The 57,671-nt window shown below is 49.1% G+C and carries 52 protein-coding genes and 2 tRNA genes (1 of these 54 running past the window's edge); 29 read left to right on the top strand and 25 right to left on the bottom strand.

The features are described from left to right. On the bottom strand, positions 1–334 hold the 5' end (the start) of the coding sequence (locus KO512_RS12265) for a sigma-54 interaction domain-containing protein (protein WP_215952642.1). The gene continues 983 nt to the left of window position 1, outside the view; 334 of the gene's 1,317 nt are visible here — the first part of the coding sequence; the start codon lies at positions 332–334; the stop codon falls past the left edge of the window. 97 nt (positions 335–431) lie between these two features. Between KO512_RS12265 and cydD the strand changes: the two genes are divergently transcribed. Together cydD and KO512_RS12255 are read left to right on the top strand one after the other, a co-directional pair. Beyond that, positions 432–2,150: a thiol reductant ABC exporter subunit CydD gene (cydD, locus tag KO512_RS12260; RefSeq protein ID WP_215952641.1), complete on the top strand. Its 1,719-nt coding sequence runs from the start codon at positions 432–434 to the stop codon at positions 2,148–2,150. Then, the gene (locus tag KO512_RS12255; RefSeq protein ID WP_215952640.1) at positions 2,143–3,762 is read left to right on the top strand and encodes an amino acid ABC transporter ATP-binding/permease protein; all 1,620 of its coding nucleotides are present in this window, start codon (positions 2,143–2,145) and stop codon (positions 3,760–3,762) included. The genes cydD and KO512_RS12255 overlap by 8 nt, the downstream gene beginning before the upstream one ends. 152 nt (positions 3,763–3,914) lie before the next feature. Here KO512_RS12255 and fusA read toward each other — a convergent pair whose 3' ends face one another. The 3 genes from fusA to cueR form a co-directional block, all read right to left on the bottom strand. Beyond that, positions 3,915–5,999, bottom strand: coding sequence for an elongation factor G (fusA, locus tag KO512_RS12250; RefSeq protein WP_215952639.1), 2,085 nt, complete (start codon positions 5,997–5,999; stop codon positions 3,915–3,917). A 155-nt stretch (positions 6,000–6,154) separates the two neighbouring features. After that, a complete protein-coding gene (locus KO512_RS12245) occupies positions 6,155–6,718 on the bottom strand; it encodes a phosphoribosyltransferase (protein WP_215952638.1) in 564 nt (187 codons plus the stop codon). 204 nt (positions 6,719–6,922) lie between these two features. After that, the gene (gene cueR / locus KO512_RS12240; RefSeq protein ID WP_215952637.1) at positions 6,923–7,336 is read right to left on the bottom strand and encodes a Cu(I)-responsive transcriptional regulator; all 414 of its coding nucleotides are present in this window, start codon (positions 7,334–7,336) and stop codon (positions 6,923–6,925) included. Between the two features lie 326 nt (positions 7,337–7,662). Between cueR and KO512_RS12235 the strand changes: the two genes are divergently transcribed. Together KO512_RS12235 and KO512_RS12230 are read left to right on the top strand one after the other, a co-directional pair. After that, positions 7,663–9,879 carry a heavy metal translocating P-type ATPase gene (locus tag KO512_RS12235; RefSeq protein ID WP_215952636.1) on the top strand — a complete coding sequence of 739 codons (2,217 nt, stop codon included), beginning with the start codon at positions 7,663–7,665 and terminating at the stop codon, positions 9,877–9,879. A 115-nt stretch (positions 9,880–9,994) separates the two neighbouring features. After that, positions 9,995–10,255, top strand: coding sequence for a hypothetical protein (locus tag KO512_RS12230; protein ID WP_215952635.1), 261 nt, complete (start codon positions 9,995–9,997; stop codon positions 10,253–10,255). Here the strand turns inward: KO512_RS12230 and nhaB are convergent. Then, the gene (nhaB, locus tag KO512_RS12225; protein WP_215952634.1) at positions 10,206–11,714 is read right to left on the bottom strand and encodes a sodium/proton antiporter NhaB; all 1,509 of its coding nucleotides are present in this window, start codon (positions 11,712–11,714) and stop codon (positions 10,206–10,208) included. The two genes, KO512_RS12230 and nhaB, sit on opposite strands and share 50 nt — an antisense overlap. Positions 11,715–11,976: 262 nt before the next feature. Between nhaB and KO512_RS12220 the strand changes: the two genes are divergently transcribed. The 6 genes from KO512_RS12220 to KO512_RS12195 all read left to right on the top strand — a co-directional run bounded on the left by KO512_RS12220 (position 11,977) and on the right by KO512_RS12195 (position 19,037). Next, the gene (locus KO512_RS12220) at positions 11,977–12,708 is read left to right on the top strand and encodes a glutathione peroxidase (protein WP_215952633.1); all 732 of its coding nucleotides are present in this window, start codon (positions 11,977–11,979) and stop codon (positions 12,706–12,708) included. A gap of 146 nt (positions 12,709–12,854) precedes the next feature. Then, positions 12,855–14,132: an imelysin family protein gene (locus KO512_RS12215; RefSeq protein WP_215952632.1), complete on the top strand. Its 1,278-nt coding sequence runs from the start codon at positions 12,855–12,857 to the stop codon at positions 14,130–14,132. A 4-nt stretch (positions 14,133–14,136) separates the two neighbouring features. Next, entirely contained in the window at positions 14,137–15,627 is a 1,491-nt protein-coding gene (locus tag KO512_RS12210) for a di-heme oxidoredictase family protein (RefSeq protein WP_252735001.1), read from the top strand. After that, complete coding sequence (locus tag KO512_RS12205; RefSeq protein ID WP_215952631.1) at positions 15,624–16,715, top strand: imelysin family protein; 1,092 nt, start codon at positions 15,624–15,626, stop codon at positions 16,713–16,715. Before KO512_RS12210 ends, KO512_RS12205 begins: the two co-directional genes overlap by 4 nt. Continuing rightward, positions 16,705–17,832: a DUF1513 domain-containing protein gene (locus tag KO512_RS12200; RefSeq protein WP_215952649.1), complete on the top strand. Its 1,128-nt coding sequence runs from the start codon at positions 16,705–16,707 to the stop codon at positions 17,830–17,832. Before KO512_RS12205 ends, KO512_RS12200 begins: the two co-directional genes overlap by 11 nt. 116 nt (positions 17,833–17,948) lie before the next feature. Further along, a complete protein-coding gene (locus KO512_RS12195; protein ID WP_215952630.1) occupies positions 17,949–19,037 on the top strand; it encodes an LbtU family siderophore porin in 1,089 nt (362 codons plus the stop codon). 67 nt (positions 19,038–19,104) lie between these two features. Here KO512_RS12195 and gcvA read toward each other — a convergent pair whose 3' ends face one another. Further along, complete coding sequence (gene gcvA, locus KO512_RS12190; RefSeq protein ID WP_303491869.1) at positions 19,105–20,112, bottom strand: transcriptional regulator GcvA; 1,008 nt, start codon at positions 20,110–20,112, stop codon at positions 19,105–19,107. 95 nt (positions 20,113–20,207) lie between these two features. Here gcvA and KO512_RS12185 point away from each other — a divergent pair, with 95 nt between their 5' ends. Then, complete coding sequence (locus KO512_RS12185; protein WP_215952629.1) at positions 20,208–20,426, top strand: RSP_7527 family protein; 219 nt, start codon at positions 20,208–20,210, stop codon at positions 20,424–20,426. Between the two features lie 345 nt (positions 20,427–20,771). On the opposite strand, the gene KO512_RS12180 is transcribed toward KO512_RS12185, so the two are convergent. The 3 genes from KO512_RS12180 to znuA all read right to left on the bottom strand — a co-directional run bounded on the left by KO512_RS12180 (position 20,772) and on the right by znuA (position 22,106). Beyond that, positions 20,772–20,858 (bottom strand) — tRNA-Leu (locus KO512_RS12180). 80 nt (positions 20,859–20,938) lie between these two features. Continuing rightward, a tRNA-Leu gene (locus tag KO512_RS12175) sits at positions 20,939–21,025 on the bottom strand. A 70-nt stretch (positions 21,026–21,095) separates the two neighbouring features. Next, complete coding sequence (gene znuA / locus KO512_RS12170; RefSeq protein ID WP_215952628.1) at positions 21,096–22,106, bottom strand: zinc ABC transporter substrate-binding protein ZnuA; 1,011 nt, start codon at positions 22,104–22,106, stop codon at positions 21,096–21,098. 86 nt (positions 22,107–22,192) lie between these two features. On the opposite strand from znuA, the gene KO512_RS12165 reads away from it, so the two are divergent. Genes KO512_RS12165 through KO512_RS12150 form a run of 4 tightly spaced genes read left to right on the top strand, consistent with a single transcriptional unit; the run spans position 22,193 to position 25,597 of the window. Beyond that, positions 22,193–22,687 (top strand): Fur family transcriptional regulator, encoded by a 495-nt coding sequence (locus KO512_RS12165; RefSeq protein ID WP_215952627.1) that lies wholly within the window; start codon positions 22,193–22,195, stop codon positions 22,685–22,687. After that, on the top strand, positions 22,684–23,478 hold the full coding sequence (znuC, locus tag KO512_RS12160; RefSeq protein ID WP_215952626.1) for a zinc ABC transporter ATP-binding protein ZnuC: 795 nt from the start codon (positions 22,684–22,686) through the stop codon (positions 23,476–23,478). Before KO512_RS12165 ends, znuC begins: the two co-directional genes overlap by 4 nt. Beyond that, a complete protein-coding gene (znuB, locus tag KO512_RS12155; protein WP_215952625.1) occupies positions 23,478–24,269 on the top strand; it encodes a zinc ABC transporter permease subunit ZnuB in 792 nt (263 codons plus the stop codon). Before znuC ends, znuB begins: the two co-directional genes overlap by 1 nt. Continuing rightward, complete coding sequence (locus tag KO512_RS12150; protein ID WP_215952624.1) at positions 24,266–25,597, top strand: MATE family efflux transporter; 1,332 nt, start codon at positions 24,266–24,268, stop codon at positions 25,595–25,597. The genes znuB and KO512_RS12150 overlap by 4 nt, the downstream gene beginning before the upstream one ends. A 141-nt stretch (positions 25,598–25,738) precedes the next feature. On the opposite strand, the gene KO512_RS12145 is transcribed toward KO512_RS12150, so the two are convergent. Further along, positions 25,739–26,779, bottom strand: a complete 1,041-nt coding sequence (locus tag KO512_RS12145) for a TAXI family TRAP transporter solute-binding subunit (RefSeq protein ID WP_215952623.1) — start codon at positions 26,777–26,779, stop codon at positions 25,739–25,741. 347 nt (positions 26,780–27,126) lie between these two features. Between KO512_RS12145 and KO512_RS12140 the strand changes: the two genes are divergently transcribed. Then, positions 27,127–28,224 carry a PQQ-dependent sugar dehydrogenase gene (locus KO512_RS12140; RefSeq protein ID WP_215952622.1) on the top strand — a complete coding sequence of 366 codons (1,098 nt, stop codon included), beginning with the start codon at positions 27,127–27,129 and terminating at the stop codon, positions 28,222–28,224. A 9-nt stretch (positions 28,225–28,233) separates the two neighbouring features. Here the strand turns inward: KO512_RS12140 and KO512_RS12135 are convergent, their stop codons facing one another. The 3 genes from KO512_RS12135 to prlC form a co-directional block, all read right to left on the bottom strand. After that, on the bottom strand, positions 28,234–28,821 hold the full coding sequence (locus tag KO512_RS12135) for a DNA-3-methyladenine glycosylase I (RefSeq protein WP_215952621.1): 588 nt from the start codon (positions 28,819–28,821) through the stop codon (positions 28,234–28,236). Between the two features lie 29 nt (positions 28,822–28,850). Further along, positions 28,851–29,108 (bottom strand): YheV family putative zinc ribbon protein, encoded by a 258-nt coding sequence (locus tag KO512_RS12130; protein ID WP_215952620.1) that lies wholly within the window; start codon positions 29,106–29,108, stop codon positions 28,851–28,853. Positions 29,109–29,224: 116 nt separating this feature from the next. Beyond that, the gene (gene prlC / locus KO512_RS12125; RefSeq protein ID WP_215952619.1) at positions 29,225–31,258 is read right to left on the bottom strand and encodes an oligopeptidase A; all 2,034 of its coding nucleotides are present in this window, start codon (positions 31,256–31,258) and stop codon (positions 29,225–29,227) included. Positions 31,259–31,385: 127 nt separating this feature from the next. Here prlC and KO512_RS12120 point away from each other — a divergent pair, with 127 nt between their 5' ends. Both KO512_RS12120 and KO512_RS12115 read left to right on the top strand, forming a co-directional pair. Beyond that, positions 31,386–31,928 (top strand): gamma carbonic anhydrase family protein, encoded by a 543-nt coding sequence (locus KO512_RS12120; RefSeq protein WP_215952618.1) that lies wholly within the window; start codon positions 31,386–31,388, stop codon positions 31,926–31,928. Between the two features lie 86 nt (positions 31,929–32,014). Next, the gene (locus tag KO512_RS12115; protein WP_215952617.1) at positions 32,015–32,563 is read left to right on the top strand and encodes a hypothetical protein; all 549 of its coding nucleotides are present in this window, start codon (positions 32,015–32,017) and stop codon (positions 32,561–32,563) included. A gap of 118 nt (positions 32,564–32,681) precedes the next feature. Here KO512_RS12115 and KO512_RS12110 read toward each other — a convergent pair whose 3' ends face one another. From KO512_RS12110 to KO512_RS12075, 8 genes are all read right to left on the bottom strand, one after another. Then, entirely contained in the window at positions 32,682–34,328 is a 1,647-nt protein-coding gene (locus KO512_RS12110; RefSeq protein WP_215952616.1) for a phosphoethanolamine transferase, read from the bottom strand. 230 nt (positions 34,329–34,558) lie between these two features. Next, positions 34,559–36,934, bottom strand: coding sequence for a Lon protease family protein (locus tag KO512_RS12105; RefSeq protein WP_215952615.1), 2,376 nt, complete (start codon positions 36,932–36,934; stop codon positions 34,559–34,561). Between the two features lie 83 nt (positions 36,935–37,017). Beyond that, a complete protein-coding gene (gene aroE, locus KO512_RS12100; protein WP_215952614.1) occupies positions 37,018–37,854 on the bottom strand; it encodes a shikimate dehydrogenase in 837 nt (278 codons plus the stop codon). 1 nt (position 37,855) lies between these two features. Next, on the bottom strand, positions 37,856–38,770 hold the full coding sequence (gene hemF, locus KO512_RS12095) for an oxygen-dependent coproporphyrinogen oxidase (protein WP_215952613.1): 915 nt from the start codon (positions 38,768–38,770) through the stop codon (positions 37,856–37,858). Positions 38,771–38,823: 53 nt separating this feature from the next. After that, the gene (locus KO512_RS12090) at positions 38,824–39,381 is read right to left on the bottom strand and encodes an L-threonylcarbamoyladenylate synthase (RefSeq protein WP_215952612.1); all 558 of its coding nucleotides are present in this window, start codon (positions 39,379–39,381) and stop codon (positions 38,824–38,826) included. A 5-nt stretch (positions 39,382–39,386) separates the two neighbouring features. Further along, entirely contained in the window at positions 39,387–39,899 is a 513-nt protein-coding gene (gene purE / locus KO512_RS12085; protein WP_215952611.1) for a 5-(carboxyamino)imidazole ribonucleotide mutase, read from the bottom strand. Positions 39,900–40,013: 114 nt separating this feature from the next. Next, positions 40,014–41,186, bottom strand: coding sequence for a DNA-processing protein DprA (gene dprA / locus KO512_RS12080; RefSeq protein WP_215952610.1), 1,173 nt, complete (start codon positions 41,184–41,186; stop codon positions 40,014–40,016). Positions 41,187–41,221: 35 nt separating this feature from the next. Continuing rightward, positions 41,222–42,265, bottom strand: a complete 1,044-nt coding sequence (locus KO512_RS12075) for a LysM peptidoglycan-binding domain-containing protein (RefSeq protein ID WP_215952609.1) — start codon at positions 42,263–42,265, stop codon at positions 41,222–41,224. Positions 42,266–42,407: 142 nt separating this feature from the next. Here KO512_RS12075 and def point away from each other — a divergent pair, with 142 nt between their 5' ends. From def to KO512_RS12050, 5 genes are read left to right on the top strand one after another with little or no spacing between them, the layout of a single operon-like run. After that, entirely contained in the window at positions 42,408–42,914 is a 507-nt protein-coding gene (gene def, locus KO512_RS12070; protein WP_215952608.1) for a peptide deformylase, read from the top strand. Between the two features lie 3 nt (positions 42,915–42,917). After that, the gene (gene fmt / locus KO512_RS12065; RefSeq protein ID WP_215952607.1) at positions 42,918–43,883 is read left to right on the top strand and encodes a methionyl-tRNA formyltransferase; all 966 of its coding nucleotides are present in this window, start codon (positions 42,918–42,920) and stop codon (positions 43,881–43,883) included. Then, positions 43,880–45,178, top strand: a complete 1,299-nt coding sequence (gene rsmB, locus KO512_RS12060; RefSeq protein WP_215952606.1) for a 16S rRNA (cytosine(967)-C(5))-methyltransferase RsmB — start codon at positions 43,880–43,882, stop codon at positions 45,176–45,178. The genes fmt and rsmB overlap by 4 nt, the downstream gene beginning before the upstream one ends. A 41-nt stretch (positions 45,179–45,219) precedes the next feature. Next, positions 45,220–46,596, top strand: a complete 1,377-nt coding sequence (gene trkA / locus KO512_RS12055; protein WP_215952605.1) for a Trk system potassium transporter TrkA — start codon at positions 45,220–45,222, stop codon at positions 46,594–46,596. A 12-nt stretch (positions 46,597–46,608) separates the two neighbouring features. Next, complete coding sequence (locus KO512_RS12050) at positions 46,609–48,057, top strand: TrkH family potassium uptake protein (protein ID WP_215952604.1); 1,449 nt, start codon at positions 46,609–46,611, stop codon at positions 48,055–48,057. A gap of 59 nt (positions 48,058–48,116) precedes the next feature. Here the strand turns inward: KO512_RS12050 and KO512_RS12045 are convergent, their stop codons facing one another. Beyond that, the gene (locus tag KO512_RS12045) at positions 48,117–49,001 is read right to left on the bottom strand and encodes a lysophospholipid acyltransferase family protein (RefSeq protein WP_215952603.1); all 885 of its coding nucleotides are present in this window, start codon (positions 48,999–49,001) and stop codon (positions 48,117–48,119) included. 281 nt (positions 49,002–49,282) lie between these two features. Between KO512_RS12045 and glyQ the strand changes: the two genes are divergently transcribed. The 4 genes from glyQ to KO512_RS12025 all read left to right on the top strand — a co-directional run bounded on the left by glyQ (position 49,283) and on the right by KO512_RS12025 (position 53,335). Continuing rightward, a complete protein-coding gene (gene glyQ, locus KO512_RS12040) occupies positions 49,283–50,257 on the top strand; it encodes a glycine--tRNA ligase subunit alpha (protein ID WP_215952602.1) in 975 nt (324 codons plus the stop codon). Further along, positions 50,257–52,347: a glycine--tRNA ligase subunit beta gene (glyS, locus tag KO512_RS12035; protein WP_215952601.1), complete on the top strand. Its 2,091-nt coding sequence runs from the start codon at positions 50,257–50,259 to the stop codon at positions 52,345–52,347. The genes glyQ and glyS overlap by 1 nt, the downstream gene beginning before the upstream one ends. A gap of 100 nt (positions 52,348–52,447) precedes the next feature. Then, positions 52,448–53,008, top strand: coding sequence for a D-glycero-beta-D-manno-heptose 1,7-bisphosphate 7-phosphatase (gene gmhB, locus KO512_RS12030; protein WP_215952600.1), 561 nt, complete (start codon positions 52,448–52,450; stop codon positions 53,006–53,008). Positions 53,009–53,032: 24 nt separating this feature from the next. After that, positions 53,033–53,335, top strand: a complete 303-nt coding sequence (locus KO512_RS12025; protein WP_215952599.1) for a hypothetical protein — start codon at positions 53,033–53,035, stop codon at positions 53,333–53,335. A 102-nt stretch (positions 53,336–53,437) separates the two neighbouring features. Here KO512_RS12025 and KO512_RS12020 read toward each other — a convergent pair whose 3' ends face one another. Then, positions 53,438–54,172 carry a glycerophosphodiester phosphodiesterase family protein gene (locus tag KO512_RS12020; RefSeq protein ID WP_215952598.1) on the bottom strand — a complete coding sequence of 245 codons (735 nt, stop codon included), beginning with the start codon at positions 54,170–54,172 and terminating at the stop codon, positions 53,438–53,440. A gap of 702 nt (positions 54,173–54,874) precedes the next feature. On the opposite strand from KO512_RS12020, the gene KO512_RS12015 reads away from it, so the two are divergent. Then, a complete protein-coding gene (locus KO512_RS12015; RefSeq protein WP_215952597.1) occupies positions 54,875–55,846 on the top strand; it encodes a zinc transporter ZntB in 972 nt (323 codons plus the stop codon). A gap of 8 nt (positions 55,847–55,854) precedes the next feature. On the opposite strand, the gene KO512_RS12010 is transcribed toward KO512_RS12015, so the two are convergent. Both KO512_RS12010 and KO512_RS12005 read right to left on the bottom strand, forming a co-directional pair. Next, the gene (locus KO512_RS12010) at positions 55,855–56,997 is read right to left on the bottom strand and encodes a DUF3095 family protein (protein WP_215952596.1); all 1,143 of its coding nucleotides are present in this window, start codon (positions 56,995–56,997) and stop codon (positions 55,855–55,857) included. Then, the gene (locus KO512_RS12005; RefSeq protein WP_215952595.1) at positions 56,990–57,232 is read right to left on the bottom strand and encodes a hypothetical protein; all 243 of its coding nucleotides are present in this window, start codon (positions 57,230–57,232) and stop codon (positions 56,990–56,992) included. Before KO512_RS12005 ends, KO512_RS12010 begins: the two co-directional genes overlap by 8 nt. 55 nt (positions 57,233–57,287) lie before the next feature. On the opposite strand from KO512_RS12005, the gene KO512_RS12000 reads away from it, so the two are divergent. Then, positions 57,288–57,671 (top strand): MBL fold metallo-hydrolase (locus KO512_RS12000; protein WP_215952594.1); only part of this gene is annotated, 384 nt, incomplete at its 3' end.

Below are 57,671 nucleotides of genomic sequence, written 5' to 3'. Positions count from 1 at the left end.
AAATTTGCTCTTCGTCATCGGTGATCGGTATGGTTTCAATACCCACATGCTCTTTGCCCTGTGGCGTATTATGTATATGCAGCACGCTAGCCCGATGACCGCTATCACGGGCTTCCTGCATCGGGCAGGTTTCCCCTTCAAGATCACAAGGCCGTTGATAACCATGGGAAAGAAAGTAACATTTAGCCGAGCTACGCTCATCCAGACTACCAAAGCGAAAATCATAGTTCGCATTCGTTGCCACCACATTATAATCAGCATCAATCAAAACGGCGGGAGAGCTATAACTATCCAGCACATTACGCATCGTTCTCAACCAACTTGCTTTAGTCATGGCGATACTCCTTTTCCGTCAATTATGGCTAAAATGTGTCAATAATGACAAGCTCACCTATTTATTACCAGCACCTTACCAACAGAGGCCGTCCTTGATGAGCCAGATCAGTATTTCTACCCTGCAACAGTGCAGTGATGGTCAGCAGCTACTGCGGCTGGCGGGTAAAATCAGCCGCCGGGAAAACCGCTGGCTAACAGGCTTAGGCGTGCTGCAGACCGCCGCCACCATTGCCATTACGGCACTATTTGCCTTGCTCATCAATAACGCCGTTTATAGCCAAGCTAGCCCAGCGCCGTGGCAACAAAGTGCTTGGCTAGCACTCGCCGCACTACTCATACTGCGGGCACTACTGCCACTCTGGCAGACCCGTCTAGCGGACAAAGCCAGTATCAACGTTCGCAATCAGTTACGGGCAGTGGTGCTAGAGCATTGCGCCGATTTACAGCTTAACTTAGAACAACATTTCAGTAGCGCAGAACTCAGCAACCTGCTCAGTAGTGAAATCGACAGCACCCGAGATTACTTTGCCGAATTTCTACCACAACAACGACTGGCCATGCTCACCCCTCTGCTCATCATGCTCGCCTGCCTCTGGAGTGGCTGGCTGGTACCGCTATTATTGGCACTCTCAGCACCATTAGTCCCCTTATTTATGATTATTGTCGGCCACAAGGCCGCCGAAGCCAGCCGTCGCAATCTAACGGAGCTAACACGACTCGGTAACCTGCTGTCAGACCGGATTAAAGGCATCTCAGCGTTACAACTCGCCAACCGCTGCGATGAAGAGCAACAAAGCCTATTTAAACAGTCAGAGAAGTTTCGCCACTCGACCATGCAGGTGCTACGGCTCGCATTTCTATCCGGCACCTTACTTGAGTTTTTCAGTGCAATCAGTATCGCCATGGTGGCGGTTTACCTAGGATTACTCTATCTGGATAAGTATCAGATCGGGATGTGGCAAGACACACTCACCCTAAGCCACGGTATATTCCTGCTTATGCTCGCACCGGAATTCTATCTGCCGCTACGCCGCTTAGGTGCGCTCTACCATGCCCGAGCCGACGCCAGCAGTGTCGCAGATCATCTGCTGAAATTACTACAATTGCAGCCCATTAGCGCCACCGAAGCCAAACAAACACCGGCAGAGAACATCGATCAAATCAGCCTACAGCAACTGCAAACCGGCTATGGTGATACCGCGATTGGCAAGCCTCTCAGCTGCAATCTGAAACGTGGGCAGATCACTCTCCTAACAGGTCCATCAGGGGTGGGTAAAAGCACCTTACTGGACACTCTTGCTGGCCTACATCCAGCGATCAGTGGGCAGGTAGAGGTGAATCAAACAGCGATCAATATTTTCAACAACCGCCACTGGCAGCAACGCATCGGTTATATGACGCAGCAACCTGAGCTACTGTTTGACAGTATCCGCCATAATCTATGCCTTGGCAGAGAGTTCAGTGATGAACAACTATATGATGCCCTCAAACAGGCCCGTGCCGCACAGCTCGTCGACGCATTACCCGAGCAATTGGACTACTGCGTCAGCGACAGTGGCGGGTTTCTCTCCGGTGGCCAAGCACAACGCATTGCCCTCGCACGGGTCTTTTTACACCAGCCAGACCTACTACTATTGGATGAGCCGACCGCTAACTTAGATCAGGAGAACGCCCAAGCCTTTATGGCAGGCCTGCAACAGTTCGCGGCAAACGGCGGCATTGTTCTGATCAGTAGCCACCGGGACGCACAGACTCAGTTTGATCAAGTCATCAACCTCAGTGCAGATCAATCCGCGGAGATATCCCATGCCTGAACTTGTGAAGCGCTATTTTCAACTACTGTGGCAGCAACGCGGCATGGCCTCCCTCGGACTACTGCTAGCCACCATTACCGCCTTATCTGGTATCGCGTTACTCGCCGTCTCTGGTTGGTTTATCAGCGCCACGGCGGTGGCAGGTTTGTCACTCGTGGCAGCCCATGGTTTTAACTATTTCGCCCCTGGCGCCGTTGTCCGAGGCCTATCTATCAGCCGAACGTTTGGCCGCTATGGCGAAAGACTGGCCACCCATGAAGCTACTTTTCGGGTCATTTCACACCTGCGCAGCGAGATGTTCGCCACCCTTGCACGACACAATTGGCAGGAGCAGCCCCTTAATAGCCATGAAGCCAGCAGCCGCCTGCTGGATGATATTCGTCATGCCGAATCACTGTACCTCTCAGCACTGGTGCCTGGACTCGTCATGCTACTCAGCAGTTTGCTCTATCTGGCAACAGTCGCCCTGTTCCTACCGCCATTGGCGCTCTGGCTAATACTGCCGTTACTGTTTTCGGTGATTGCTGTACCGCTGCTCTATCTCCGTCGGGTACTGCAACCCCAAAACACCCTGCACCAGCAGCGAAATCTGCAATGGCGTGATGCCCATTCGCTGTTTAGTAACCTACGCACACTGATCCTGTTTGACCGACTATCACATCAGAGTGACACATTAAGCGATAGCGCCAGTATCGCTGATACCACTGAACAGCAAACTAGCGATGCACGACAGCGGGTTAATATTCTCAATCAACTGGTTCAAGCCGCGATGCTACTGCTGGTGTTATGGCAAGGGCTTCTTGGCTTAGCCGCCGGCCAATTGGAGGGAACACTGGTCTTTATGCTGCTATTGCTGACGCTCGGCTTACAGGAAGTTATCACTACCGGCAGCAGCGCACTGGCCGCTTTTGCCTTAGGCTATAAAGCGTTGCAGCGAATTGGCCAACTCAGCCCAGCAAAGCAGCAAGTAGATCAACGCCTGTTTACTGACGCGAACGAGAAGCAAACCCAAATTATTATCCAAGGACTCGAATATCGCTATCCGTCTCGACAAGAAGCCACCATCTCCGGCCTCAGCGCGACGCTAGACACAGATAACTGGTATTGGTTAACCAGCCCAAGCGGCTACGGAAAAACCACGCTAATGCAGCTCTTAGCCGGCCAGCTGCAGCCCCAGCAAGGTGTGATCCGCTACGCAGGTCTACAACCGGATCAGATCGGCATGATGCCGCAACAGGTGAGCCTGTTACAGGGCTCATTACGCTTTAACCTCTGTTTGCATCACGACTTTAGCGATGCTGAGCTATGGGAGGCACTGCATACCGTTGAATTGGATAGCTGGGCAGAACAACTACCGGAACAGTTGGACACTTGGCTAGGAAAGGGCTCTCACCTACCTTCCGGTGGCGAACTGAAACGCCTAGGGTTAGCGCGGCTTATCTTGCTCGACCGGCCCGTTTTATTACTCGATGAGCCGACGGCCGGTATCGATACCGAACGCAGCCAACGGATTCTTCAACGCCTGCAACAGCGGTGGACGAACCGCATTGTGATTATCAGCAGCCATGACATTCAACTAATGGCAGCTGACGATCAACTCTTAACGCTATAACCGCAGCCATAACACCAAAAAACCCGCCAAGGCGGGTTTTTTATGATCTTGCGTTCACCCTTGATCAACCAATCATCAGCGGGGCGGCATTTCTGCCGGACACAAAAAAGGCCCGCGCGATGCGGGCCTTCTTATATAACGCTCAGCAACAATTACTTGTTAGCTTTGCGCTCTTTCTCTTCAGCGATAACCTTATCAGCAACAGATGCTGGGCAAGCTGAGTAGTGAGCGAACTCCATAGAGAACTGACCACGACCAGAAGTCATTGTACGCAGGTGTCCGATATAACCGAACATCTCAGACAGAGGTACGTCAGCTTTAATACGTACGCCTGAACCGGCTGCTTCTTGACCAGAGATGATGCCACGACGACGGTTAAGGTCACCGATAACGTCACCAACGTGATCTTCAGGAGTGAATACGTCAACCTTCATGACAGGTTCCAACAGCTGTGGACCCGCTTTAGGCATAGACTGACGGAACGCACCTTTAGCCGCGATTTCAAACGCAATCGCAGAGGAGTCAACCGCGTGGTAGCCACCATCATACAGCTCAACTTCAACGTCCAGCACAGGGAAACCAGCCAGTGGGCCTGTATCCATCATGCTCTTGAAACCCTTCTCGATAGCTGGGAAGAATTCTTTTGGTACGTTACCACCCACAACAGTAGATGAGAAAGTGAAGCCAGAGTTCTGCTCGCCCGGCTTGATGCGGTAATCGATCTTACCGTATTGACCTGAACCACCAGACTGTTTCTTATGGGTGTAGCTATCTTCGATCGCTTGAGTGATAGTCTCGCGGTAAGCAACCTGTGGCTGACCTACGATCAGTTCAACGCCGTAAGTACGCTTCAGGATGTCAACTTTGATATCCAAGTGCAGCTCGCCCATACCTTTCAGGATGGTTTCGCCAGAATCTTCGTCAGTTTCAACGATGAAGGTAGGATCTTCTGCAACCATTTTACCGATCGCGATACCCATTTTCTCAGCACCACCTTTATCTTTAGGTGTTACTGCGATAGAGATTACTGGCTCAGGGAAGACCATCGCTTCAAGTGTACATTCATGCTTAGGATCACACAGTGTGTGACCTGTCTGTACGTTTTTCATACCAACGATCGCAATGATGTCACCGGCTTGAGCAGAATCCAGTTCTTTACGCTCATCGGCTTCCATTTCACACATACGACCAACACGTTCCGTTTTACCGGTGAACGAGTTAAGGATGGTGTCACCTTTCTTCAATTTACCAGAGTAAATACGAACAAAGGTCAGGGCACCGAAACGGTCATCCATGATTTTGAATGCCAGGGCGCGGAAAGGCTCATCAGTAGAAACCGTAGCGACTTCACCTGTTGGCTCACCGAACTCATCGGTCAGATCCTGTGGAATAACGTCTGTTGGGCTCGGCAGGTAATCAACAACCGCATCCAGAATCAGCTGAATACCTTTGTTTTTGAATGCAGAACCACAGTAAGTTGGGAAGAACGCCAACTCACGAGTACCAGTACGGATACAACGCTTGATATCTTCCATAGCAGGCTCTTCGCCGTCCATGTAAGCCATCATCAGGTCATCGTCTTGCTCTACAGCGGTTTCGATTAACTGTTCACGGTACATTTCAACATCTTCTACCATATCGGCAGGGACATCGGTCACGACGAAGTTTTCTGGCAAGCCAGTATCGTCCCAAACGTAAGCTTTACGCGTTAGCAGGTCAACAACACCCACGAAGTCTTCTTCACGACCAATAGGCAGAACCATGATCAGTGGCTTAGCCGCCAGTACGTTTTCAACTTGGTCGACAACTTTATGGAAGTCAGCACCCATACGGTCAAGTTTGTTAACGAAGATGATACGGGAAACGCCCGATTCATCAGCATAACGCCAGTTAGTTTCTGATTGAGGCTCAACACCACCAGAACCACAGAATACGCCGATGCCGCCATCCAGAACTTTCAGTGAACGATATACTTCAACAGTGAAGTCAACGTGCCCTGGAGTATCGATGATGTTCATGCGGTGATCTTTCCAGAACGTGGTGATCGCCGCTGACTGGATAGTAATACCCCGCTCAGCTTCTTGTTCCATGAAGTCAGTAGTGGACTCACCATCGTGAACCTCACCTGTCTTATGGATTTTACCTGTCAGCTTCAGGATACGTTCGGTCGTAGTAGTTTTACCCGCGTCTACGTGGGCGAAAATACCGATGTTACGGTAGTGTGATAAGTCAGACATTTCTTCACTCGAATGTTAGGGGCGTAAAATGCGCGGCATTATACCGCATTCATTGGCATTTGTAGATAATTTAAGCAAAGAAAAATCCTCGCTTCAATATCAACGCTCAGGGTTCACTTTTTGGGATGTCGATACTCTGATATAAGATCAAAATGTCAGATGCCGTATTCCTCAAAAATCTCTTTCAGACCTGGCTTATTAGCCAGCATCTCTTCTTGATTTAACCCCTTAAGCTCATGGGGGAAAACCAGCCAATCTTCTGATTTATGCAAGTAATAATCGGGTTCCAGATCGGTCCGATTGTTAGCGGGCTTGAACCAGGGGGTCGCTATACGAATATCATGGGGTGCATTCAGACGCGCTTTATCTCTCAGCGTATCGATGACAGCCTTGATACTCAATCCGGTGTCAAACACATCATCAACAATCAGCAATGAGTCTGCTTGATTGATGTTGCGCACCAGATAATCCAGCCCATGCACCCGCACCTCTTTATTTCGAGTACCAATACCCGAATATGAAGAAGTACGAATAGCGATATGATCGGTATCTACACCCAGATGATCTAACAGTTCCTGTACTGCGATACCGACCGGAGTACCTCCGCGCCAAACACCAACAATAAAATCAGGACGAAAGCCACTATTATAGACTTCCAACGCCAGCCTGAAAGAATCTTCAAGTAGGTCCTGCGCACTCAGATATATTTTTTCAACCATCTGTCTATTCCATTCACCGGCCTATATTCGGCCTATGAGGACCTCAATATACAGGTCTATGAAAGTACCGATTTGTCGGCAAGGCCCGCTACTGTACGTATTCTGATCAAACCGCGCAACATTAGACGCCGTTTTTATACAAAAAGCACCTACCATTTATTCCTCTGACCCACAGATCTTTGAAAACAATTCAAGCAGCACTTTCTACGTCAAACGACTATCTTCATCGGCGACACCATTTAACTGATCCAGAATGGGACATTCCGCCTGCTCATCGCCACGACAAGCACTGACTGCGGTTTCCAACATGGCTCGCATCTGCTGTAACGATTCAATCTGCTGATCGATCCGCTGGATCTGCTGTTCAGCTTTCTGTTTAACGCTGGCGCTGGTGCGGCTAGGGTCCTGAGATAACTGGAACAGGGCGCGGCTCTCTTCTAACGAGAAGCCCATATCCCGTGACCGCTTGATAAAGCGAAGCACCTCTAACTGCTGCTCACTATAGATGCGATATCCATTTGCCGAGCGTGCCGCCGGTGGAATAACACCTTGCTGTTCATAAAAGCGGATGGTTTTACTGGTCAGTCCGGTGGCGGCGGCAGCCTGAGAAATATTCATAATGTGCTCCGACAATGATTTAAGTGATAACGCGTTACTTTTCAGAGTATCAAATAGACAAAATCACTAGGCGCTGATCAACATAGCGGAAAGAGAAGCCGGCGATATCACAACCGACAGGAATAACCAAATTTAAGCACTAGACAGGGCAGAGTAAAAGGAGAATCACCCGATAGTCGCTTAAAACAAACCCATTTTTAGCTAAATATGACTTATTTAGCCAATAGATTCGCGTCTTCTTAGTAAAAATGCAACTCAGGGTTGACCTTACAGTGACTGGAAGCCCTAACCTATTTAGCAGATAAACACTGTGATGAGAGTACATCATGACCACAACACTACTATTAGAGAACGTAACCTGTGCCGGTTGCGTGAAAAAAATTGAAAAAGGCATCAATGCACTACCCAATGTCGAGCAGGCAACGGTGGATTTCCCTCAACGACGTCTCAATGTCGAAGGTTCCATTAGCGGCTCTGAGCTGATCGAAGTCTTATCGGAGATCGGTTACCGAGGTCGTCTAGCCAGCAATGAAGCTGCCGACCGAGCACGTCAAAAAGCGCAGCAAGCCGCGCAATATAAACAGTATATACGCAACACTTTATTCGCTTTAGGCATCGGCATTCCGTTAATGATTGCCGGTATGCTGATGGATGATATGAGCGTGCAAACCCCACAGGATCAGCTCATTTGGGGCGTTATAGGCTTACTGACACTGTCCATTTTATTATTTCCTGGGCGACACTTTTTCACCGGAGCCTGGCATGCGCTGAAAACCGGTTCCGCTACCATGGACAGCCTGATCGCCTTAGGTACGGGGTCCGCTTGGCTGTTCTCAACCGCTATCGTGCTGTTTCCAGACGTATTCCCAGCGGGTTCGCGACACCTGTATTACGAAGCGAGCGCCATGATTATCGGGTTGATCAATTTTGGCCAAGCGATGGAGATCCGTGCACGCGGTAAAACCTCCGAAGCGGTCGAACGACTACTCAGCCTACAACCCAAAACCGCCCGTGTTATTCGTAATGAAAAAGAGATAGACCTACCACTAGAGTTAGTCGAAACCGGCGACCGACTACGTATTCGCCCCGGCGAACAGGTGCCAGTCGATGCCTTCGTGGAGGAGGGTAATAGCCTGATCGATGAAGCCATGCTCAGCGGCGAACCGCTACCGGTCAGCAAATCAGCCGGAGACACTGTTAGCGCAGGCACACTGAATAAATCCGGCGCACTCATTGTCATCGCAGAAAAGGTTGGCAGCGAAACCGCCCTGAGCCGTATTATCGAGATGGTAAAACAGGCTCAAGCCAGTAAGCCAGAAATATCTAAATTAGCCGATACAGTCGCGAGTATCTTCGTCCCCGTGGTTATCCTCTGCAGTATTGCTACCGCGTTGATCTGGTATCTGTTTGGCCCCGAGCCTCCGCTGTCATATATGTTAGTCACTGCGACGACTGTATTGATTATCGCCTGTCCTTGCGCCTTAGGTTTGGCGACACCGATGTCGGTCATGGTCGGGGTAGGGAAGGCCGCTGAATACGGCATCCTCATCCGCAACGGACAAGCGCTGCAGACGGCCTCACAGCTAGACACCTTGGTACTGGATAAAACCGGCACTATCACTGAAGGCGCTCCTAAAGTCACTGATATCCTCACTGACAAGCCTGATATGCTGCAATTAGCTGCCTCACTGGAAAGTGCATCGGAGCACCCATTAGCAGAAGCCATTGTACGCTATGCCAACGAACAGCAAGTCGGCCTGTTAGCGGTGGATAACTTTCAAGCACTCAGCGGGCGCGGTGCCAAAGCCCGTATCAATAACACTGAAGTTAGCCTGGGGAACCAAGCTTGGATGGACGAGCAGGGTATCAACTGTTCCGCGTTTGTCGATCAGGCCAACACCCTAGCAGAACAAGCTAAAACCCCCGTTTACGTTAGCCTCGATGGACAGCTAGCCGGTATTTTGGCGATTGCAGACCCGATCCGAGCAGACTCTATCGCAGCGATCGCCCGACTACAGCAAGCTGGACTCAAAGTTATTATGCTCACCGGTGATAACCCACATACCGCCGCCGCAGTTGCCCGACAGGTGGGTGTGGATAACTTTATTGCCGGTGTTTTACCGGAAGAAAAAGCGAGGGAAGTCGAGAAACTACAGCAGGCGGATAATACCGTTGGGATGTGTGGCGATGGAATTAACGATGCGCCCGCATTGGCTCGGGCCGATGTTGGTTTTGCGATCGGTAATGGCACCGATGTTGCGATAGAAAGTGCCGATATGGTACTGCTTCGCAACAGCCTGCACTCCGTTGTCGATGCGATTGAACTGTCACGCGCCACCCTAAGCAATATTCGCCAGAATCTGTTTGGAGCCTTTATCTATAACAGTTTAGGCATTCCCATCGCCGCAGGGGTTTTATTCCCATTCACAGGCCTGCTACTCAGTCCCGTTATTGCCGGAGCCGCCATGGCCTTTTCATCCGTCACCGTGGTGACTAATGCCAACCGACTACGGTTATTTAAACCCTCTTCGGCCAAAATCTAGAAACGGGAGAAAACCAACCAAAAGCCTGTAACAAAGCTATTTATCCTTTGTCACAGGCTTTCAGGCTGGTTTCAGCCAAGTAAATGATACTAGGGCTATCAACGTCGGAGGTCTTATGTGCAGTTCACCCAAAGCCAGTCATCATAGCCATAGCAGCGGTACCACACTGAGACCAACACAGTTAAGCGGTCATCAGCAGGCAGATTTTGCAGCTAAAGCCAACGCCGCTTTCGAACGCAGAGAGCAACGACGACTACAGCGCAACCAAACCGCTCCAGCCCCGATGGCTAAACCCTCTTTGCTACAACAGTTTTGGCACAAACTGTTTAGAGCAGATACCACACCGCCAACAACCCAGTCACACTCAACACAATAGTGTAGGGCAGGGCCATGATGACCATCCGCATATAGGACAACCTAATCAGTGGCGCAACCGCCGAGGTCAATAGAAACAGAAACGCCGCCTGACCATTCGGCGTGGCAATACTCGGCAAGTTAGTGCCGGTATTAATCGCCACCGCCAACGTATTAAAATGCGCCTGACTGATACGCCCTGCGGCAAAAGCATCCGCCACCTCATTAATATAAACCGTGGCGACAAAAACATTATCACTGATCGCCGATAACAGACCATTAGCAATAAAAAACATCACCGGCTGATAACGTAAATCCTGTGCTAATACCGCTTCAATCACTGGCGTAAATAGATGCTGATCGTGAATCACCGAAACAATAGTAAAAAATACCACCAACAGCGCCGTAAAAGGCAACGCCTCCTCAAATGCCCGGCCCAAACGGTGCTCTTCAGTCACACCATTCAAACTGGTCAACAAGATAATCACCATCAGACCGATTACCCCCACTTCGGCCAAGTGAAAGGCCAACGCTAGGATCAAAAAGATAGCGACCGCAAACTGCATATAAAGCTCAGCCTTCTCTTTCATACCCCAGTGGGCATGCGCCTCCTGATCATACTGTTTGAGAATATCGAACACCGGTTGGGGAATCCGTCCACCGTAACCAAACCAGCCGGTCTTTTCTAATATAACCGTGGTGAGTAAACCGCAAAGCAGTACAGGCATCGAAACGGGGGCGACATTAATAAAGAAGTCATTGAAGTACCAACCCATCTTCTCGCCAATCAACAGATTCTGAGGCTCACCCACTAAGGTACTGACACCACCCAACGCAGTACCGACAGCGCCATGCATTAACAAACTACGCAGAAACGCCCGAAATTCATCCAGCTCTATGCGGTGTTCTTCATGCACAGCATCATCGTTCGACTGGTCATACTCCACTCCGGGATGACAACCAGAGACAACCTGATGATAAATAGCATAAAACCCTACCGCAGAACTGATCAGCACTGCGGTAACGGTCAATGCATCGAGAAAGGCTGACAGCGCCGCCCCCATCATAGTAAACAGCAGCGCTAAAGCCGTCTTATTACGCACATTCAGTAACAGCTTGGTGAAAACAAACAGCAGCATGCCTTTCATAAAGTAGATGCCTGCCACCATAAACATCAATAACAAAAGAACCGGTAGATTAGCGCTGATCTCACGATACACATGGGCAGGTTCCGACAGATGCATCACCACCGCTTCTATCGCCAACAGCCCTCCCGGTTGCAGGGGGTAACACCTAAGCGCCATGGTTAGCGTAAAGATAAATTCAAAAATCAATACCCAGCCACTCACTGCCGGCCCCATCAATTCATTAACTAATGGATTAGCGACAAGAAAAATGAGTATTAACTTTTTATACCATTCTGGTGAATTACCCAGAAAGTTACTGTAAACCGCCTGTAGAAAAGAGCGTAAACTGTCCATATGTTTATAGCAGCATGACGAATATCCGCTGCTCTCCCTATAACCACTTTAATGTAATGGGTTTATCTTAAACCAGCCGCACGACTAATCGCCATAACAGAAACAGGTATCGTCTTATATTGAACGACGCTTTAAAAGAAAACGCCACTTGTGATTAGCTTTTGACTATCGAGATCTTAAAATTAATTAATTTTATTAACTACCAGCATTTTGGCATTATAACCCTATTGAAACTTACTACCCCATTAGAGGAATGAAACACATGCTAACCAACAAAGAAGGCCAGAAAATCCCTCAGGTTACGTTCCACACCCAGCAGAACAATCAGTGGGTAGATGTCACCACTGACGAACTGTTCGCCGGTAAAAAAGTCATTATTTTTGCCCTGCCGGGTGCCTTTACCCCGACTTGCTCAACCACACACTTACCCCGTTATAACGAGCTACTACCGGTATTTAAGCAGCAGGGTATCGATAGCATTATCTGTATCTCAGTCAACGACACCTTTGTTATGAATGCATGGCAGGCGGACCAAGGCGCTGAAAACATCACCTTTATTCCAGATGGCAACGGTGAATTCGCCGCCGGTATGGACATGTTGGTCGATAAAGAAGATATCGGTTTTGGCAAACGCAGCTGGCGCTATTCGATGCTGGTCGTTGACGGCGTCGTTGAAAAACAATTTATCGAACCCGATCTGCCTGGCGACCCGTTCACCGTGTCTGATGCCGACACTATGCTCAACTACATCAACCCGAATGCAGAGCAACCAAAACGGGTTAGCGTACTCAGTAAACCAGGATGCCCACACTGCACCCGCGCCAAAAAACTGCTGCAAGAAAAAGGCTTCCACTATGAAGAAATTGAATTGGGCAGCCACGGCCTAAGCTACAGTTCATTGGCCGCCATTAGTGGTCAGGGAACGACACCGCAAATATTTATTGATGGCCAATGCATCGGCGGTGCCGATGAGTTAGAAGAATACCTTGCTTGATCTAACGTCTCGCGATTAACCCAAAAGCCGGTCTAGACCGGCTTTTTTGCGCCTTTTTTAAATTAGGAGTGCTTTAAATTCATTTCTATATTGCGAATCATTCTTATTTGCATTAGCATCTCTGCATCACGTAACGGAGTAACGTCATGCATCTTAAATCTTTTCTATCAGCCTCGATTATCGCTGCTGCACTGCAAGCCCCAATGGCTTTTTCCGCGGCCCCTGCACCGGCAGATATCATCGACAACTATGCTGATATCGCCTTAGCGACCTATGAAGACTCGTTATTCAGTGCCAAAAACCTGCAACTGAGTATCAACAAATTATTGCAAAACCCAACGCCTGCCACCCTGCAACAAGCCCGCACGGCTTGGATTGCCGCCCGAGTACCCTACCAACAGTCAGAGGCCTTCCGTTTTGGTAACAGCATCGTTGATGACTGGGAAGGACGGGTTAATGCTTGGCCGCTAGATGAAGGCCTGATCGACTATGTCGATACGGGTAAATACGGTACCGAATCCGACGAGAATGAACAATTTCGAGCAAATGTCATCGCTAACACATCATTACGTGTCGGCGGGGTAGAGATTGATGCATCGAAAATCACCCCAGAATTACTCTCCGAAACGCTGCATGAAGTCGATGGTATCGAAGCCAATGTCGCCAGCGGTTATCATGCGATTGAGTTTCTTCTGTGGGGTCAGGATTTAAACGGCACTAACCCTGGCGCAGGCAACCGCCCAGCAACAGATTTTAGCCTAGACAACTGCACCGGTGGACACTGTGATAGACGCCGAGACTATCTACAAGCAGCAACCCAACTGTTGATTACGGACCTACAAGAGATGGTTGGCAACTGGCAAGACGATGGCGCAGCCCGTCAGGAGCTAACCGCGAAAGAAGATAACGACGCGATCGCCACCATCCTCACCGGTATCGGCAGCCTCGCTTACGGTGAATTGGCTGGGGAACGCACCAAGCTAGGATTGATGCTTCACGACCCAGAAGAGGAACATGACTGCTTCTCGGATAACACCCACTGGTCACATTTCTATGACGCCAAGGGTATCCGCAATGTTTATCAGGGTAAATACTCCCGTATCGACGGCAGTGTCGTATCTGGCCCTAGCCTGTCAGACTTCGTCGCGGCAAAAGCGCCGGTGGCCGATCAAAATATGCAAAACAAACTGGTCGCCACTGAAGCCGCGGCCCAAACCATGGTCGATGCTGCTAGTCAGGGTCAAACCTTCGATGTCCTAATCGGTGAAAATAACCCTAAGGGCAATCAAATGGTGCAAACCTTTGTGGACTCATTGACCGATGAGACTCAAGCCATTGAGGACATCATCGCCGTACTGGACCTTGACGGTGTTGAACTGGAAGGATCCGATAGCCTAGATAGCCCTGAAAAGGTCATGGAATAAGTCCATGCGGGCAGACTTCTCCAAACGCCGACGAACCAGCCTCATCCTGACACCGGTACTGATGCTTGCTCTCCTGAGCATCTCAGCACTGGCTAAAACAGAGGAAGCCGATCAGTTGGCGGGGTATATCCCAGGGGAAGAACGCCCTGGCGGGAAGACCAGTCATAACAAACCCCGTGATCGCCATGTTTTCAGTCAGCCTTCAGCCAATATGAGCTTTGCTGACCGATTCAACTTTCGTCTCGGCGAGAGCCTTTTCGATAAGATCTGGGTGCCATCGCCATCATCAACTACCGCCAGTGATGGCCTTGGCCCTCTCTATAATGCCCGCTCTTGTGATCAGTGCCATCAACGTGATGGTAGAGGACGCCCTCCCGCTGCTAACTGGCCACAAGAGCAGGCCACCTCACTGTTTCTCCGTTTGAGTATTCCACCGCAAACCGACGAGCAGCGACAACAACTCAAAAATGGCCAAATCGAGGCTATTCCAGATCCTACTTACGGTATTCAACTGCAAAATCGGGCGATCAACGGTCTCGATGCAGAAGGCCATATGCAGATAACCTACACCGAGAGCCAAGTCAGCTTGGCCGATGGCACTCAGGTTAACCTGCGCAAGCCGACCTACCGTATTAGTGAGTTAAAATACGGCCCACTGCACCCCCAAGTGATGTTTTCCCCCCGAATAGCCCCTGCGATGCTTGGATTAGGTCTACTAGAAGCAATTCCCGATAGCGCCATTATGGCTCTCAGCGATCCTGACGATCTGAATAGCGATGGTATTTCTGGACGCCCCAATTGGGTTTGGGATCAGCAACAAGAACAACTGACCATTGGCCGGTTCGGTTGGAAAGCGGGTAATCCAACCGTTCTAGAACAAACCGTGAGTGCGCTGAGTCATGATATCGGTATCAGCACGCCTTATCGGCCATCACCATACGGTGACTGCACCCTGCGCCAAACAACCTGCCTAGATCAGCCAGAAGGGAATACTCCGCAACAGGACAACAGCGAAGCCTCTGCAGAACTGGTCCAGTTACTGGTATTCTATACCCGAAATTTAGCACCGCCGGTCAGACCGGCAGCTCAACAGCCAGAGGTGCTTCGAGGCAAAGCGATTTTTCAGCGCAGCGGTTGTAGCCATTGCCATCAGCCCCATTTTGAAACTGGCAGCAACCCCGACTTCGCTGAACAATCAGCACAGCGGATCTGGCCTTATACCGATCTGTTACTGCATGATATGGGCGAAGGCTTGGCCGATCATCGGCCGGAATACAGTGCCACGGGACGGGAATGGAAGACTCCGCCGCTATGGGGTATCGGCCTGACCAAAACCGTTAACGGTCATCGTTTTCTACTACATGACGGTCGTGCCCGCACTTTATTAGAAGCGATTCTCTGGCATGGCGGTGAAGCCGCTGCCGCCCAACAACAGGTCATTAATTTAGCAACATCAGAGCGAAATGCCCTGATCACTTTTTTGGAGTCATTATGAAACAAGCCTCTTCTCCTCTGTGGCCAACATTGCTGGGAGCGGCATTTTTACTGACGCTTACCGGCGTGCTACACGCAGCACCCACGGAGCAACAGTGGAAAACAGTCAATCATGCACTGGTAACAGAGCATATTATCCCCCGCTATCAACACTTAGCGGAGAGCAGTAACGTACTAAAAAACAGCACCTCAGCTCTTTGCCAACAACCCGACCAAGCTCACCTCAGCGCGGCTCAACAAGCCTTCCATCGCACCATGGATGACTGGGAAAGCGTACAACATATTCAATTTGGCCCGATTGAAAACCTGATGCGTAATTTCAGTATGCAGTTCTGGCCGGATAAGAAAAACCTGATCGGCAAACAGTTGAACATACTACTCGCCGAACAAGATCCAGCCACACTGAAAACCGACGCGCTATACAAAGCAAGCATCGGTGTTAAAGGTCTTCCTGCACTGGAACGCTTACTCTTTACCGGTCAACTGAGTGAACTTGAAAACAACAGTTATCGCTGTCAGTTAACCAGCACCATTGCTGCCTATATCGCCGAAAACAGTGCGGCGACGGTGACCGAATGGCAACAAGCGTACAGCCCCTCCGTCTTTAACGCCGGCAGTGAAGACAGCTACTATGATGATCATCAAGAAGCTGCCGTTGATATGCTGAAATCACTGGTTGAACCCGTTGAAGCGATTCGTGACCAGAAAATTCTTCGGCCACTGGGTAACGGTGAAAAAGTACGTCCCCGCCGCAGTGAATCTTGGCGTAGTGAGCGTTCGATACGCAATATTCAGCTCAATATGGCCAGCCTCCAAGATCTTTATGAAGGCCACCCAGACAATGTCGCCAGTCTTTTACGCCAACAGGGAGCAGCGGACCAAGCGGATAAGATCAGCGGACTATTCAACGATATTATTGCCCAATTGAAAGCCATCCAAGGTCCATTAACGACCACCCTTTACCAGCCGCAAACCGTGACCCAACTGCAACAGGTCAGCGCCTCACTGAAGCAGCTAGACTTAGCACTCAATGCCGCCATGAAGACGCTTGATATTCAATTAGGATTTAACAGCCGTGATGGAGACTAATCGCCGTCGGTTCTGCCAACTGCTCGGCAGTGCATTTTTATTGCCCTCGTTATTGTCAGAACCGGTGCTGGCCGGTGCTAACAAATCGCAAACGCAGCCACTGTTCGCCTCGGCCGCGCAAGACCGCGATGGCAACTATCACCTTTACCTGATCGGAGAGCAGGGCGACGTTCTGTTAGATCATCCGCTGTTGGGACGAGCTCACCATACTGAAGCTCACCCAACGCGGCCGCTACTGGCTTGCACCGCACGACGCCCGGGCCGTTTTATCGATATTATCGATTACCAAGAACACCAGCTCATTAAACGTATTCACGCCGAAGCGGGGCGACACTTTTTTGGGCATAGCATCTTCACTGAGGATGGCCGCTGGCTGATCACCACGGAAAATGAACTCAGCACAGGGCAGGGTAGAATCGTCATTCGCTCGCTGGCTGACGACTATGCCATTATCGCCGATTATCCCAGCCATGGGATCGGCCCTCACGAGTTGATTCAACAACCCAGCAGCTCAGTATTAGTCGTTGCCAATGGCGGTATTCTCACTCATCCAGATCATGGCCGAGAGAAACTTAATTTGGAGAGTATGCAGCCCTCGTTGGTTCGCTTAGATATCAATTCCGGCGAGCTATTAGAGCAACAGATGCTGCCAGCTGAACTGCATCAACTGAGTATCCGTCATATTGATACCAATTCAGCGGGGATCACCGCCATTGCATTGCAATATCAAGGCGATATCGGTCATAACCCACCCCTCGTTGCCATCCATCATCCGGGGCAGGCACTTGAACTCATTTCGGCGCCCGAACCCATTAACTTAGCGATGAAAGGTTACTGCGGCAGTGTCCGATGTGATCATAGCGGTCGCTTCGCCGCCGTATCCGCTCCAAGAGGCGATCTGATTTCATTTTGGGATCTGCATGAAAAGCAGTTTATCTCATCGATTAAAAGTCGTGATGGCTGTGGTTTAACAGCAACCGCCAATGACAGCGAATTTATTATCAGCGCCGGCACCGGCCGCTGTATTAAACATAACCTTAAAACCGGCCACACCAGTCGACTGCATCAGACGATAAAAACCGCTTGGGATAATCATCTGATCAGCATACAAACCTGATCTTCACTACCGTTCGGCACTAAACCGAACAAATACCAACACCGGAACACAGGCCAGAATTCATCTTCTGTGCCTCTGTTCGGCTGCCTTTTAACGCTCTGAATAAAGGATATACCATGAACAAAACACTACTGGCCTCACTTATTGCCACAGCACTCAGCGTAGCCCCAGCAGCACAGGCTAACGATATGCAAACCGAACTCAGTCTGCTGAAACAGCGTATTGCCCAACTGGAATCCCAGCTGAGTGACACCATGGCCGAGCAAGCAACGATTAAAAAAACCGTACCGCAGACTAGCGACAGCCCGATCACGATCAGTGGTAGCGCCGAATTTCTTGCTACAGGCTCTAAACTGGAAGATGACAGCAGTGAAAGTGATCTAGACGTGGACAGTGTTGAACTAACGATAGACGCCGCGGTGAATCAATATATGGCGCTCTCAACCACGCTGAAATATGAAGATGACGACGAAGATCAAGACTTCTTTGTCGATGAAGCGATCGTCACCATCAGTGCCGACGATAACCCTTGGTCGCTCGTTGCCGGCCGTACTGCGGTACCCTTCGCCGTGATCAACGGGAATGCTTGGACAGACCCGCTGACCGATGATCTGACCGATAACACCGACGACCTGCTTTTCGTTGGCTTTAATCAGGGTATCTTCAGTGCCGGCGGTTACGCCTTTAAGGGCCAGAGTAATGAAAGCAATATCAACAATCTCGGTTTGAATGTCGCGTTAGCGTTCGACAACGGCTTTGCCATCGGTGCCGGCTACCTCAACAATATCCGTAATACCGACCCGCTCGATGCAGATAGTCTGACTGACGATGACAAGGTAGGCGCTTCACGGATAAACCTGAGTTATGAGCTCGATGCGCTGGCACTCTCAGCGGAATACCTACAGACAGAAAGCTTTAAAGAGCTGGCGGGCCGACCTGAGATTGCCGTCTGGCACCTCAGCGCAGATTACGCTACCAACGTATTCGGCGCTCCGGGTAATCTATCTCTGGGCTACAGTGAAAGCGATGACGCTGACCTCTTCACCGATGCCGGCGACAACCTCTTTGCTCAATCTCGCCTAACCCTCGGCGCCTCCCGTGAATTGCATGAAAATGCTGAACTGATTGTGGAATACGTTCGCGAGGAAGATTATGCCGGCGATGACACCGACACGCTGAATTTAGTTTTAACCACCAGCTTCTAAGTTATCATCCTTAACCTAGATAAATCGAAGACGATAAATGCCCAGTGACTCAACACTGGGTATTTATTTAGAACGCATCTTCGGTCAGTTCCATCACTTCCAACAGCCATTCACGAAACATCCGCATACCGTAAGTCAATTGACGATCTTTTGGGTACACCAGATAAAACGCCCTACCGGTCAACAACTCAATATCCACCGGCACCACCAACTGGCCATACTGTAATTCACGGGTGATCAGCGCCTTATCCGACAAAGCCACGCCTAACCCTTCCAGGGCCGCCCCTAGCGCCAACTGAGTACTGGAGAACGATAACCCCTTCTCTTCACCCGTCATCGAGATCCCCGCCTTCTGCAGCAACCTCTGCCACTCATTACGGCGGCTGGTCACATGAATTAAGGTTTGTTTTCTCAAATCAGCAAGGCTTTCAATCTGATGCTCTTCCATCTTACGGGGGCTACAGACAGGCACCACTACCGACCGATGCACCAGATGTACTTCAATATCATTGTCATCCGGTGGATCACCAAAATAAACCGCCATATCCAAGTCGGTATGGTCAAAATCTATCCGGTTAACTGCCCCAGTGCTCAGTCGCAACTCAACATCGGGATACAGTGCCTGAAAGTCTTTAATCCGAGGCATCAACCAGCGACTCAAAAAGGCTGGCGGAGCTTCAAAGGTTAATGAGCTGGTATTGGGGGCAGAGATCAAACGGCGGGTTGCCGCATCGAGTTCATCCAACGCATGGGATACCGCCACGAGATACTTCTCCCCAGCAACAGTAATCTGCACCTGTCGTTTTTCACGTTGAAATAACTTTAATCCCAGAAAAGCTTCTAGCGATTTAATCTGGTGACTCACCGCAGAAGGGGTGACAAATAGCTCATCTGCAGCCTTATTAAAACTGCCTAAGCGCGCGGCAGATTCAAAACTACGCAAAGCATTCAAAGGGGGCAAGCGTCTGATAGGCACCTCAATAGGTGAAATTAATTCACACTTAAGCTGAAAAACGGTCGTTTGTTCTTTAGTCACTGCGACCTTAGTATAACCATCAATGCAACGATGATCCACGCGCAATACAAGGCGTACATTGAATATGGCTTAAGATCACTGCCGATTCAATCTTTTGTATCGCAGAGACACCGAGTCACCACGGTGACAACTAAATGAATTTTATTGGTGATAATATGAATACTAATGACCACGGTTTCAAAGTTGACAGTTTAGGCGATGTCGACACTGCATACTACATCGCGCAGGGCCGTGCAGCTCGCAACGAATATGTTGCAGAGCGTTTCGACACTTTAGCTACTTGGTTCAAAAACCTCAAAGTAAAGCGTCAGCAAAAGAGTTTTAACAGCACTCGTTCATTCGGGACCGTCTAGGTCTAAAACGAGACTCCTTTGGGGCCACTTTATGTGGCCTTTTTTTATGCCTGAAAAAACCTCTCGTAAAGGTGCGTTAAAGAATGAACCGCGCCAAGCGCCATGGTTTTTCGTATCCATCATTAACGGTGCGGTTCGTAAGCTCACTTCACCCTACAAGATATTGCCTATAAACATTCACAACACATCCTCGTGTAGGGTGAGGTGAAGAATGAACCGCACCGTGGGTGCCGAAGATCAAAAACATTGAATTAACGACGCACACACAAAATTTCATTTCGCGATGCTGTAAAGAAAAAACAATTGAAAGGGAATAAAAAAGGAAATTCTGAAAGGATAATAAGTTGGTGCAGATGGGGAGACTCGAACTCCCACGCCCTTTCGAGCACTAGCACCTGAAGCTAGCGTGTCTACCAATTCCACCACATCTGCGTATCAACTTACTACGTTTAAGGGCGTCCCCTTGCTATGTCTATAGCGTACTCTTTCGTTGCTCAACCGCTGAAAGCCGTTGGTGCAGATGGGGAGACTCGAACTCCCACGCCCTTGCGAGCACTAGCACCTGAAGCTAGCGTGTCTACCAATTCCACCACATCTGCTCCGAAAGAGGAGCGCATTATAAAGACGCCGTTTTCATTTGTGAAGTGCCCAACCAACTTTTTTCTGTTTTTATTCCTCTGACAGACAGTTAGTAAAGCTATCGGCTAATGAATGCAGATAATTGAGGTATCCACCGCGCTGTACTTCAATATCGATCGCTAATGGATCGAGGCGTCCAACGTGAATATCCAAGCCGCGAGTCAGGCTATCAACCACCGGCGCTTTGAATTGCGGTTCCACAAAGACACAACGACCTTTATTGGTTTCTAGCGCCTCACGAATCTCAGCCAAACGACGTGCACCCGGCTTACGACCAGGATCAACGGTGAAATAACCCAGTTGATTCAGCTGATAATGCTCAACAAAACCACCAAATGCATCGTGAAACACATAAAAACCTTCACCACCAACCGATTTTAGCTGTTGCTGCAACTGCTGATCAGTTTCGTTTAAGCGAGTGGCAAAATCTTGATATGCCTGCTCGAACAGTTCCGCTTTCTGTGGATATAGCACAGCTAATCGATCTTTAATCTTATCCGCCGCTTCCAAGGCCAACTCCGGTGTCATCCAGAAATGCGGATCACCATCATGATGATGTTCATGCTCATCAGCGTGCTCACCTTCATGCTCCTGAGCATCGTCATGGCTGTCTTCGTGCTCATGCTCAGCCATCAGATCGTGGTCATCATCGTGCTCGTCACCATCCTCATGTTCGTGCTCTTTCGCATGTTCATCATGCTCACTCGGTTCTAGCAATGCGAGGGCAGGGCGTTCAAGCTGACTAACGGTTTTGGTTAAAAACAACTCCAGATCTTCACCACCCCAGATAAAGAGATCGGCCTCATGGATATCGGAGACGGAAGAGGGTTTTAAAGAATAGTGATGTGGTGAACTGCCCGGTGGCAAGAGCACACCAACGTCGGCCAAATCGCCTAACATATCCACGGCAATTAACTGAATCGGTTTAATACTGGCGAGTACCTTGACTGGCTTGGCCTGTAGGGCAGGCATCCAACCAATTAAAAAACTGAATAAAAAGAACGAGCCATAGCGATTCAGTCGACTAAACGAATTGATCATTTGAGTAAATTCCGGTTATAAATAAGCTGTCATTTAATTAGCGCAAAGTTATAATATAACAAATAATAGATCAACTGGTATTTTTTATGGCGTCTCAACGCAGTCCCAATGTTGCCTATCAAACCAACCACGACCATAACCACTGTATTCAAAACGCGCTAGAACATGCCCAACAGGTGTGCAAAAGCAATGGACAGCGGCTGACTAAAATTCGTGAATTAGTGCTAACACTGATCTGGCAGAGTCATAAACCGCTCGGTGCCTACGACCTCTTGCCGGCACTGGCCAAGGCGGGTTTTAATTCAGCTCCCCCCACGGTTTATCGGGCCTTAGATTTTCTACAAGAACAGGGGTTGGTGCACCGATTAGCATCGCTAAATAGTTTTATCGGCTGTATTCATCCCGGCCAGCAGCATCATGGCTACTTTCTGATCTGCTCACTATGCGGCAATACCGCTGAAATAGAATCCCAAGAATTACAGAGTAGTATTCTGCACTGTGCCAACGCGGCTGGCTTTTCAGTAGAGCAGGAACAGGTCGAAATTTTAGGGCGTTGCCCCAATTGTCAGGAGTCCGCATGAGTCTGGTTGATGTCAACAACCTAAGTATTATCTACGGCGAGAATAGCGTTGTTAGCAACGTTTCTATGCAGCTAAAGCGTGGCGAGATCACCACCTTGATCGGCCCTAATGGCGCGGGTAAAACCACCTTAATCAAAGCTATTTTGGGCTTGATCACCCCGAGTGCAGGTCAGGTCATCCGTTCCGACAGCTTGCAGATCGGTTATATGCCTCAGAAGCTACATATCGACCCGACCTTTCCGTTAACGGTGGAACGCTTTCTAAAAACAGCCGCATTTTCCAGTATCCAAGACCGTTTACAAGCCCTAGAAGCCGTCGGTGCAGAGAAACTGCTAAAACAATCGGTACACAGTCTGTCCGGTGGAGAAACTCAGCGTGTCATGCTGGCCCGATCACTGCTGCGCAAGCCAGACCTCCTCGTGCTCGACGAACCCGCACAGGGTGTCGATGTTAACGGACAGATAGAGCTATATAACTTGATTGCTCAGATCCGTGATCGATACGGCTGTGCCGTGCTGATGATCTCCCACGACCTGCATTTAGTGATGGCAGCTACCGACCAAGTGGTCTGCCTCAACCATCATATCTGCTGTTCAGGACATCCCGCACAGGTCAGTAATGATCCCTCCTATATTGAGCTATTTGGCATCCCCGGCGCGGAAAATCTAGCGTTTTATAGCCATCACCATAACCACCAGCATGATCGACGCGGTGAAATCATTAATGCTAAAACCGACATTTCAGAAATACCCGGAGAAAACCATTCGAGCCACTGCGGAGGTGATCACTGATGCCTGATTTTCTGCTCTTTGCTCTCGTTGGCGGCCTTGGTGTCGCGCTGATTGCCGGCCCCCTCGGCGCATTTGTGGTTTGGCGCAGGATGGCCTATTTCGGCGATACCTTGGCGCATTCCGCACTGCTCGGCGTTGCCATGGGCGTTCTATTTGATCTTAATGTGAACCTTGCCGTGGTCAGTTGCTGCCTGCTGCTGGCCTTGATTCTTGTCAGCCTGCAACGACAGCATCTCGTCGCCACCGATACCCTGCTGGGTATTATGGCCCACAGTAGCTTATCCCTCGGTTTAGTGGCGATTGCATTGTTGGATGATGTGCGAGTGGACCTGATGGACTATCTGTTTGGTGACTTGCTCGCCATCTCACCCACCGACCTGTACTGGATCTACGGCGGAGGCTGTATCGTATTATTGTTGATCTGGCGACTCTGGAACTCACTCTTAGCCATCACCATCAATGAAGAGCTCGCTCAGGTCGAGGGGGTTCCCGTAGCCCGCGTACGGCTGACCTTGATGCTCCTAATCGGCGTCGTCATTGCTATCGCCATGAAGGTCGTCGGGATTCTGCTGATCACATCGCTGCTGATTATTCCGGCAGCGAGCGCCAGACGGCTAGCCAATTCACCGGAACAGATGGCCATCATTGCCAGCTTGCTAGGGATGGTTGCCGTGGTTCTGGGGCTATACGCGTCTTATCAATTTGATACCCCGGCTGGCCCCTCAGTGGTAGTCGCAGCACTGATTCAATTTCTGCTGCTGTATTCATTACCTTTTCGCCGTACCGTATGATTCACTACCTACAACGGGCACGCAAACAGGATCATCAACAGGTGTGGGCACTTGCTTGGCCGATGATCCTGTCTAACATTACTGTCCCTCTTTTGGGCTTGGTGGATACTGCCGTAATCGGCCATCTACCCGATCCGAAATATCTCGCTGCCGTTGCCGTTGGGGCGATGATCTTCTCGATTCTTTACTGGTCATTCGGTTTTCTACGCATGGGCACCACGGGACTTACCGCGCAGGCCCTAGGTAATGAAGCACATGATCAAAGCCGGCTCGTATTGGCTCAATCGCTGGTACTCGCAGGCCTAATCGGCCTAACCATTTTTATCCTGCAATACCCGCTGTTGGAGATTGCCCTAAATCTGATCGGTGCAGAACCTGCGGTCACCGTAGAGGCCCGTCTCTATGCTGAAATCAGAATCTTCGGTGCCCCCGCCGTACTGGCTAATTACGCTTTATTAGGCTGGTTTTTAGGCAATCAAAACACCCGCATCCCTTTGATACTGCTGGTGATCACCAACCTGCTCAATATGCTGCTAGATCTGATTGCCGTCTACGGCCTTAATATGCATACCGATGGGGTCGCCTTGGCGACCGTTATCTCGGAATATGCCAGTCTACTGCTAGGCTGCTTTTTTATGCTACGAATGCAGGCCCGTCAGCCCGGCAAAACGCCTTGGCTAAAGCTCAAGTTTGTTAGTAATTACTATCACCTTATCAGCCTTAATCGCTATCTTTTTGTACGAACACTAGCACTGCTACTAACATTAGCGTTCTTTACCTCTCAAGGCGCGAAGCAGGGCAGTACCATACTCTCAGCCAACGCTGTGTTACTCAATTTCTTTATGCTGATCTCTAACGGATTGGATGGCTTCGCCCACGCAGCCGAAGCGTTAAGCGGTAAGTTTTATGGCGCCAAAGATAATAAAGGTTTTCACCGAATCATCTCGGCGACCCTTAGCTGGTCACTGGTCACCGCCGTGCTTTTCACGCTGTTCTTTTGGTTTGGCGGCAACTTTATTATCGCGCTGCTAACGGATATTCCAGAGGTTCGGCAAACTGCCGCTATCTACCTACCTTGGGTTATCGTACTCCCCTTGGTCGCAGTATGGAGCTTTCTGATCGATGGTGTTTTTGTCGGCACGACTCAGGTTAAGGCGATGCAAAACACCATGTTAATCTCTGTATTTCTGGTATTCGCCCCGATCTGGTACTTCTCTCAATCCTGGGGCAATAATGGTTTATGGCTAGCGTTTCTAAGCTTATTTGTGGCCAGAGGTGTGACCGGCGGCTATGTTTTCTTTAAGGAATTCAAACCCGAGGATAAATAGTGAAAGGCGAGATCAGTTCATGCATCAGTCGTTAGGCATGCAGACGTTTAGTATAGCTCTCTCATGCAACCTTGATGACAGAACCAAACTTTTAACATGAAGAATGGGGAACCAGTGGTTCCCCAATAAAGCGCACTATCGTTATTCCGCGATCAAATGGGCTGGAATCTTAAGTCCCTTCTCTTGGTAATAACGCACTGCTCCGGGATGTAACGGCACCGGTAAACCGGCAATCGCTTTCTCAAGCGCCATCGCTTTAGTGGCTTTGTGAATACTGTTTAGAAACGGCAGATTTTCATACATGGTCTTGGTTAGCAGATAGACATCGTCATCTGAAATATCATCCCGAACCGCCAGAAAGTTTGGCTGCGCCATGGTATTAATCGTCTTCGCCTGACCCGGATAGGTATTAGCTGGGATAACAAACCGAGTCCACAGATTATATTTTCCGTTTGCCTGAGCTATTTGCGCATCAGTGAAATCTAACGTTGTCATATCACTGCCCATTGCCGCGTAAGCGCGTGTCATAGCCCCCGTCGGTACACCAGCAGGAATATTGATGCCGCTAACAGTTCCGTTTTGCAAAGCATCCGCGCTCGGCCCATACCCCATATAGGCAAGATTAAAGCTATCAGCCGGCATCCCTAAGTGGCCCATAATATGTCGAGCCGTTCCTTCGGCACCGGAATTTTTGCCGCCAACAGAAAACTTACTCTCCTTTAATTCAGCCAGATCTGAGATTGTGCCCGTTTTAACGTATTCTGATTTAACGGAAAATTGTTCAACATTTTGCCACAGCATCGTCACAGAACGCATGCCTTTCATCGGGCCTGAAGAGGCCAAAGCACCTTCGCCATTCCACCCCCAAGCACCGTATAATCCCATCAAAATAGCAAACTGTGCCTGATTCTCACGCAGTAATTTGACGTTTTCACCGGAACCTGCAGAATTGATCGCCGATAGGGATATTTTGAACTGAGGTTCCAGCTTTACTTTGGTTAGAGTCGCCAGAGCAACGCCCACCGGATAATAAGTACCACCCGTGGTTGCCGTAGCAAGAATATAGGAACGATGCCCTTCCGCTTGGGCGAGGCTCGATAGTGCTGTCACTGAACTCAACGCCACAGCAATACCGACACTCAGAGTAAGACCCTTTAAAAAATTTCGTTTATGCATTCTCATATTCATACCTTGTTGTTTTATTATTTACACAGCGATTGGATCAATAAAACACATCCTTCAAATGTCTAATTAACTGTTATAAAAGAAAAACCATCTTAAATAAGTTGATATAGACGAGGGCTTATTGACTCTCAATCACTGACCACAAAGCTATACAGAACCTAGTTTAATACGATGCCCCAATCAGGGGATGGCGGGGAAATAAGTGTTACTCAGATGCAACTGACGGGCTTTTTTTAGCAGGAAGATCCCCTCAATCGAATCATCCGGCCGTATGATGAAAATGGCTAACAGACCAAACCACAGCTATGTTTTCTTTACCTGTTAAGCCACTGAGGACTCATACCATGCGTCAGTTCGCCCCATTATGCAGCCTAATAATCGGCCTAACGCTCTCAGCACCCAGCACTGCACTTCCTCTCGATCGCCTCAAACTCACCGAAGGCTATCAATTATCGGTCGTTGCAGAAGTAAATAACGCCCGTCAGATGGCACTGGGAGAGCCTGGTAGTCTATTTGTGGGTAGTCTCCGAGCGGGCAAGGTTTACCGGCTGCATGATACCGATGGGGATGGCGTCTATGAGCAGAGAGACATCCTGCTGCGGGGGTTAAATATGCCCAGCGGCATCGCTTATCGTAACGGGGATTTATACATTGCTGCAGTTAACCAGATCTTACGCTTAAATAATGCTGATCGCGTCACTCCTCAAGCGGCCAACACCGAACTCATCACCGACCAATTACCCGACATTAGCCATCACGGCTGGAAATACCTCAAATTTGGCCCTGACGGTGATCTTTACTTTAATTTGGGTACCCCCTGTAATATCTGTCTCAGCGACGATCCCCGCTTTGCCTCCATTATGAAGCTGAACGTCAGTACTAACGCTCAAGCGGTCGTCGCTCACGGTGTACGTAATTCGGTTGGTTTTGCTTGGCACCCAGATACACAAGAACTCTGGTTTAGTGACAATGGCAGGGATAATCTCGGAGATGATCGCCCTGATGACGAGCTTAATCGGCTGACCGCGTTTGGGCAGCATTTCGGCTACCCCTTTATCCACGCGGGTGACATTCCCGACCCCAACCTCTATCAGCAACAATCATTCAGTGCGTTTCAGCCGCCAGTCTTAAAACTCGGGGCACATGTTGCACCGCTTGGTCTGACGTTCTATCAAGGTGATCAATTTCCCGATAGTGATCAAAACACTCTATTTATCGCACAACACGGCTCATGGAACCGCAGCGAAAAAGTCGGCTACCGGGTCATCAAAGTGGACACATCGGTGACGCCGCCCACTCAACAGGTCTTTATTGAAGGCTGGCTAAAAGGAGAACGCGCCTGGGGCAGGCCGGTGGATGTTCTAACCGATCGAGATGGCAGTCTATTGATTTCAGATGATGCAGCGGGGGTGATCTATCGGGTCGAATATCAACCCGAGTGAGTATCAATTTTAGAGTGAGAAACTAGCCGCTTGATCACGGCAAGGCTGATAACGTAAGCAGCCGACTTCATGATCATTAACCATACCCGTCGCCTGCATGTAAGCATAACAGATTGTTGGCCCAACAAAGGTCATGCCCGCCTGCTTCAACGCTTTACTCATCGCGCGAGACTGCTCAGTTTCAGCAGGTACTTCACTGGGGTTTTGCCAGCGGTTCTGAATCGGTTTGCCGTCGACAAACTGCCATATATAGTTAGCAAAACTGCCATGTTTAGCGGCTAGTTCAACAAACACCTGCGCCCCTTTAATGGACGATTCAACCTTCCGGCGATTACGTACAATACCTGGATCGAGCAGCATTTGGTCAATTTTTTCAGTGGAAAACGCAGCGACTTTAGCGGGATCAAACCCCTCATATTGCCGGTTATAACCTTCACGTTTTTGTAGAATAGTGCGCCAACTTAATCCCGCCTGAGCGCTTTCGAGCACCAGAAACTCAAATAGTTGCTGATCATTGCTCTGAGGCACGCCCCAAACTTCATCATGATACTGCTGTTCTAACTCGGTGGATGTTGCCCATGCACAGCGGTGACACATATCCACCTCCTTAGATGTTGAAAAGCAGTTTAATGTTTAGTGGTGCTCGGATTCGGCACGAAATTCAAGGGTTGTGCCGGCTCTAATTCAACCTTACCACCTCGATTAACACGGGTGTCCAGCTCACCTTTAGGCTGATCTGAGCCATCCAGCGCCATAGCATCACTGAAATCACAGCTGACACATTCGCGGTGTTCGTGACTTTCATCCCGATACATCCTCAGAGTATCCATCTTGCCACAACGGGGACAAACAGCGCCGGCAATAAAACGTTTTACGATAGTCATATTCTTCTCAACAGGCTTTTATGCAAAGGCATACTGGGGAGTACCAGTATGCCTTCATTATACCCTAAACGGCCAGCGCACTCTGCAGTGACCCACGAAGCCATTCTGCAGCGATGTTAAGCGGTGATGCCAGAATGACGTAACAGCGCTTCAACACTCGGCTCACGTCCTCGGAAGGCGACAAAAAGCGCCATCGGTTCTTTGGAACCACCCATCTCAAGAATATTTTCTCGGAAAGAACGGCCCGTCTCAGGATTGAATACGCCTTCCTCTTCAAATCGAGAGAATGCATCGGCAGATAGCACTTCAGCCCATTTATAGCTGTAATAGCCTGCCGCATAACCACCGGCGAAGATATGGCTAAAGCTATGTTGAAAGCGATTAAACTCAGGTGGTGTCACCACCGCCACTTGGCTGCGAATACGATCGAGTACGGTCTGTACGTTAGTGACACCCGCTTTATATTCCCGATGTAGTTCAAAATCAAACAGTGATAGCTCAAGCTGACGCACCATCATCATGCCCGATTGAAAGTTTTTCGCCGCCAGCATTTTATCCAGCAAGGCTTTCGGTAGGGTTTCACCGGTTTTGTAATGACCCGAAATCAGGGCCAATGCTTCTGGTTCATAACACCAGTTTTCTAAAAACTGACTCGGCAGCTCGACAGCATCCCAAGCAACACCATTGATGCCGCTGACATCCGCATATTTGATACGGGTTAGCATATGATGCAAACCGTGACCGAACTCATGGAACAGCGTGGTCACCTCGTTATGTGTCAACAGTGCCGGTTCATCACCTACCGGTGGATTAAAATTGCAAACCAAATAGGCAACCGGCAGTTGCAACACACCGTTGTCCATCCGCCGTACACGACAATCATCCATCCAAGCCCCGCCGCGCTTTTTCGCTCGGGCAAATGGATCCAAGAAGAAGCGTGCAATCACTTCACCGCCACGGCTAACACTGAATAAACGTGCGTCTTTATGCCAGCGATCGAACTCTGTAACCTCTTCAATATCGATATCAAACAGCTTACCGGTAATCTGGAACAGCCCTTCTAGCACCTTCGGCATCGGGAAGTAGGGACGCAACTCTTCCTGTGAAATGGCATAACGAGCCTGTTTTAGCTTCTCGCCATAGTAGGAAAGATCCCAAGATTGCAGCTCCGGTTCAGAGAACTCCTCTAGGGCAAAATCCTGTAGTTCTTGATACTCTTTTTCCGCCTGCGGTTTGCTCATCTGAGCTAGGTCATTCAAAAAGCTAACCACCTGTTCCGGTGTATCGGCCATTTTGGTCGCTAGACTATAAGCCGCGTAGTTATCAAAGCCCAATAGCTTCGCCAATTCTGCCCGCAGGGTCAGAATCTGAGTCATGATCTCGCTGTTATCCCACTGACCCGCATTAGGCCCACGATCCGATGCGCGAGTCGAAAACGCTTCATACAACTCACGGCGCAACTCACGATTATCCGCATAGGTAATCACGGCAAAGTAAGAGGGAAAGTCTAAGGTGACCAACCAACCGTCTTCACCTTTCACCTCGGCTAACTGCTTAGCCGCGGCTAAAGCGCTTTCAGGCAGTCCAGCTAACTCATCGACGTTGTTGATCAGTTTGCTCCAACCATCCGTCGCATCCATCACGTTTTCAGAAAACTTCGTGGTCAGCTCAGACAGTTTCTGTTGTAACTCACCATAGCGCTTCTTATCAGCATCACCTAGCGCGATGCCTGAAAGACGAAAATCTCTTAGGGTGTTATCGATAACTTTACGCTGCGCTTCATCTAGATCGTTATAGGCATCGCTATTCGCCAATGCTTGATAGGCTTCGAACAGCCCCTGATGTTGACCCATTTCCGTCCAAAACTGAGACAACTTTGGCAAACAAGCGTTGTAAGCATCACGCAGCTCATCACTATTCAGTACACCATTCAAATGGGATATCGGCGACCAAGCTTTCGCTAAGCGGTCATGGCACTGCTCTAAAGGGGCAACCAGATTATCCCAATCAGGAGCATCATTACCGTCTAAGACCTGCGAAACAACCGCGCGACAGTCCGCCAGCAGCTGATCCACTGCCGGCTCTACATGTTCAGGCTTAATCTTAGAAAAGGGCGGCAGCAGGTGATCTTGCAGCAATGGGTTAGACATAGAAAACTCCTGAACAGGGATATAAAGAACACTATTAATACTAAATGGGGGAGTAATTAGCTGTTTTCAATCGCCACACAGCGTTTATTATAGAATCCTAAACAGAGTATCAGACTGAGAGAAGCATATGAGCATCCGCCGCTACCAAGACACCACCCCTACATTGGGCCTGCGCACCTTTGTTGACCCTACCGCTGTTGTTTTGGGAGATGTCACCTTAGGTGATGACGTATCGGTCTGGCCACTGACCGTTATTAGAGGCGATATGCACCGTATTTGCATCGGCGATCGCACCAGCGTTCAAGATGGTTCAGTCTTACATATTACCCACGCAGGCCCCTTCAACCCCGATGGATTTCCTTTGCTAATCGGCGATGATGTCACTATCGGCCATCAGGCGATGCTACACGGCTGTACTATTGGAAACCGAGTGTTAGTCGGCATGGGTGCAATGGTTATGGACGGCGCGATCGTCGAGGACGATGTTATTATCGGCGCTGGCAGCCTCGTTCCCCCAGGCAAAACGCTAAAAAGCGGCCACCTATACGTCGGCCGTCCGGTAAAAGAGGTGAGAGCCCTAACCGAAAAAGAGCTGAGTTTCTTTACCTATACCGCAGGAAACTATGTGAAACTTAAAGATAAACATCTGGCGGAAGACTATAAATCATAGGACAATGCGCCCTTTTACAACGCTTTGGAGACGCTGAATTGTTAGCTGCTAACAGTAAAACCCTGCACATTTTCTGGTTACTACTGGTGACCCTTACCGGAGTATTCGTCTATAACCTTGATGATCAGGTCACCATCTATAAAGAGAACGGCGTTCTGGAAAATCTGCAGGCCGGAATTCTGCTGCTGACCTGTTTTTATATGGTGCGGGTTGGCAAAAACCTGCAGGGTAGCTCGCGCTATGCCGCATGGATGTTTGCTTGGATCTGCCTAGCATTCTTCTTCCGTGAATTCGATGTCCGCAAAACTGACTGGCCGGAACCTGCCCATATGATCTTTGGTAAACCAGGCCAATATATCTGGTTCCTGCCGCTGTTCTATATCCTGGCACAGGTTTTCCGTAATATCCGTTTCTACCTCCGCAATACCCTGCTCTACCTGCTCTCACCGATGATGCTCTACGTCATCCTGGGGGGCGTTCTGCTCATCATCGCCGGCATCTTTGATAAACAGGTCATCCCAACCGAAAATAAGTTTTGGGAGGAATATCTGGAAATCGCCGCCGACGCATATCTGTTTCTGGCAGCGCTGCTAGCACCCACCAGCTTCAGAAACATTGAAGCCAAAGCTAGCTAAATGGCTAGCCTATAAACTTCGGTTACTAGCTCGAAAAAGAAAGGGCTGACTGGCTCCTTTTTGTCTCCTTTTCTTTTTCAAGCAACAGCGTAAGCCTTAGCCTGCTGATTAATTATCACTATTCATCCGAACTAAGTGCCGCGCTTTTTAACTGTTTATAATCAAACCCATAAATAATACGAGGCTTGGGTTGGTATTGATCAGAAAAAAGGCTTTTAGTGTTATCGATAAGATCACTCTTAATACCCATCATCTCTAGGGCAAAATAAAAGAAACCATCGAGCATGGCTGGCGCAGATTTATTCTGCATAAGCTGCTTCACTTGGCCGCTGCGGCTAGACCTATACTGATCTGACAGCCATATAACGAACGGTACTTCCACCATGTTCGATGTGACATTATCAGGGCCATGACCTTTAAAATCAGTAGAATCAAACACCTCTTCCCCATGATCAGCTGTGTACGTAAGACTATAGAGTCCATTACCAAGCTGTGATCGCTTAGCTAGCTTCTCAATAGCGGAATTGACGATCCAGTCATTAAATAGAATAGAATTATCATAACTGTCTATATAGCCTTTCTGGGTGTCATCGAGCGCCTCTTGATAGCCGAAATAGGGGGCGCTATTAAATATAGAGAAACGCTCAGGGTAGCGTTTATCATATTTTAAATGACTGCCCATCAGATGAATAAAGATGGCTTTCTTCGGCACTTTTGACGCAAGAGCCTGATCTAGCTTGGGTAACACATGGCTATCGAAGCGGTCTATTTCATTGCCATAAAATTCATTACTGATGAATATCGTCTGTTTAGCCTGGTGGCCAATGGCTGAGTATGTTCCTCGAAGAGGTTGTTGGTTTGAGATCCACCAGGTTTCAAATCCAGCTAGGTTCGCGGCATCAATAACACTCAGTGAGTCGGAATAATCTTGATGATCTAAGCTATCGGCGCTGGTAAGCGTCATCCTCAAAGAGGGCAGCGTCTGGGCATAATTAGAGACCACATTATCGAAGAGAAGCAGGTCATCTCTGTGACCCAATGCCGGGTTCGTTTCCCTTGGATAGCCATAAAGCGACATATGGTTGCGGTTAGCGGATTCGCCAATGATAAACACATAGGTCTGTGGCAAGTCTTCATTATTGCTAAAGGTGTAGGTCGTATCCCGAGCTAACTGCTCACGCTGCTTAATTTCTTTATCTAACGACAAACTGCCCTTCAAAAACTCGGGATAAGCCCCAACGATACCGGGTAAACGCTTACCATACTTATGTTTTATAACGATGCCATCAACAATCAAAACGCCGAACAGAATAAAAAAACCAACAGCTAACAGCCTATGTACTTTTTTATCGCTTAAACCGGGGGCTATAAAGTGTTTTAACAGCAAAAAACAGATGACCAGATAAACAAGAATGATCACCAATGGAAAGATCGAGAAATATGATTGAATAAATTCAAATGCTTCAGAGGCATTCGTTTGGGCTATTGCCTCTACCGAGGTAGTCGTGAAAATACCATTAAATTCAATTGCATAAGCAATATCAACGATACCCGTTAGGGTAAATAACCCACCCAGCAAGAGAAACGGAAGACGAAAGCTGATCAGGTACGCGAGAGCCCACAACATGATTAGCCAGCCAATGCGGTTGATTAACTCTCTTTCACTGTATTCGACAAAGATAAATTCGATGAGAAATGGAAAAATCAGAATAAAAAGGAAAGCAATAGCCGGATGTGAGGAACATCCTTTTAACTTTACGACCATAAGTTAAAGCCTAATGAATATATGTTCGAAAGGTCGCGTTCTAATAATGTAGAGCTGGCCTTAAAAGGCCGAATTTTATTTTGATTACAGTAATATTACAACATTGTTAAAAGACAATATTCTTCGTTCATACTGAAGACGCTGGGCTGCGTTAATCCACGCTCATCGCATACATCGATTTAGCAGCGCGATGGCCTAGGCCTAGCCATCAACACTGCCTATTTCACTGATCATGCCTTCGCTTTGGCAACTTCGCGTAACCGTTTAACTACCTGCGCGTTGACTGAGCGCTGAGTAAAGGTACCGTCCTCTTTCAGTTGTCCCGCTTTGCGATCCATCAGTAACTCAAGACATTGATCCACCGTTGCAACCCCATGGATACAGAATTCGCCTTCCGCGACCGCGTCAACGACTTCACGTTTTAGCATTAGATTGCGAATATTCGCTTTGGGAATAATCACCCCTTGGTTACCGGTGAGTCCTCGGGTTTTACAGAGGTTAAAAAAGCCTTCGATTTTTTCATTCACGCCACCGATGGCCTGTACTTCACCGTATTGATTGATCGAGCCGGTAATGGCGAACTGTTGCTTGATCGGAATGCCGGTTAACGCAGAAATCAGAGTGCAGATTTCCGCCATAGAAGCGCTATCGCCATCGACATAGCCGTAGGATTGTTCCAGCGCGATACTGGCAGACAGGGTCAGCGGGAAGTCTTTGGCATATTTATGCCCTAAATAACCGGACAGAATCAGAACACCTTTAGAGTGTATTGGTTGCCCCAGTGTCACTTCCCGTTCGATATCGACAATCCCTCGATTACCCGGATGCACGGTAACCGTGATGCGCGCCGGAAAGCCAAAGGAAACATCCCCGACTCCCAGCACCGTGAGACCGTTGGTACGGCCTGCGGCTTCACCATCCGTATCGATCAATACCGTCTCATTCAGAATGCTATCGAGAATCTTTGACGAAATACGGCTGGTACGGCGCTCTTTCGCCTGTAGCGCCATCTCAACATGCTGATCATTGATAATGTCGTCACGGTTGCGAATGCGCTTATAATCCGCCTCACAGAGCAGGTCCACCAGCTCACCAACATGAGCCGATAACAGCTCCTGATCTTCCGTTAGCCGAGAACTGTGTTCCACTAACCGAGCGACCGCCTGACGGTTCAGGGGCGCAAGACCCTCTTCATCCGCAAGGGTTTTCATCAAGCGGGCATAGTTACGAATCGTCGCGGGTTCGCGTTTAACATCCTCATCGAAATCCACCACCACACGAAACATCTTCTCGAAATCGTGATCCAGTTCCTGCAGCAGATAGTAGGTTTCCCGAGTGCCGATCAACACCACTTTGACATTTAAAGGAATAGGTTGGGGCGCCAGTGTAATAGTCCCCATGCCGTTCATCTCCGACATCGGGTTTTCGATGCGGATCTCATGGGATTTGAGTGCCCGTTTTAAAGCACCATAGACAAAGGGTTGTTCCAACAGCTTTTCTGATTCCAACACGAGATAGCCGCCATTGGCATGGTGTAGGGCGCCGGCACGAATCAACTGAAAGTTTGTGCTTAACGCACCCATTTCTGAATTATATTCTATGCGGCCAAAAAGGTTGTCGTAAGTAGGATGGGTTTCAAATACCACCGGCGCGCCTTTGGTTTTCTGGTTGTCCACCAGCATATTGACCCCAAAGGTGTTTTCCATATATTGCCGACGGGCTAAATCAGTACGTGCTTCGTTAGGCTTATCTTCTTCGATGATATCCAGTGCATTTTTCACCAGATTCGATTCAAGCTGACTCAGATAATCAGGCACTCCAGAAAAATTATGGTATTTCTCACGTAATGGCTGAATCAGGGGGGCCACCGCATTACGTGCGGTTTCACGATCTAAAATTTTCATTTTATCGCCCGCTTCACGACGCCACTGAGGCATGCTTGCAAGCTCTTCATTAAGATACTCTTCAAGCTTAGCGATGTTGCGGGTAAATTCGTCGCGGATATCTTCCGGCAATTGAGAAAAAGCCGCTTCATCCATCCCTTGTCCCTCGGACACCGGCGTAAAGCCGATGCTGCCGGCATCGCGATATACCGCAATACTGTGCTCCCGCGCCAGACTATCAACTTTTTCGATAGCCTGATCATAGAGACGGTTAAAGTCCCGCTCGACCTTACTTTTTTTCCGCTGATAGGCAGGGCTTTCAAAGGCCGCTGGGAGTTCCGTCAGAATCCCTTCGATCAGATGTTTAATATCCCGCTTAATAACCCAGCCCTTACCTGCAGGTAGCTGAATAACGAGGGGGTTTCGGTTTTCTTCAAAGTTATTGAGATAACACCAGTCACTGGTCTTTTTCAGCTCTTTCTTAGCGATGGTGCGGATGCTTTCGATGGCAAAGGAGAATCGGCCGGTATGCGGATTACCCATAACAAACATATTGTAGCCGGGCCGCTTCATGCCAATGCCGAACTCCATCGCTTCGACGGCACGCTCTTGACCAAAAAAGCCAGAGTAGGGCTCTAGGGTTTCCGTGGTTTTGAAAGGCAGCAACTCTGTGTTGCAGTGACGGTACAGCTGATCGGGGGAGAGGTGGGTCTCTTTTTCCATAACGGATCATTCCTGCGACTGGAGTTGACCCCCCTGTTATAACCCGACGAGAAACTCCGCGCAAGGAACGATTGTCATGCGGCTTACTTCGCTAATAGCTGATGTCTAAGCTCTTGAATTAATTCGGAAGTATCAGGGCGTACACCACGCCAGATAGAAAACGACTCGGCCGCTTGCTCTACCAGCATACCCAAACCATCGATCGCTTTTGCCGCGCCATGCGCCTTAGCCCAACGATTGAAAGGGGTAACCTCTGCGCCGTACATCATATCGTAGCACCAAGCGCCATCACGGAGTAGATCATCCGGCAGCGGGGGTACTTCACCCTGTAGGCTGGCGGCTGTACCATTGATAACGAGATCAAATTGCTGCCCCTGTAGTTCGGCAAAACTGCATACCTCGATATGGCCTAAACCACTAAACAGTTCAGCTAATGCCTCTGCCCGAGCAACGGTGCGGTTGGCGATCACTAACCGTGCAGGCTGATGAGCAAGAATAGGCTCTAAGACACCCCGTACAGCCCCACCAGCGCCCAAGATCAGTAGGTCTTTGCCACGAATTTCGCCACCGTTATTACGCGTGATATCCGCCACCAAACCAAGGCCGTCGGTGTTATCACCACACAACTGACCCGAGGCATTACGGTAAAGTGTATTAACAGCACCCGCCAATTTGGCACGCTCAGAATGCCATTCGGCTTTTTGCCAAGCCTGTTCCTTAAATGGAACGGTAATATTCAGGCCTTTGCCATTACTCTCTGGGGATAAAAAGTTATCCACAGCCGAATTAAAGCCATCTTCAGCCACCAGCACAGAGTGGTACTCTAAATCCTGATCCAGCTGTTGCGCAAAAGCCTTGTGGATAAGTGGCGACTTAGAGTGTTTGATCGGATTACCAAATACCGCATAACGATCGGTCATCTTAATCCTCCAGCCAGTTCTGCGGTTTCAGATAATAGGTATAGAGCTCTGCTTCTTCGGAGCCAGGCTCCGGTTTCCAGTCGTAGCCCCAGCGAACCTCTGGCGGCATCGACATCAAGATAGACTCTGTCCGACCACCTGACTGCAAACCGAACAACGTTCCTCGGTCAAACACCAGATTGAATTCGACATAACGTCCGCGGCGATGCAGCTGGAAATCTCGCTGCGGTTCGCCATAGGGCATATTTTTACGTTTTTCGACAATCGGACAATAGGCAGGGGCGTAAGCATCACCGATCGAACGCATCAAGGCAAAGCAGGTGTCAAAATCCGGCTCACTCAGGTCATCGAAGAATAAACCACCAATACCCCGAGGCTCATCACGGTGCTTAAGATAAAAATAGTCATCACACCACGCTTTATAACGAGGATAGACATCCGCACCAAAGGGGTCACAGGCATCTTTAGCTGCCTGATGCCAAGCGCGACAATCTTCTTTATAGCCGTAATAGGGGGTTAAATCGAAGCCACCACCAAACCACCAAACCGGCTCTTCACCTTCTTTTTCGGCAATAAAGAAACGCACATTCGCATGTGATGTTGGTACATAGGGATTATGAGGATGGATCACGAGAGAAACGCCCATCGCCTGAAAAGTACGACCCGCCAATTCAGGGCGATGAGCCGTCGCAGATCCGGGAAGTTTATCGCCAAACACGTGGGAAAAATTAACCCCACCTTTTTCAACAACAGCACCATCCACCATCACACGAGTGCGACCACCGCCGCCGGCTTCCCGTTGCCAGCTATCTTCTACAAAGTGCGCTAAACCATCGGCTTGCTCTAACGCTGCACAGATATTGTCCTGTAAGTTCAGCAGATACTCTTTTACCGCACTAATGTCTGGCGCTGACATTCTCTCACCCTTTACCATTACAACAGGTCAGTAATCACCTACTGCTATTTGATTTAACTTCTTACCGGTTGATCACTATCCAAACGGTAAATTTTCGTCGGTCGACTAAGCTCACCTAGCGCACCAGGGACGATAGCATCAACTTTATCCTTAAAGTGAATACTTACTTTTAATTTATCCCTTGCAGCATCTCTATTTGAGTAATTAGCTGATGTAGAGACAATCACCGAGCCAAACGCCTCACAAAGATTTTTAACCTGATAGTGATCACTCACTCTCACTGCTACAGACGCATGATTACCTTTAATCCAGTAGGGTATAAGGTTATCAGGATCCGGCAATATCCACGTTACCGGACCTGGCCAAGTGGCCACGACGCGCGCGCGGTCTTCTGGCGCAAGATTGTCCAGTAAAGGCTTGATCTGATCAACCGTAGAGGCGACCAAAATTAACCCTTTTTGAACGGGCCGACGTTTAATTGCCAGTAACCGATAAACAGCCGACTCATTAAAAGGGTCGCAGCCGAGTCCCCAAACCGCTTCGGTCGGGTAGGCGATAACACCTCCTTGATGCATCGCCCTGACGGCCTGACGAATATGCCACCAGCCCATATTGATCAGATCTCGCCGTTAGCCAGTCGTTCTTGCAACGCCTTATCTTTCGCAATGACGGCATCGGTATTAGCTTGACGATCGGCTTTAATCCGTTCAGCCAAAGCGGGGTCTTGTACGGCAACGATCTGAGACGCCAGATAAGCAGCGTTTTTAGCGCCGGCTTTACCGATTGCCACTGTAGCAACGGGAATGCCACCAGGCATCTGCACGGTCGATAGAAGGGCATCCAGACCATCCAAAGAGGATTCAATAGGCACGCCAATAACAGGCTTAGTGGTGTTGGCCGCTACGGCACCCGCAAGATGAGCAGCCATACCGGCGGCACAGATAAAAGCAACGGCACCGCGCTGATCTGCATCTTTAACATAATCGTGGGTCTGTACCGGCGTACGGTGAGCGGAGCTTACTTTCATCTCAAAAGGGACTTCAAGAGAGCGTAGTACGTCAGCCGAAGCCTTCATAGTTGGCAGGTCAGAGTCGGACCCCATAAGGATAGCTACAAATGGTTTAGTCATGATCGCCTTCAATATTGTGAAGTTAGTTTAATCGGGAAAACGTGGCAAAGTATCCTAAAACTGTACAACTTTCAACCACGTAAATTGACCGGTTTTTACGTGTCCTACAGCCGTTTAGATCAGTCGTTGATAGCCATCGGGAGTATTTTCGATATAACCCGCTAATTCCATTGCCACTAGCTGTGGTAATAGGGCTGAAGCCGGCATGCCAGTGACCCCAACGAGCTGCTCCAGCGTCACCAATTGATATCCCATCTGATCCAATAACTTAGCTTCGTTATCACTCAGCTTTATCGATTCAGCTTCAGTGCGTTTCTCATCATAACAATAGCTACCCAGTAAGCTGGCCAGCGGTTCGATAATTTGGGCACTGGTTTCAATCAGGGTTGCTCCTTCACGAATAAGATCATGACAACCATGACTCTGAGGGTTGTTTAACGCGCCAGGAAGAGCAAATACTTCACGGCCTTGCTCCAAAGCTAAGCGAGCAGTAATCAATGAGCCACTGCGTCTAGCGGCTTCAACCACCAGCACTCCGGCGCTTAAGCCGCTGATAATCCTATTACGGCGGGGAAAATTATGCGCCAAGGGCGGCATCTCTAAGGGGTATTCAGAGACTAAAGCGCCTCCTTGTTCAATAATCTCTGCCGCCAAAGCCTGATGCTGTCGCGGGTAAATATTCATCAAGCCAGAGCCTAACACCGCCACGGTTGGTTTTGATAACGCCACGGCGGCAGTATGTGCGGCACCATCAATACCCCTCGCTAACCCACTAGTCACCGTAATACCCGCTGCAGCGAGATCCCGCGCAAAAGCCCCACTAAGCGCAATACCACTACGACTAGCAGAGCGACTACCAACAATGGCGAGTTGAGGTAGATGTAACACCTCGGGGTCTCCGCTGACATAGAGCAGCAGTGGGGGATCAGGAATCTCTTTGAGTAACGCAGGATAGCTATCATCAACATAGGTCAGTAGATGGTTAGCAGGCTGCTGTAACCAATCACGAATACTTTGCAGGTAATCAGGATCGGGCCAATGGCCAGCTTGAAAAGCGCAGATATGATGAATAGTTTTAGCGGAGAGATTGAACGACTTAAGTTGATCTCGGCTCAAAGACAGTAACGATTGAGGCTCTTGCTTAATACTCTCGGTACACATCTCAGAAAGGCTAACATCTGCCGTATTGCTATCCAGCGGACACTGCCCCATCAACCGGAGCAGAGCCGCCGAGCCAACGCCGGGCAACTCTGCTAGAGCAATCCACTCTCTGATTTGATCTTGCATGGACACTCCTTGTCCATCGACACATAAAAATTAAACTATTCTGGACTGTGCACTTCATCCCCAATAGAGACAATATCTGTCGCCTTCAATATGAGTGCATAACTCACTTTGTCGTAGGCTTTGAAGATCATCATCAAGCCTGACTCTTCAGACGGTAAGATAATCATCTCTTTGGTCAGAGGGTCTTTCAACACTTCACCCGCTCGGAATATAGTCAGTACATGACCTGGAGCAAGCCCTTCGCGTACACCCTGGTTAATCGCAACAACATCATATTGTCCCGCCTGACGCACACCACGCAACACCGAGAGAATACGACCATCAATGTCATCATCAGGCGCTTTCGGATAAAAGATAGACTGAATCGACTCCTTCGGACTTGGGTAAACACGATCCAATGCCGAAACCTCTTCTCTGGTTTTACGCAGATCTAGCGAAATAATATCGCCTTTCTTTTTCGCAACGACTGCATCACCGATTTTGAACATTTCAAAACCAAGATGTTCGCTGGTCACAGGATCGATATATTCTTTGGCAGGGCGATAGATATTCTGTCGGCTATAGTCTCCCACCAAGGTTCCGCGGGCATATACCCGATCACCGGCACCCGCGACGATCCGCTGCGTTGTACCACCGACGACATAAGGCGCGGCTGTCAGTTCATCACTATCCATAACAATGTTATCGGATAGGAAGCTATTAATGTCTTTCAGAGGGATCGCTGGAATCGCATCTTTCAACCGCGTCACTTTAGCCTTAGGACTCAGGCGAATAATGCCATCGTTAAGCACTAAACGAGGCTGACCATCAACCCACTTCAGGGTTAATACATCACCGGGGTAGATAAGGTGCGGGTTATCAATCTGTTGATTGTAACCCCACAGCTGTGGCCACTTCCAAGGAGACTTCAGGAACATCCCGGAAATATCCCAAAGCGTATCACCCTTAACGACTACATAAGTTTTCGGATAATTGTCCTGTAACGCCAGAGTATCTTTGCGAACCTCGGCCTGAACCGGGGCTATTAATGCAATACATACCACCAGAGCGCCCAGAAAATCTGCTACCAGTTGTTTCATTATTTAATCCTTGTCTCCAGACCGCCATGTTTTTGAGAGTCTATAACAGTATCGGCAATACATTGTGTATCTATATCAGTATAATAGAAAGATTATTGATTCTAGCGCTCTTTTTTTTCAACCCTTATGTTTTCAAGCGACCATGTCATTACTTCCAATACTCGAATTTCCTGATCCACGCCTGCGCACAATTGCTGAGCCGGTTACCGAATTTAACGATGAACTGCGTCAACTGGTCAAAGATATGTTTGAAACCATGTATGACGCACCCGGTATCGGCTTAGCGGCAACGCAGGTCAACGTTCACCAGCGTATCATTACTATAGATACCTCTGAAGAGAAAGATAACCCTCTGGTGGTTATTAATCCGCAAATAGAGGTGCTGGCTGAAGAAACTGAACGCATGCAAGAAGGCTGCCTCTCGGTTCCCGGCTTCTATGAAGACGTCGTTCGACCCAATAAAATCCGCCTAACGGCACAGAATGAATTGGGTGAAGAATACGTACTTGAAGCAGACGACCTGCTGGCGGTCTGTATTCAACACGAGATCGATCATCTTGAAGGCAAGCTGTTTGTCGATTACCTCTCGCCACTGAAACGTAGTCGTATCCGCAGCAAACTGGATAAACTTCATCGTCAGAAGGTCTGAAGTATGTCAGATACAGCCAAACCACTGCGTATCCTGTTTGCCGGTACGCCAGATTTCGCCGCTTCAAGCTTGCAAGCACTACTCGATGCCGGTTATAACGTCATCGGCGTCTATACCCAACCGGACCGCCCAGCGGGACGAGGCCGTAAGCTCACCCCTAGCCCAGTCAAAAAAGTCGCAATTGAACATAATCTCCCTGTTTATCAACCACTTAACTTTAAACAGGAAGACGATCGACAGCTGCTAAACTCTCTAGAGGCCGATCTGATGGTAGTCGTGGCTTATGGTCTGCTACTGCCTAAAGCAGTGCTTGAGGCCCCGACGCTAGGCTGTATCAACGTACATGCATCATTATTACCACGCTGGCGGGGTGCCGCACCGATTCACCGCGCCTTACTGGCAGGGGACAGTGAAACCGGCGTCACCATTATGCAGATGGATGAAGGATTGGATACCGGCGCCATGCTGCTGAAACGCACCTGCCCAATCCATTCAACCGACACCAGCGGTGAACTCCATGACCGTCTTGCAGAGATCGGCGCACAGGCTCTCTTAGAAAGCCTACCGAGCATTGCTGACCGTACGATTGCGCATGAAGTTCAGGATGACAGCTTAGCCTGCTACGCCCATAAGCTAGAAAAAGCGGAAGGCTTAATCGATTGGCACAAGCCAGCGAGCGATATTGCCCGACAGGTTAAGGGGCTCTCCCCTTGGCCAGTCGCCTTTACGACTCTCAACGGCGCTACACTTCGAGTCTGGTATGCCGAGGTCGGCGATGAGCAAACTAACGCCAAGCCCGGAACCGTGATTGATTGCGATAAAAAAGCGATCATCGTTGCCTGCGGTAGCGGCACTGTAAGGCTGCTAAAAATTCAATTACCGGGCAGTAAAGCGATGGACAGCAGCGCAGTACTCAATTCCAAGAAAGCGTTATTCAGTCAGGGTACGGAGCTAGGTCAAAGCGAATGAATATCCGCGCTATTGCCGCCCGCGCCCTAGGGCCCGTTATCGGCCGAAAAGAGTCTCTTAATACCGCACTCCCTAGAGCGTTGCAGCAATGCCATGAGAATGACCGCGCACTGCTACAACAGCTTTGCTACGGCACGATGCGCTCGCTCCCTAAGCTCTCCTGTCTCGCGCATCTGCTGCTTAAAAAACCTTTCAAACCCCAAGATCAAGATCTATACGCACTGGTCCTATTAGGTTTTTATCAGCTATTAGAGATGCGAGTGCCAGCCCATGCGGCCATCAGCGAAACCGTTGAGGCGGCAGCGCAACTGAAAAAAGATTGGGCAAAGGGGCTTATCAACGCTCTACTACGCAACCTTCAGCGTGAGCAGGATAGTCTCTTTGCGCAACTCGACGAGAACCCTGAGTTTCGCTACAACCACCCTCAATGGATGATTTCCAAGCTACAACATAACTGGCCCGACCACTGGGAAGCTATACTGCAGCAAAACAATCAACAACCGCCCATGACTCTTAGAGTCAATCAACAAAAGACCAGCCGCGAAGCCTATCTACAACAACTAAATGATGCCGATATAACCGCATCAGCAACCCCTTACTCCGCGGTGGGCATTCAATTAGAAACACCCGTGGATGTAACTCTGTTACCCGGCTTTGCTTATGGCTATGTCAGTGTTCAAGATGAAGCAGCACAGCTCAGCAGCGAACTGCTCGATCTCCAACCCGGCCAGCGGGTTTTGGATGCCTGTGCAGCCCCTGGTGGAAAGCTATGTCATATTCTCGAACATCAGCCCGCTCTAGAGCAGGTCACCGCCATCGAGCTAGAGGACAATAGGGCGGTAAGAATTCAGGAAAACCTCACCCGCCTTAATCTTGATGCCGAAGTAATTATTGCCGATGCCGCAACCAACACTTGGTGGGATGGTATTCAGTATGACCGCATCTTGGTTGACGCCCCCTGTTCTGCAGCAGGAGTCATCCGCCGCAATCCCGATATTAAACAGTTACGCCAAAGCGAAGACCTTAAGACGCTAGCTGAGATACAATTAGCCATTCTGAAAAATTGCTGGCAATTGCTCAAACCCGGCGGCCGACTACTGTATGCTACTTGTTCGGTCTTTCCGCAAGAAAATGAACGCGTCGTCGAGCGCTTTACCAAGTTACACCTAGACGCATGCCACCTCCCGATAGATGCGGACTGGGGCATAGAGCGACCATTTGGTCGTCAACTTTTTCCTCAGCCACAGGGACATGATGGCTTTTATTATGCTGTACTGTTAAAAGATCAGACTTAGGACAGGCGATCCCTGCCATCTGATCGGAGAGTTATTAATATATGAAAATTATTATTCTTGGAGCAGGGCAGGTCGGCGGCACATTGGCTGAAAACCTCGCCAGTGAAGCTAACGACATTACCATTGTTGATACTGACTTTAGTCGGTTAAGAGAGCTTCAGGACCGCTTAGACATCCGCACCGTTGAAGGTAAAGCCTCTCACCCCTCCATTCTCGAGCAGGCCGGTGCACGGGATGCCGATATGCTAATCGCAGTGACCAATAGTGACGAAGTCAATATGATCGCCTGCCAGATAGCCCAAACGCTCTATAACACCCCCACTAAGATTGCCCGCGTTCGAGAACATGATTACCTCCTCAAAAACAAAGCGATCTTCACCGACAAATCGATTCCTATCGATGTGTTGATCAGTCCAGAAGAGCTAGTAACCAAACATGTACGCCGCCTAATAGAGCATCCCGGCGCACTACAGGTACTCGATTTCACCGACGGCATCGCCCAGCTAGTTGCAGTTAAAGCCTATTACGGTGGTCCACTAGTGGGCCGAGAAATATCTTACCTTCGTTCCCATATGCCCGCCGTTCAAACCCGCGTTGCCGCGATATTCCGCAAAGATAGACCGATCATCCCGAAAGGCGAAACCGTTATAGAAGCCGATGATGAAGTGTTCTTTATCGCGGCGAAAAAAGATATTAGCTCGGTGATGAGTGAGCTACGCCGTATCGACCGCCCCTATAAACGCATTATCATTGCCGGCGGCGGTAACATTGGCGCACGACTGGCGCAAAATATTGAAGACAAATATCAGGTTAAAATTATTGAGCGGGACATCCGCCGCTGTAACAGCCTAGCTAAGCGATTGGATAACACCATCGTGCTGCAGGGCAGTGCCTCAGACAAAGAACTGTTACTCGAAGAAAACATTGAAGACACCGATGTATTCTGCGCCCTGACCAATGATGATGAAGCCAACATCATGGCCTCCATGCTAGCCAAGCGGTTAGGCGCTCGGACGGTCATGACGCTGATTAACAATCCGGCCTATGTCGACTTAGTGCAGGGCGGGGTGATCGATATTGCTATCTCCCCACAGCAAACCACTATCGGTAGTTTGCTGACCCACGTACGCCGAGGAGATATGGCCGCCGTACACTCACTGCGACGGGGGGCCGCCGAAGCACTCGAAGCGGTTGCCCATGGAGATAAACGCACCTCTAAAGTAGTTGGCAAAGCGATAGAAGATATTGCTCTACCCACGGGGACGACCATCGGCGCCATCGTTCGTAAAGACGAATTCCTTATCGCCCACGACGATATCATCGTAGAAAATGGTGATCACGTGATTCTATTCCTTGTTGATAAACGCAAGATCAGCGAAGTCGAACGCCTATTCCAAGTCGGCCTTGGCTTCTTCTGATCGGAGACAATCATGCATTACAGGGTAATTCTCCGAATCCTCGGTCTGCTGCTGATGATATTCAGCTTTACTATGTTGCCGCCTCTCGCCATCTCGTATGGTTATCAGGACGGCTCACATTCGGCTTTTATCTCCGCCTTCATCATTACGCTACTCACTGGGTTTATTATTTGGGCCCCCGTTTATCGAGCCAGAGATGACCTGCGAACCCGCGACGGCTTCTTAGTCACGGTTCTGTTCTGGGTGGTACTAGGGCTTTTCGGGGCGATCCCCTTTATGCTCTCTCACGACCCAGGACTGTCAGTGGTTGATTCGGTATTTGAATCACTCTCGGGGCTGACCACCACCGGCGCCACTGTCATGACCGGTATTGATGATTTACCAAAATCGATACTTTTTTATCGCCAACAACTACAGTGGCTCGGCGGGATGGGGATCATCGTTTTAGCCGTCGCTATCTTACCGATGCTCGGCATCGGTGGCATGCAGCTATACCGCGCCGAAACACCCGGCCCTGTTAAAGATAGAAAACTCACCCCCCGTATTACCGAAACCGCCAAAGCACTCTGGTATATCTACCTATCACTCACCATCGTCTGCGCTCTAGGTTATTGGCTGGCTGGCATGACGCTGTTTGATGCTATTAGCCACAGCTTCTCCACGGTGGCGATCGGTGGATTCTCGACCCACGATGCCAGCATCGGCTATTTTGATAGCCCGATGATTGAAGCGATCTGCACCTTTTTTATGGTGATGTCAGCCGTTAACTTTGGCTTACACTTTTTTGCTTGGCGTCAGCGTACCATTACCCACTACTTTAAAGATCCGGAGTTCAGGTTCTACCTGACGATTCTATTTAGCATCACCTGCCTGTCATCCGTGGTCTTGATGACAACAGAAACCTATCCACCTGCCGAATCGATTCGCAAAGCCATATTTGAAGTTGTTTCCATTGCGACGACCACAGGCTTCGCCACCGCCGACTTTGCCAAGTGGCCCGTTATGCTACCCTTTTTACTCTTTATGGCCGCCTTCGTGGGTGGCTGTGCTGCCTCAACAGGTGGGGGGATGAAGGTTATCCGCGTTCTCTTAATTCTGAAGCAGGGACAGCGTGAGATTAAGCGTCTGATTCATCCAAACGCGGTCATACCCGTCAAACTAGGCAAAGACCCGATTCCTGATAGGATTCTCGAAGCGGTCTGGGGATTCTTTTCGGTATACCTGATCGTCTTTATGCTGATGCTCATCATTCTGCTCGGCACAGGACTTGACCAAGTCACTGCTTGGTCTGCGGTGGGAGCAACACTCAACAATCTAGGCCCAGGTCTGGGCGAAGTCGAAACTCATTATGGCGATCTAAACGAGCCGGCAAAATGGGTATTAACCTTCGCCATGCTACTGGGCCGACTAGAAGTGTTTACGCTATTGGTACTGTTTACACCCGCATTCTGGAAACGCTAGCCAACAACCGCAGCAAAACAAAAAAAGGGGCTCTCAATTAGCCCCTTTTTTATATTCGATCAATACAACCTCGAGCCATCCGAGCGGTGCTGAAACCGCTTGTACTCCCACTGATACTGTTCAGGAATCTCACGGACACAAGTCTCAACTGCCGCGTTCATCGCTGTCGCCGACACTAGCAGATCTTTCTCATTGATCTGCGCCGGCACCCGCTGAAAAAAAATCTCAAAACCCTGCGCACCGGGCAAGCGCTTCGCGTAAGCCGACACAACGGCGGCTCCTGTTTGAGCCGCGAGCTGAGGCAACAGTTTCATCGAATACGCCTCTTGACCAAAGAAAGGGGCAAAAATACCACTTCCCTTATCCGCTTCTTGATCAGGCAATATACCCAAGACTTCGCCAGCCTTTAATGCTTTCATCGACATCCGCACGCCTTTCACATTAGCCGGTGCCATTTTCGATCCCATCCGAGCACGTTTTTTCTTGATCAATCGATCCATTTGCTCAAGCTTCGGCGGGCGATACATAGAGGTAATGCTGTAATGCATACTCAAATAAAGCCCTATCACTTCCCAGTTGCCTAGATGGGGAGCGATCAAAATTACGCCTTTTCCTTTGGCTAAGCCCTCCGCCATTACCTCTTCGTTATGCACTTTGCGGATTTTTTTCGCGACACGATCAGAGCTCCAGATCCAGGACATTCCCATCTCACCGGCAAACTTACCGGTTTCCACTAAGCTCTTTTTAACCAAGTCATCTTTCGCCGCCGCATCCAATTCAGGAAAGCAAAGCTCTATGTTTTTCTGAGTGATCTTATAACTCGCACCTTTCTTCCTATAGATTCGTGAGCCGATCCACTCACCCAGCTTTTGCGCCAATGAGAGGGGGAGAGCAGCAAGAAGATACAACACTGCAACCGAGAGCCAGCCTTTAAAATGTTTCACGTGAAACCCTTTTACATCAAAGTAACCGATTAGAAAAACGCGTTGAAATAAAATCACAAGCGGTGACCGGATTATATAATAACCAACAAGCAAAAGACTAACTCACCGCCAGCACTAAACAACAAACAACAAAACCTCCCGCTAACCAGATAATTACTTTATAGAAAACCAAAACAGACATCTTCTAAGGCAGAAAAACCACCTCATTATTCTTTGAGGACACTCTAACCGTTGCTAATTCGTGTATAATTTCGCTCTATTTTTGTACAAACAGATTCATAATGGTGATCTCAGTGACAGATAAAGCGAGACCGGATGCCAGCACCTTTCAAGGGCTGATCCTGGCACTGCAAGAGTATTGGTCAGAGCAGGGCTGTGTAGTAGTGCAACCACTGGATATGGAAGTTGGCGCAGGCACCTTCCATCCATCAACTTTTCTGCGCGCTATCGGTCCTGAAACTTGGAACTCCGCATACGTGCAACCCAGCCGCCGTCCAACCGATGGCCGCTATGGCGAAAACCCCAACCGCTTACAGCATTACTACCAATTCCAGGTAGTCATGAAACCATCACCCGACAATCTTCAAGAGCTTTATCTTGGCTCGCTGGAGCGCATGGGGCTGGACTTAAATGTTCATGATGTGCGCTTTGTAGAAGATAACTGGGAATCACCTACACTGGGTGCTTGGGGTCTCGGCTGGGAAGTATGGTTGAACGGCATGGAAGTGACACAGTTCACTTACTTCCAGCAAGCGGGCGGCATTGAATGCTACCCCGTCACCGGTGAGATCACCTACGGCCTCGAACGTATCGCCATGTATCTACAAGATGTCGATAGCGTATACGACCTCGTCTGGACCTACTATCCCGATGGCACTCCCGTCACCTACGGCGATGTATTCCACCAAAACGAAGTTGAGCAATCCACTTACAACTTTGAACATGCCGATGTGCCTCAGCTATTCAAAAGCTTCGATCATCACGAAGCTGAGTGCAATAAACTGCTAGCACTGGACACGCCACTGCCATTGCCTGCCTACGAGCAGGTATTGAAAGCATCCCACACCTTTAACTTATTAGATGCACGGCACGCCATTTCGGTCACCGAACGGCAACGCTACATTCTGCGAGTACGTACACTGGCACGCGGTGTTGCCCTCGCTTATTTCAATACGCGAAAAGGGCTTGGCTTCCCGCTGGCCGAAGAGAGCATTCGCAACGAAGTATTAGCCGCCTGTGAAGAGGAGAGCAAGTAATGACTGATTCAGTTAACCGTCAGGACTTTCTATTCGAACTCGGCACCGAAGAGCTTCCACCGAAAGCGCTGAAAACACTTTCCGCCGCGCTGGAAAAAGAAGTGATAGCCGGTATCAAAGAACTATTTGGCAAACAAGCAGAAGCGCTTTTTTCCGGCACAGCAGTCCATTCATACGCTGCACCGCGTCGCCTCGCATTGCTGATCAACAACCTGGCCGATGAAATCCCGAGCAGCACCTTCCAGATGCAAGGGCCGCCAGCCCGCATCGCTTTTGACGAGCAGGGTGCTCCATCTAAAGCGCTTCTTGGCTTCGCTCGTAAGTGCGGCACCGAAGTAGGCAACTTAGAAGAGATCAACGGCAAAATGTGCTTTAGCCAATCATTACCGGCCAAAGCCATTGCCAATGAACTGCCAGCGATCATCGAAACCGCACTCGGCAAACTACCTATTCCTAAGCGCATGCGTTGGGGGGCTTCACGCACAGAGTTCGTTCGTCCCGTTAAATGGCTAGTCATGCTGATGGGCGACCAAGTGATTGAGTGCGAGATTCTTGGTTTGAAGGCGGGTCGTAATACCCGCGGTCATCGATTCCATTACAATCACCAGATCGAGCTTAACCAAGCCAACGAATATCTAGAAAACCTAGAAAGCGTGGGCATGGTTATCGCTGACTTTGACGAGCGTCGGGAAAAGATCCGCGCTCAAGTCGAAGCCGAAGGCGCATCGGTTCATGGTATAGCCCAGATCGACGAAGACCTGCTGGAAGAAGTAACAGCCCTCAACGAGTGGCCTGTTGCACTGACAGGTCGCTTCGACGAACGCTTCTTAGAAGTACCTGCTGAAGCATTGATCTCTTCAATGAAAGAGCACCAGAAGTACTTCCACCTGACCGACAATAACGGTCAATTGATGCCGTTCTTCATCACCGTTGCCAATATCGAATCGACCGATCCAGCCCAGGTTATTTCCGGCAACGAGAAGGTTATTCGCCCACGCTTGGCTGATGCGGCATTCTTCTTTGAAACCGACAAGAAGCGCACGCTTGAGTCACGCATCGAAGACCTGAAGTCTATCGTCTTCCAGAAAGAGCTTGGCACACTGCATGATAAAGCGGTTCGCGTTGCCGTTCTCGCTAAACATATCGCCGCTCAACTAGGACAGGATCAAGCAAAAGCAGAGCGTGCTGCAATGCTGGCCAAGACCGACCTGATGACCGATATGGTCTATGAGTTTACCGACCTTCAGGGATTGATGGGCTATCACTACGCTCTAAACGATGGCGAAGACGAGGGCGTTGCTCTGGCACAAAACGAGCAATATATGCCTCGCTTTGCTGGCGACGAACTCCCTCAGAGCGAACCCGGTATCGCGGTTGCTTTGGCCGATCGCTTGGATACGCTAACCGGCTTATTCGGTATTAATCAGCCACCGACCGGCTCAAAAGATCCGTTCGCACTACGCCGCGCATCTTTGGGTGTGTTACGTATCATTGTCGAGCGCCAACTAAACTTGGACCTAGAAGATCTGATTCAGGTAGCTGCTAACAACTACCAAGACCTGCCAGCACAAGATGGCCTAGTCACCCGCATCACCGACTTCATGCTGGAACGCTTCCGTGCATGGTATGACGATGAAGGGATTGCCATTGAAGCTTACTTGGCCGTTCATGCACTGCGTCCAACCCGCCCACTAGAGTTCAATCAGCGAGTACAAGCAGTAAGCCACTTCCGTACCCTGAACGAAGCTGACGCCCTTGCGGCAGCCAATAAACGGGTAGCCAACATCCTAAGCAAGCAGGATGCAGATGTTGCTGACAGCGTATCTGATGAGCTACTGCAGGAGGATGCAGAGAAAGCATTAGCGAAGGCCGTTGCTGAAAAAACCGTTCAGTTAGAACCTTTATTCGCCGAAGGAAATTTCAAAGAGGTGCTCGAGCAACTCGCTGAATTACGCCCAGTGGTCGATAAGTTCTTTGACGAAGTGATGGTAATGGCGGATGATAAAGCGGTTAGAAATAACCGACTCGCTCTGCTTAAGCAATTGCGCAGCTTGTTCCTAGGCGTCGCAGATATTTCAGCCCTCAGCTAACGCTGTTCATCAGATCGTTTAGCAGAGCAAAAAAAGCCGGTTATTAAACCGGCTTTTTTATATCTAAATTTTCAATCGACTGCAGTGAGATTCATCGAAAGTGTTCAAACTAGTCATATTAGATCGCGACGGGGTCATCAATTATGATTCCGATAATTACATTAAATCAGCCGATGAATGGCAGCCATTACCCGGCAGCATTGAAGCCATTGCCCGCCTAACTAAAGCAGGATTCGACGTCTGCATAGCCACCAATCAGTCCGGTCTTGCTCGAGGCTATTTCGATATTAATGCGCTCCACGAGATGCACCACAAGATGATTCAACTGGTTGAAGAGCAGGGAGGTCGTATCGTTAAAATTGAATTCTGCCCACATGATCCTGAAGATAACTGCTACTGCCGTAAACCAAAACCCGGCCTTTATCAGCACATCCTGAGTTGTTATCCTGATATCAATCCCGCCCATGTCTTTGCCGTCGGCGACTCATTACGTGATTTAGAGGCTGCCGTTACCGCCGGATGCCCACCCATCTTGGTACGAACGGGAAAAGGGGAGCGCACCCTTGCCAAGGGAGGCCTCCCCGATAACACGATCATATTCGATGATTTGAAAGCCGCTGCGCTGCATATCATCTACGAGGAGAACGTCCCAGAAGACTAAAGGTTTCACGTGGAACATGGATTGATGACTAAAAAACCTGATACCCAAACAGCAATGCGAAAGCTAATAGCAGACATTCGTGCAGGCATACCTTTCGACACACCCATGAAAGATCTGTGTAACGGACCCTGCACCGGCTGCTCAAAAAAACTATTGGATTACCTCGATACTGAACTGGAAGAAAAAGAAGCGGCTCTTGATGCGGGCTATAAACCTGATTTCGGCGATCTAAATAGACTAAAGAAAACCGCACTGAAAATTCGCGGAGTGCTGGTCAAGAATGGGCTGATCGAACCCGCCGCAAAGATTCGCACAAAATCCATATAGACGCGAAACGATCTTCCCTGTGAGGCCAAAAAGCTAGATCGAGTACCGCCTAGCAAACAGCCCAGTTACTCCATAATGGCTAACTGGGCGCTGGCCTACCTCTTACTGAGCATCATAGTAATGTATGAAATCCTGAACATAATCCGTCATCAAACCATCAATACCCCAACCCCATAATCTGTCGGCTAACACTGAATCATTGATCGTCCAGCAGAAGAGGCGGTAGCCTTGCTCTTTAACCGCCACAGCTTGAGCCTGATCCAAATGATGACCATCACAATGAATACTCGTTAACTCAAGTTCTGCCGCAAGGCTTTGCCACTCAGAAGGTAGGTGACTACAGATCAATCCTCGAGGAATCTCGGGAGCCAGCCGCAAACACTCGGCAAGCACCTGCACATCAAAACTAGATACCACCAACTTATCCAAGGGGAAGTATTGCCGTAGCTGATCAACAACGACCTGACTGATTAGCACCGAGGAAAATTGATGCCGTTTTATTTCTAGATTTAACCCCACTCCATGTTGCGCGAGTAGCACCAGCACATCCTTCAGGGTGGGCACAGGCTCAATCGGCCAGTTAGGAAAGAGGACAGCATTATTAATATTATCTAAATCTTCTAGCGCTAGCTGACTAAGCAATCCCGAACGATCACTGCAACGGTCAAGGCTATTATCGTGATGCACAACAGGGGTCAGATCACCGAGCAAAGTCACATCCAACTCCAGCCAACGAGCTCCCAGCTCGATCGCCTTTCTAAAACCACCGAGGGTATTCTCGGGCGCTAAACTAGGAACACCCCGATGTCCCATAACGCGTGGCGCTGAACTATTCATGCTGAAATATTTCCGTTAATCGGTTGTTGTGATTCGAGCACTGCAAAACTGATGTAAATCTATACCGATATAAAAACCGTGATGCTGAGCTAATGGCATCACTGGATGATTTATCTGTAGGCTACTGGCAAGCGTCGATAATAACGGTGCTCGGCAAAAACAAACATCATTATCTCGACTAACACTAATCGTACACTAACCCAGCCTAACAAAATGCGATGCTCCCATTATGATATTCTGAGGTTAAATCTTTTAGCCTGAGCCGCTCATTAAACCTATCACGACCTTCGTTTATTTCTCAGTGAGACGCCTGTCATTTAAACCGAGCCTCGAAGACAGCCACAAACACTCAAGAGCCAAAGCCAACAAGACCATCCCTACAGAAAAAAACACAGAAAAAATTAACATGAAGCCCAAAAAACCACCGTCTGAGAAGGCGTGTATCGGCCTTTTCAAAACCCACCAATGCGATTCATTGGCCCTAACCAATCGCTCCGTTAATGAATGCTGAGACACCACCAGCGTGGGATCGAAAAGCATGACTGCTTCCAGATCAAAAAACAGGGCTACTCCGTGAAAAATAATCCCTTTTAGAATCCCTGACGATTAACCGCTAGCACAAGCAACTTTAGCACTGCTATTCTGTCAGCATAGTTTAAGCCAAGGTGATCATCCGCGGCACTTTCTGGATTTGAGAACTTTATGAAAAACACCGGATTGATTTATGGTTATTCTTTAGATGGTAAGGGCGGAGGCGACGTCCTTACCGGTGACGATATTAATAACCCGTTACCCGAGGGCAGGGTGAGCTGGCTACATTTTGATTATACCCATGCGGACACCCGACAATGGATTAGCGAAAACAGTCAACTGGATCAGGTGGTCATTGACGCGCTGCTTACCGAAGAAAGCCGACCGCGATCGACTCAGGTCGGAGACGGCTTATTGATCGCGCTACGCGGCGTTAACGCCAGCCCCGGCTCAGATCCTGAAGACATGGTTGGCATTCGTATCTGGATAGATAAAACACGTATTATCAGTACCCGTCGACGCTATATGCTGGCAGCCAAAGATATGACCGATGCCTTAGCTTCAGGTGTGGGCCCCACCAGCCCAGGTAACTTTTTAGTGATGATCTCTGCGGCCCTAATGGTACGCATGCAGGAAACCATAAATGATACCGAAGACAACGTTGATTCCATCGAAGAGGAGTTAGTCAGCTCCAGCAGCTATGACCTAAGAAATAAAATATCGGCCGTCCGTCGTATCGTCATCTCTCTGCGACGTTACCTCGCTCCGCAGCGCGATGCGCTATTGCAGATGCACCAAACGCGGATTCCTTGGCTAACCGAGGACGACCGGCAACTGCTGCGTGAAGTAACCGATACGCTGATTCGTTACATTGAAGATTTGGATTCCGCCCGAGATCGCGCAGCGGTCGCGCAAGAAGAGCTATCCAACCGCTTAGCCGAGCAGATGAATAGTCGTATGTATTTACTATCCTTAGTGGCAGCGGTCTTTCTACCACTTGGTTTCTTTACCGGACTACTCGGCATCAATGTCGGCGGTATGCCCGGTGCCGAAAACCCTTGGGCCTTTTGGATAGTCAGTGGCTTTATGACCATAACCGTGGGCATTCAGCTATGGCTGTTTAAACGCAAAAACTGGTTTTAATGGTTTACTCAAGCAGCTAACAGACTCAACGCCTGTTTAAGTTTTTTCGCCGCGAGAGCATAACCACCGTCCGTACCATCAACAAAATGTAGATGGCCACCATCCGTCATGCTTTCAACATAGCAGGTCATCTGTGCGGCATCAGAGACCTGTATGCCATAGACAACTTGGCCTGCTAATCCCTGCGATCTCAAATAACTTTCTATTGCTTGATGCTCACTCGCAGAACAGTTGAGTACCATCCTCAAGGTGTCATCAAACTTTTTGAAATCACAATGCAGCGGCGTATGTTCGATATATCTTTTGGCACTAGGCAACAGTTTGAATAGACGCAAATTAAAGAATGGCACCGCTACCAAGATGGTAAAAATGTCTTTAATAAACTGGCGATTAAAACCAACCTTTGAGATCTTGATCTGCCGTTTTAAGTTTGCCAGCACAGAATAATAACGCGCGTTTTCCATCCGAACAGGGTTAGCATTTTCAAAGGAACCAAGGATACTTTTCAGCTGTGTAATCACTTCAGGTAGTACTCGATAATCATCATCGACCGGCTGAATCAATATAGACAGCGTCACTCCCTTACCCGAAGGGATCGGTTTCCAACGACAGGTTAAACCCGAGAAAACCTCAGTGCTCTCAAAACGCGCGGCTGGCTCACAACGAAACTCAGGTTCAGTTTTCACCAAGGTCTCAGCCAACGAAATTCCGCCGCCTTTAAACATCGCTTGGGCAAAACCGATGCCCGATACATATTTAGCAACCTGTAACTCTTTACCCATCTCACGCAGTGTTTTTACTGGCACCATACCGGCATGAAGTTCCAAATCAAAAATTTCTTTGGCGTAATAACTCAGCGACTGCAAAACCTTAAGGGTGGACTCGCGCATACTCTCATGCACCAATAGCACCGCACCATCACCTCCGAAAATAAAGGGCAGCTCATGGTCGACTAGATTAAGGTGAGCCGTAATCGCTGCAGCCCCGATAAAGTTAACATCACGATAACTACCCCGTTCAATCGCTTCCGTTGAACCGCGCACATCGACAACAGAGACATACCAGTCATCTGGCACTGACCGGTAGAATTGATCATTCACCATCTGGGTAATATCGGTAAAACCCGTTAATTGACAATAAAAGTTATTCATCTGCGTTTACCGCCAATAGAAGTGAAATCCCATCTTCGGTGACAACAGCAGGGTAGGCAAGCGATATACCTGCCACTTTGTTGATGACAGGGAAAGGACAATACATTGACGAGCGTAATCTAGAAGATGCGGCTAACTCAGCCCAACAACTCATGACCCTTGTTGCAATCACCGCCCTGATAGCGATAATCACCAATACAGACAGGCTTACTAATGCAGTCAGAAACAGCAGCAATGAGCTCTCTTCTTGATAGCCACATACCCCACTAATCCCTTAAACAGAAAAGCAGATGACCGAGCAAACAGGATTAAAGATAGACAACACCCTCAGCCTTCTCATTTTGGGCGTTGCCGGTGGAGCAGGCCATATTTATGACGGCAGTTGCAGTAGTAGCTTTCTGGTTCTGAAAGATGATCAACCTATCTGTTTGATTGACCTCGGCCTAGGTGTCACTCGTAGATTAAAAGATTACGGCTATTGTTTACCTGAGACCCTAGTGATCACCCATAACCACACCGACCATGCAGGGGAGTTACCGGTCGTCTTGCGGGTTGAAAGTGCACAGCAACGGCGACTCAACATCGTTGCCGCCGCACCGGTCGCCGAGCGATTAAAACAGCATCGCATGGCCGAACACGCCGAGTTGTTTCAACCGGATGAACTGGCAAACTGG

It is taken from the genome of Amphritea atlantica, from assembly GCF_018860855.1.
Lineage (GTDB): Bacteria > Pseudomonadota > Gammaproteobacteria > Pseudomonadales > Balneatricaceae > Amphritea > Amphritea atlantica_A.
This window is presented reverse-complemented; position numbering and strand designations above follow the sequence as displayed.

Coding starts and splice junctions, on each gene's coding strand:
- hemF (WP_215952613.1), bottom strand. CDS start 38,770: ATGTCAGCGCCAGACATTAGTGCGGTAAAAGAGTATCTGCTGAACTTA.
- KO512_RS12050 (WP_215952604.1), top strand. CDS start 46,609: ATGCATTACAGGGTAATTCTCCGAATCCTCGGTCTGCTGCTGATGATA.
- aroE (WP_215952614.1), bottom strand. CDS start 37,854: ATGACCGATCGTTATGCGGTATTTGGTAATCCGATCAAACACTCTAAG.
- glyS (WP_215952601.1), top strand. CDS start 50,257: ATGACTGATTCAGTTAACCGTCAGGACTTTCTATTCGAACTCGGCACC.
- dprA (WP_215952610.1), bottom strand. CDS start 41,186: ATGCAAGATCAAATCAGAGAGTGGATTGCTCTAGCAGAGTTGCCCGGC.
- znuB (WP_215952625.1), top strand. CDS start 23,478: ATGCCTGATTTTCTGCTCTTTGCTCTCGTTGGCGGCCTTGGTGTCGCG.
- fmt (WP_215952607.1), top strand. CDS start 42,918: ATGTCAGATACAGCCAAACCACTGCGTATCCTGTTTGCCGGTACGCCA.
- KO512_RS12165 (WP_215952627.1), top strand. CDS start 22,193: ATGGCGTCTCAACGCAGTCCCAATGTTGCCTATCAAACCAACCACGAC.
- KO512_RS12140 (WP_215952622.1), top strand. CDS start 27,127: ATGCGTCAGTTCGCCCCATTATGCAGCCTAATAATCGGCCTAACGCTC.
- KO512_RS12090 (WP_215952612.1), bottom strand. CDS start 39,381: ATGGGCTGGTGGCATATTCGTCAGGCCGTCAGGGCGATGCATCAAGGA.
- KO512_RS12110 (WP_215952616.1), bottom strand. CDS start 34,328: ATGGTCGTAAAGTTAAAAGGATGTTCCTCACATCCGGCTATTGCTTTC.
- KO512_RS12145 (WP_215952623.1), bottom strand. CDS start 26,779: ATGAGAATGCATAAACGAAATTTTTTAAAGGGTCTTACTCTGAGTGTC.
- KO512_RS12230 (WP_215952635.1), top strand. CDS start 9,995: ATGTGCAGTTCACCCAAAGCCAGTCATCATAGCCATAGCAGCGGTACC.
- KO512_RS12010 (WP_215952596.1), bottom strand. CDS start 56,997: ATGAATAACTTTTATTGTCAATTAACGGGTTTTACCGATATTACCCAG.
- trkA (WP_215952605.1), top strand. CDS start 45,220: ATGAAAATTATTATTCTTGGAGCAGGGCAGGTCGGCGGCACATTGGCT.
- KO512_RS12135 (WP_215952621.1), bottom strand. CDS start 28,821: ATGTGTCACCGCTGTGCATGGGCAACATCCACCGAGTTAGAACAGCAG.
- cydD (WP_215952641.1), top strand. CDS start 432: ATGAGCCAGATCAGTATTTCTACCCTGCAACAGTGCAGTGATGGTCAG.
- KO512_RS12215 (WP_215952632.1), top strand. CDS start 12,855: ATGCATCTTAAATCTTTTCTATCAGCCTCGATTATCGCTGCTGCACTG.
- KO512_RS12025 (WP_215952599.1), top strand. CDS start 53,033: ATGACTAAAAAACCTGATACCCAAACAGCAATGCGAAAGCTAATAGCA.
- KO512_RS12105 (WP_215952615.1), bottom strand. CDS start 36,934: ATGGAAAAAGAGACCCACCTCTCCCCCGATCAGCTGTACCGTCACTGC.
- KO512_RS12210 (WP_252735001.1), top strand. CDS start 14,137: ATGCGGGCAGACTTCTCCAAACGCCGACGAACCAGCCTCATCCTGACA.
- KO512_RS12220 (WP_215952633.1), top strand. CDS start 11,977: ATGCTAACCAACAAAGAAGGCCAGAAAATCCCTCAGGTTACGTTCCAC.
- KO512_RS12120 (WP_215952618.1), top strand. CDS start 31,386: ATGAGCATCCGCCGCTACCAAGACACCACCCCTACATTGGGCCTGCGC.
- fusA (WP_215952639.1), bottom strand. CDS start 5,999: ATGTCTGACTTATCACACTACCGTAACATCGGTATTTTCGCCCACGTA.
- cueR (WP_215952637.1), bottom strand. CDS start 7,336: ATGAATATTTCTCAGGCTGCCGCCGCCACCGGACTGACCAGTAAAACC.
- znuA (WP_215952628.1), bottom strand. CDS start 22,106: ATGATCAATTCGTTTAGTCGACTGAATCGCTATGGCTCGTTCTTTTTA.
- prlC (WP_215952619.1), bottom strand. CDS start 31,258: ATGTCTAACCCATTGCTGCAAGATCACCTGCTGCCGCCCTTTTCTAAG.
- KO512_RS12235 (WP_215952636.1), top strand. CDS start 7,663: ATGACCACAACACTACTATTAGAGAACGTAACCTGTGCCGGTTGCGTG.
- nhaB (WP_215952634.1), bottom strand. CDS start 11,714: ATGGACAGTTTACGCTCTTTTCTACAGGCGGTTTACAGTAACTTTCTG.
- KO512_RS12255 (WP_215952640.1), top strand. CDS start 2,143: ATGCCTGAACTTGTGAAGCGCTATTTTCAACTACTGTGGCAGCAACGC.
- def (WP_215952608.1), top strand. CDS start 42,408: ATGTCATTACTTCCAATACTCGAATTTCCTGATCCACGCCTGCGCACA.
- KO512_RS12185 (WP_215952629.1), top strand. CDS start 20,208: ATGAATTTTATTGGTGATAATATGAATACTAATGACCACGGTTTCAAA.
- glyQ (WP_215952602.1), top strand. CDS start 49,283: ATGGTGATCTCAGTGACAGATAAAGCGAGACCGGATGCCAGCACCTTT.
- KO512_RS12195 (WP_215952630.1), top strand. CDS start 17,949: ATGAACAAAACACTACTGGCCTCACTTATTGCCACAGCACTCAGCGTA.
- KO512_RS12130 (WP_215952620.1), bottom strand. CDS start 29,108: ATGACTATCGTAAAACGTTTTATTGCCGGCGCTGTTTGTCCCCGTTGT.
- KO512_RS12200 (WP_215952649.1), top strand. CDS start 16,705: ATGGAGACTAATCGCCGTCGGTTCTGCCAACTGCTCGGCAGTGCATTT.
- KO512_RS12075 (WP_215952609.1), bottom strand. CDS start 42,265: ATGAAACAACTGGTAGCAGATTTTCTGGGCGCTCTGGTGGTATGTATT.
- KO512_RS12245 (WP_215952638.1), bottom strand. CDS start 6,718: ATGGTTGAAAAAATATATCTGAGTGCGCAGGACCTACTTGAAGATTCT.
- purE (WP_215952611.1), bottom strand. CDS start 39,899: ATGACTAAACCATTTGTAGCTATCCTTATGGGGTCCGACTCTGACCTG.
- znuC (WP_215952626.1), top strand. CDS start 22,684: ATGAGTCTGGTTGATGTCAACAACCTAAGTATTATCTACGGCGAGAAT.
- KO512_RS12015 (WP_215952597.1), top strand. CDS start 54,875: ATGAAAAACACCGGATTGATTTATGGTTATTCTTTAGATGGTAAGGGC.
- KO512_RS12150 (WP_215952624.1), top strand. CDS start 24,266: ATGATTCACTACCTACAACGGGCACGCAAACAGGATCATCAACAGGTG.
- rsmB (WP_215952606.1), top strand. CDS start 43,880: ATGAATATCCGCGCTATTGCCGCCCGCGCCCTAGGGCCCGTTATCGGC.
- KO512_RS12205 (WP_215952631.1), top strand. CDS start 15,624: ATGAAACAAGCCTCTTCTCCTCTGTGGCCAACATTGCTGGGAGCGGCA.
- KO512_RS12020 (WP_215952598.1), bottom strand. CDS start 54,172: ATGAATAGTTCAGCGCCACGCGTTATGGGACATCGGGGTGTTCCTAGT.